At 73.1% G+C, this 56169-nt stretch carries 51 protein-coding genes, 2 pseudogenes and 1 riboswitch (2 of these 54 running past the window's edge); of the genes and pseudogenes, 22 read left to right on the top strand and 31 right to left on the bottom strand.

From position 1 onward, the window contains the following. On the bottom strand, positions 1 to 518 hold the 5' portion of the coding sequence (locus ACZ4U4_RS19895; protein ID WP_467875834.1) for a GntR family transcriptional regulator. The gene continues 271 nt to the left of window position 1, outside the view; the window shows 518 of its 789 coding nt (coding positions 1-518); its start codon is at positions 516 to 518; its stop codon lies beyond the left edge, outside the window. A gap of 109 nt (positions 519 to 627) precedes the next feature. Between ACZ4U4_RS19895 and ACZ4U4_RS19890 the strand changes: the two genes are divergently transcribed. Together ACZ4U4_RS19890 and ACZ4U4_RS19885 are read left to right on the top strand one after the other, a co-directional pair. After that, positions 628 to 1035, top strand: coding sequence for an NUDIX hydrolase (locus ACZ4U4_RS19890; protein WP_467875901.1), 408 nt, complete (start codon positions 628 to 630; stop codon positions 1033 to 1035). Between the two features lie 493 nt (positions 1036 to 1528). Beyond that, positions 1529 to 1912 (top strand): hypothetical protein, encoded by a 384-nt coding sequence (locus ACZ4U4_RS19885; protein ID WP_467875898.1) that lies wholly within the window; start codon positions 1529 to 1531, stop codon positions 1910 to 1912. Between the two features lie 421 nt (positions 1913 to 2333). On the opposite strand, the gene ACZ4U4_RS19880 is transcribed toward ACZ4U4_RS19885, so the two are convergent. Beyond that, positions 2334 to 3200, bottom strand: coding sequence for a hypothetical protein (locus tag ACZ4U4_RS19880; protein ID WP_467875831.1), 867 nt, complete (start codon positions 3198 to 3200; stop codon positions 2334 to 2336). 1604 nt (positions 3201 to 4804) lie between these two features. Here ACZ4U4_RS19880 and ACZ4U4_RS19875 point away from each other — a divergent pair. Both ACZ4U4_RS19875 and ACZ4U4_RS19870 read left to right on the top strand, forming a co-directional pair. After that, a complete protein-coding gene (locus ACZ4U4_RS19875) occupies positions 4805 to 5356 on the top strand; it encodes a DoxX family protein (RefSeq protein ID WP_467875828.1) in 552 nt (183 codons plus the stop codon). 34 nt (positions 5357 to 5390) lie between these two features. Then, positions 5391 to 5891: a VOC family protein gene (locus ACZ4U4_RS19870; protein ID WP_467875825.1), complete on the top strand. Its 501-nt coding sequence runs from the start codon at positions 5391 to 5393 to the stop codon at positions 5889 to 5891. A 79-nt stretch (positions 5892 to 5970) separates the two neighbouring features. On the opposite strand, the gene ACZ4U4_RS19865 is transcribed toward ACZ4U4_RS19870, so the two are convergent. The 3 genes from ACZ4U4_RS19865 to ACZ4U4_RS19855 form a co-directional block, all read right to left on the bottom strand. Beyond that, complete coding sequence (locus ACZ4U4_RS19865) at positions 5971 to 6813, bottom strand: alpha/beta fold hydrolase (protein WP_467875822.1); 843 nt, start codon at positions 6811 to 6813, stop codon at positions 5971 to 5973. 135 nt (positions 6814 to 6948) lie between these two features. Further along, entirely contained in the window at positions 6949 to 7608 is a 660-nt protein-coding gene (locus ACZ4U4_RS19860) for a nucleoside/nucleotide kinase family protein (protein WP_467875819.1), read from the bottom strand. Between the two features lie 54 nt (positions 7609 to 7662). Next, the gene (locus tag ACZ4U4_RS19855) at positions 7663 to 8823 is read right to left on the bottom strand and encodes a methyltransferase (RefSeq protein ID WP_467875817.1); all 1161 of its coding nucleotides are present in this window, start codon (positions 8821 to 8823) and stop codon (positions 7663 to 7665) included. A gap of 440 nt (positions 8824 to 9263) precedes the next feature. Here ACZ4U4_RS19855 and ACZ4U4_RS19850 point away from each other — a divergent pair, with 440 nt between their 5' ends. Next, positions 9264 to 10193 carry a universal stress protein gene (locus tag ACZ4U4_RS19850; RefSeq protein ID WP_467875814.1) on the top strand — a complete coding sequence of 310 codons (930 nt, stop codon included), beginning with the start codon at positions 9264 to 9266 and terminating at the stop codon, positions 10191 to 10193. A gap of 41 nt (positions 10194 to 10234) precedes the next feature. Here ACZ4U4_RS19850 and ACZ4U4_RS19845 read toward each other — a convergent pair whose 3' ends face one another. From ACZ4U4_RS19845 to ACZ4U4_RS19835, 3 genes are all read right to left on the bottom strand, one after another. Continuing rightward, entirely contained in the window at positions 10235 to 10873 is a 639-nt protein-coding gene (locus ACZ4U4_RS19845) for a DedA family protein (RefSeq protein WP_467875811.1), read from the bottom strand. 243 nt (positions 10874 to 11116) lie between these two features. Next, positions 11117 to 11611, bottom strand: a complete 495-nt coding sequence (locus ACZ4U4_RS19840) for a DoxX family protein (RefSeq protein ID WP_467875808.1) — start codon at positions 11609 to 11611, stop codon at positions 11117 to 11119. Between the two features lie 391 nt (positions 11612 to 12002). Continuing rightward, positions 12003 to 12647 carry an HNH endonuclease family protein gene (locus tag ACZ4U4_RS19835; protein WP_467875806.1) on the bottom strand — a complete coding sequence of 215 codons (645 nt, stop codon included), beginning with the start codon at positions 12645 to 12647 and terminating at the stop codon, positions 12003 to 12005. Between the two features lie 681 nt (positions 12648 to 13328). Between ACZ4U4_RS19835 and ACZ4U4_RS19830 the strand changes: the two genes are divergently transcribed. Beyond that, positions 13329 to 13910, top strand: a complete 582-nt coding sequence (locus tag ACZ4U4_RS19830; protein WP_467875803.1) for a TMEM165/GDT1 family protein — start codon at positions 13329 to 13331, stop codon at positions 13908 to 13910. 72 nt (positions 13911 to 13982) lie between these two features. Here the strand turns inward: ACZ4U4_RS19830 and ACZ4U4_RS19825 are convergent, their stop codons facing one another. Continuing rightward, positions 13983 to 14654, bottom strand: a complete 672-nt coding sequence (locus ACZ4U4_RS19825; RefSeq protein WP_467875800.1) for an HAD-IA family hydrolase — start codon at positions 14652 to 14654, stop codon at positions 13983 to 13985. Positions 14655 to 15080: 426 nt separating this feature from the next. Then, a complete protein-coding gene (locus tag ACZ4U4_RS19820) occupies positions 15081 to 15581 on the bottom strand; it encodes a peptidoglycan-binding domain-containing protein (RefSeq protein WP_467875798.1) in 501 nt (166 codons plus the stop codon). Between the two features lie 1227 nt (positions 15582 to 16808). On the opposite strand from ACZ4U4_RS19820, the gene ACZ4U4_RS19815 reads away from it, so the two are divergent. Then, positions 16809 to 18911 (top strand): MDR family MFS transporter, encoded by a 2103-nt coding sequence (locus ACZ4U4_RS19815; protein WP_467875795.1) that lies wholly within the window; start codon positions 16809 to 16811, stop codon positions 18909 to 18911. Positions 18912 to 19170: 259 nt separating this feature from the next. Here the strand turns inward: ACZ4U4_RS19815 and ACZ4U4_RS19810 are convergent, their stop codons facing one another. Then, on the bottom strand, positions 19171 to 19500 hold the full coding sequence (locus ACZ4U4_RS19810; RefSeq protein WP_467875793.1) for an antibiotic biosynthesis monooxygenase family protein: 330 nt from the start codon (positions 19498 to 19500) through the stop codon (positions 19171 to 19173). A gap of 575 nt (positions 19501 to 20075) precedes the next feature. Continuing rightward, positions 20076 to 20624, bottom strand: a complete 549-nt coding sequence (locus tag ACZ4U4_RS19805; protein ID WP_467875790.1) for a GNAT family N-acetyltransferase — start codon at positions 20622 to 20624, stop codon at positions 20076 to 20078. A gap of 263 nt (positions 20625 to 20887) precedes the next feature. Between ACZ4U4_RS19805 and ACZ4U4_RS19800 the strand changes: the two genes are divergently transcribed. After that, complete coding sequence (locus ACZ4U4_RS19800) at positions 20888 to 21082, top strand: hypothetical protein (protein WP_467875787.1); 195 nt, start codon at positions 20888 to 20890, stop codon at positions 21080 to 21082. Between the two features lie 209 nt (positions 21083 to 21291). After that, positions 21292 to 21588, top strand: coding sequence for a hypothetical protein (locus tag ACZ4U4_RS19795; RefSeq protein ID WP_467875785.1), 297 nt, complete (start codon positions 21292 to 21294; stop codon positions 21586 to 21588). A gap of 82 nt (positions 21589 to 21670) precedes the next feature. Here ACZ4U4_RS19795 and proP read toward each other — a convergent pair whose 3' ends face one another. The 3 genes from proP to ACZ4U4_RS19780 form a co-directional block, all read right to left on the bottom strand. Further along, positions 21671 to 23056, bottom strand: a complete 1386-nt coding sequence (proP, locus tag ACZ4U4_RS19790; protein WP_467875783.1) for a glycine betaine/L-proline transporter ProP — start codon at positions 23054 to 23056, stop codon at positions 21671 to 21673. A gap of 569 nt (positions 23057 to 23625) precedes the next feature. Beyond that, positions 23626 to 24639: a CU044_5270 family protein gene (locus tag ACZ4U4_RS19785; RefSeq protein WP_467875780.1), complete on the bottom strand. Its 1014-nt coding sequence runs from the start codon at positions 24637 to 24639 to the stop codon at positions 23626 to 23628. After that, complete coding sequence (locus ACZ4U4_RS19780; protein WP_467875777.1) at positions 24632 to 25171, bottom strand: RNA polymerase sigma factor; 540 nt, start codon at positions 25169 to 25171, stop codon at positions 24632 to 24634. Before ACZ4U4_RS19780 ends, ACZ4U4_RS19785 begins: the two co-directional genes overlap by 8 nt. Before the next feature lie 128 nt (positions 25172 to 25299). Between ACZ4U4_RS19780 and ctaD the strand changes: the two are divergent. Then, positions 25300 to 26937, top strand: a pseudogene (gene ctaD, locus ACZ4U4_RS19775) (aa3-type cytochrome oxidase subunit I); the annotation flags it as partial. Then, positions 26934 to 27281 carry a hypothetical protein gene (locus ACZ4U4_RS19770; protein ID WP_467875774.1) on the top strand — a complete coding sequence of 116 codons (348 nt, stop codon included), beginning with the start codon at positions 26934 to 26936 and terminating at the stop codon, positions 27279 to 27281. The pseudogene ctaD and the gene ACZ4U4_RS19770, both read left to right, overlap by 4 nt. Before the next feature lie 126 nt (positions 27282 to 27407). On the opposite strand, the gene ACZ4U4_RS19765 is transcribed toward ACZ4U4_RS19770, so the two are convergent. The 4 genes from ACZ4U4_RS19765 to ACZ4U4_RS19750 form a co-directional block, all read right to left on the bottom strand. Beyond that, complete coding sequence (locus ACZ4U4_RS19765) at positions 27408 to 28085, bottom strand: hypothetical protein (RefSeq protein WP_467875772.1); 678 nt, start codon at positions 28083 to 28085, stop codon at positions 27408 to 27410. A gap of 225 nt (positions 28086 to 28310) precedes the next feature. Next, the gene (locus ACZ4U4_RS19760; RefSeq protein ID WP_467875769.1) at positions 28311 to 28811 is read right to left on the bottom strand and encodes a DUF6114 domain-containing protein; all 501 of its coding nucleotides are present in this window, start codon (positions 28809 to 28811) and stop codon (positions 28311 to 28313) included. 1 nt (position 28812) lies between these two features. Continuing rightward, a complete protein-coding gene (locus ACZ4U4_RS19755) occupies positions 28813 to 29430 on the bottom strand; it encodes a DUF6230 family protein (RefSeq protein ID WP_467875766.1) in 618 nt (205 codons plus the stop codon). A 439-nt stretch (positions 29431 to 29869) separates the two neighbouring features. After that, positions 29870 to 31102, bottom strand: coding sequence for a cytochrome P450 (locus ACZ4U4_RS19750; RefSeq protein WP_467875763.1), 1233 nt, complete (start codon positions 31100 to 31102; stop codon positions 29870 to 29872). A 333-nt stretch (positions 31103 to 31435) separates the two neighbouring features. Between ACZ4U4_RS19750 and ACZ4U4_RS19745 the strand changes: the two genes are divergently transcribed. The 3 genes from ACZ4U4_RS19745 to ACZ4U4_RS19735 all read left to right on the top strand — a co-directional run bounded on the left by ACZ4U4_RS19745 (position 31436) and on the right by ACZ4U4_RS19735 (position 34371). Further along, positions 31436 to 32605 carry a steroid 3-ketoacyl-CoA thiolase gene (locus ACZ4U4_RS19745; protein WP_467875761.1) on the top strand — a complete coding sequence of 390 codons (1170 nt, stop codon included), beginning with the start codon at positions 31436 to 31438 and terminating at the stop codon, positions 32603 to 32605. Positions 32606 to 32673: 68 nt separating this feature from the next. Continuing rightward, positions 32674 to 33342: a HEAT repeat domain-containing protein gene (locus ACZ4U4_RS19740; RefSeq protein WP_467875758.1), complete on the top strand. Its 669-nt coding sequence runs from the start codon at positions 32674 to 32676 to the stop codon at positions 33340 to 33342. A gap of 6 nt (positions 33343 to 33348) precedes the next feature. Next, positions 33349 to 34371, top strand: a complete 1023-nt coding sequence (locus tag ACZ4U4_RS19735; protein WP_467875756.1) for a HEAT repeat domain-containing protein — start codon at positions 33349 to 33351, stop codon at positions 34369 to 34371. A gap of 84 nt (positions 34372 to 34455) precedes the next feature. Here the strand turns inward: ACZ4U4_RS19735 and ACZ4U4_RS19730 are convergent, their stop codons facing one another. From ACZ4U4_RS19730 to ACZ4U4_RS19705, 6 genes and pseudogenes are all read right to left on the bottom strand, one after another. Next, positions 34456 to 35370 (bottom strand): ECF transporter S component, encoded by a 915-nt coding sequence (locus ACZ4U4_RS19730; protein WP_467875754.1) that lies wholly within the window; start codon positions 35368 to 35370, stop codon positions 34456 to 34458. Then, positions 35367 to 37085, bottom strand: coding sequence for an ABC transporter ATP-binding protein (locus ACZ4U4_RS19725; RefSeq protein WP_467875751.1), 1719 nt, complete (start codon positions 37083 to 37085; stop codon positions 35367 to 35369). Before ACZ4U4_RS19725 ends, ACZ4U4_RS19730 begins: the two co-directional genes overlap by 4 nt. Before the next feature lie 268 nt (positions 37086 to 37353). Continuing rightward, a pseudogene (locus ACZ4U4_RS19720) lies at positions 37354 to 38437 on the bottom strand (CbiQ family ECF transporter T component); the annotation flags it as partial. Continuing rightward, on the bottom strand, positions 38434 to 39093 hold the full coding sequence (locus ACZ4U4_RS19715) for an SCO2322 family protein (protein ID WP_467875749.1): 660 nt from the start codon (positions 39091 to 39093) through the stop codon (positions 38434 to 38436). The pseudogene ACZ4U4_RS19720 and the gene ACZ4U4_RS19715, both read right to left, overlap by 4 nt. Then, positions 39093 to 40361, bottom strand: a complete 1269-nt coding sequence (locus ACZ4U4_RS19710; RefSeq protein WP_467875746.1) for a prenyltransferase/squalene oxidase repeat-containing protein — start codon at positions 40359 to 40361, stop codon at positions 39093 to 39095. Before ACZ4U4_RS19710 ends, ACZ4U4_RS19715 begins: the two co-directional genes overlap by 1 nt. A gap of 190 nt (positions 40362 to 40551) precedes the next feature. Then, positions 40552 to 40638: riboswitch (cobalamin riboswitch) on the bottom strand. A 195-nt stretch (positions 40639 to 40833) separates the two neighbouring features. Further along, a complete protein-coding gene (locus ACZ4U4_RS19705) occupies positions 40834 to 41883 on the bottom strand; it encodes an MBL fold metallo-hydrolase (RefSeq protein WP_467875744.1) in 1050 nt (349 codons plus the stop codon). 378 nt (positions 41884 to 42261) lie between these two features. Between ACZ4U4_RS19705 and ACZ4U4_RS19700 the strand changes: the two genes are divergently transcribed. Together ACZ4U4_RS19700 and ACZ4U4_RS19695 are read left to right on the top strand one after the other, a co-directional pair. Beyond that, a complete protein-coding gene (locus ACZ4U4_RS19700) occupies positions 42262 to 43713 on the top strand; it encodes an aldehyde dehydrogenase (protein WP_467875742.1) in 1452 nt (483 codons plus the stop codon). Then, positions 43713 to 43949, top strand: coding sequence for a ferredoxin (locus ACZ4U4_RS19695; protein ID WP_467875739.1), 237 nt, complete (start codon positions 43713 to 43715; stop codon positions 43947 to 43949). The genes ACZ4U4_RS19700 and ACZ4U4_RS19695 overlap by 1 nt, the downstream gene beginning before the upstream one ends. Positions 43950 to 44254: 305 nt before the next feature. Here the strand turns inward: ACZ4U4_RS19695 and ACZ4U4_RS19690 are convergent, their stop codons facing one another. Next, the gene (locus ACZ4U4_RS19690) at positions 44255 to 44899 is read right to left on the bottom strand and encodes a TetR family transcriptional regulator (protein ID WP_467875736.1); all 645 of its coding nucleotides are present in this window, start codon (positions 44897 to 44899) and stop codon (positions 44255 to 44257) included. 239 nt (positions 44900 to 45138) lie between these two features. Here ACZ4U4_RS19690 and ACZ4U4_RS19685 point away from each other — a divergent pair, with 239 nt between their 5' ends. The 4 genes from ACZ4U4_RS19685 to ACZ4U4_RS19670 all read left to right on the top strand — a co-directional run bounded on the left by ACZ4U4_RS19685 (position 45139) and on the right by ACZ4U4_RS19670 (position 49252). Then, positions 45139 to 46500, top strand: coding sequence for a glycosyltransferase family 4 protein (locus ACZ4U4_RS19685; protein WP_467875734.1), 1362 nt, complete (start codon positions 45139 to 45141; stop codon positions 46498 to 46500). 57 nt (positions 46501 to 46557) lie between these two features. Next, on the top strand, positions 46558 to 47292 hold the full coding sequence (locus tag ACZ4U4_RS19680) for a class I SAM-dependent methyltransferase (RefSeq protein ID WP_467875731.1): 735 nt from the start codon (positions 46558 to 46560) through the stop codon (positions 47290 to 47292). Further along, a complete protein-coding gene (locus tag ACZ4U4_RS19675) occupies positions 47289 to 48359 on the top strand; it encodes a prenyltransferase (protein ID WP_467875729.1) in 1071 nt (356 codons plus the stop codon). The genes ACZ4U4_RS19680 and ACZ4U4_RS19675 overlap by 4 nt, the downstream gene beginning before the upstream one ends. 83 nt (positions 48360 to 48442) lie before the next feature. After that, the gene (locus tag ACZ4U4_RS19670) at positions 48443 to 49252 is read left to right on the top strand and encodes a maleylpyruvate isomerase family mycothiol-dependent enzyme (RefSeq protein ID WP_467875726.1); all 810 of its coding nucleotides are present in this window, start codon (positions 48443 to 48445) and stop codon (positions 49250 to 49252) included. Between the two features lie 52 nt (positions 49253 to 49304). Here the strand turns inward: ACZ4U4_RS19670 and ACZ4U4_RS19665 are convergent, their stop codons facing one another. From ACZ4U4_RS19665 to ACZ4U4_RS19645, 5 genes are all read right to left on the bottom strand, one after another. After that, positions 49305 to 50315 (bottom strand): LLM class F420-dependent oxidoreductase, encoded by a 1011-nt coding sequence (locus tag ACZ4U4_RS19665; protein WP_467875724.1) that lies wholly within the window; start codon positions 50313 to 50315, stop codon positions 49305 to 49307. A 215-nt stretch (positions 50316 to 50530) separates the two neighbouring features. Continuing rightward, the gene (locus tag ACZ4U4_RS19660) at positions 50531 to 51379 is read right to left on the bottom strand and encodes a hypothetical protein (protein ID WP_467875722.1); all 849 of its coding nucleotides are present in this window, start codon (positions 51377 to 51379) and stop codon (positions 50531 to 50533) included. A gap of 198 nt (positions 51380 to 51577) precedes the next feature. Next, positions 51578 to 52480 carry an N-acetylmuramoyl-L-alanine amidase gene (locus ACZ4U4_RS19655; RefSeq protein WP_467875719.1) on the bottom strand — a complete coding sequence of 301 codons (903 nt, stop codon included), beginning with the start codon at positions 52478 to 52480 and terminating at the stop codon, positions 51578 to 51580. A gap of 19 nt (positions 52481 to 52499) precedes the next feature. Next, positions 52500 to 53159 carry a class I SAM-dependent methyltransferase gene (locus ACZ4U4_RS19650; protein ID WP_467875716.1) on the bottom strand — a complete coding sequence of 220 codons (660 nt, stop codon included), beginning with the start codon at positions 53157 to 53159 and terminating at the stop codon, positions 52500 to 52502. 281 nt (positions 53160 to 53440) lie between these two features. After that, a complete protein-coding gene (locus ACZ4U4_RS19645; protein ID WP_467875714.1) occupies positions 53441 to 53725 on the bottom strand; it encodes a hypothetical protein in 285 nt (94 codons plus the stop codon). 103 nt (positions 53726 to 53828) lie between these two features. On the opposite strand from ACZ4U4_RS19645, the gene ACZ4U4_RS19640 reads away from it, so the two are divergent. Next, on the top strand, positions 53829 to 56039 hold the full coding sequence (locus ACZ4U4_RS19640; protein ID WP_467875712.1) for an acyl-CoA dehydrogenase: 2211 nt from the start codon (positions 53829 to 53831) through the stop codon (positions 56037 to 56039). Positions 56040 to 56096: 57 nt separating this feature from the next. After that, positions 56097 to 56169, top strand: partial view of a lipid-transfer protein gene (locus tag ACZ4U4_RS19635; RefSeq protein ID WP_467875710.1) — the 5' end (the start) only. It continues 1121 nt past the right edge of the window; the window shows 73 of its 1194 coding nt (coding positions 1-73); it begins with the start codon at positions 56097 to 56099; its stop codon lies beyond the right edge, outside the window.

Genomic DNA, 56169 nt, shown 5'->3' with positions numbered 1-56169 from the left:
GTGGCCAGGTCGAGCGGGATGTACGAGGTGGCGAACTCGACCGGCCGACCGTCGAGCAGATAGCGACGGCGCCGAGCCAGCACGCGGCGCGCTCCACCCAGGCGCGTGGCGATGTCCTGCGAGGGGCGCTCCTCCTTCACCTCCAGGCTATCCACCTCCGGCCGGCTGCCCGCGGCTTCGGCCTCCACGGTGAACGCGGACTTCCCCTGTTCCCGGTGACGACGAGCGAAACGGTCCGAGGCAAGCCGTCGCACCGGCGGACGCGGCCGGACGAAGACGCCCTTGCCGTGCTCGGAGACCACCAGGCCCTCACCCTGGAGGACGGACAGGGAGTTACGGACGGTCATCCGCGAAACGCCGTAGTGCTCGACCAGCTCCGTCTCGGAGGGGAGCTTGTCGCCCTCCTTGAACCGGCCCTTGTCGATCGCCTCGCGGAGCTGGTCGGCGATCTGCCGGAACACCGCGCGGTCACTGGTGGGGTCCAGCGCGCCGAGCAGGGCAGTACCCTGAGCGGGCATGTTGACTCCTTTAGGTATCTAGACGAGCGGCTGACATCTGTTGCTACGGTGGGAAGCCTAGCCAGCCGAAGGGGATGAAAGTTCCGTGAGCGCCGAGCGTCCGCACTCCGTGAGCGTCGCCGGAGTCATCGTTGACGACCAGAGCCGGGCTCTGCTGATCCAACGCCGCGACAACAGCCAGTGGGAACCGCCTGGTGGCGTACTCGAACCAGGCGAGACGATCCCCGAAGCGCTTCAGCGCGAAGTCCTCGAAGAGACCGGCATCAAGATCGCCCTCCCGGCGACCCTCACCGGCATCTACAAGAACATGACCGGCTTGATCGTCTCCATGGTCTTCCGCTGCGAAGCCCTCGACGGCACCCCCACGACCGGCGAGGAAACCCGCGCCCTGCGCTGGGCAACCCGTGAGGAAGTCACCGAACTCGCCGACGAGGCGTACGCGATCCGCGTCCTGGACGCCCTCGACGCCACATCGCCACCCGCCGTACGAGCACACGACGGCGTCAAACTCGTCTAGCGCTAACCCACTGCCCAAGCGGCCTACCAGCGTAAAGGAACTCGTATGAACGAGTATATGAGCAGTCGCCTAGCTGCTGGGCGGGAACGTGAAAGCTCGCCGAGGAAAGTTGGGCGGGGGCTTCGGGCACTGTGCGGTATCGGGCGCGATCGAGCCGGTGGCGCTGAGCCTGGTCCCCCTCGCTACCGGTGCGAGGCCGTTGCCCACGTGCTCCACGAGGGCCGCTTCATCTGCCTCGGCTTAGGCTCCGCGACCACTCCACGCCTTGCCCTGCGCTGGCTCCGCGGCCGAGCCCGCGACATCGCCGATCAGCTCGATACCCGGCGGCGAGACCCGTCCGCTACTGGCTCAGCGACAGCACCGCCCACGAGGACGCACTACGCGCCCTTGCCGGAGGCGACTCCTACCTCTTCGCAATCCGCGACGAAGCCGTCCACTACACGTTGTCACTGAGCCCCGCACTGAGGACGCAATGAGCCCCACGGCTGTGCCCATGCCTCGCCCCGGCTACTGGTGCGAGTGCTGGACCCAGAGCCCGGCGACCGGGGAATCGCCTGTACTGCTCGCTTCCTGCGAGGGCGACAGCGCCGTCCAGGCCGTCCGCTGGATTCGCGTTGCGCTCAGCACGATCACCTCGGCGCTCGAAGCCGAAGCCGCGGCGCACGCCCGGAGGTGGCTGGCCGGCGGTTACGTGAGCGCCATCGAGGCCCTGGCGTCCAACACGCCCTACACCTTCACCGTCAGCCACCGTGACACCCGCATCGAGTGGACCGCCCGACCGGTCCTCTTCCTCGACCTGGCCCACCGTATGGCCGCCGAACTACCCGCTTGCGCCGAGACGTTCACGCCCCGCCCGAAGACCCCCACGCCGTACTGAGTAACAACCTTCTCTACGAGTTCAAGGCGGCTCGCTCCGCTCCCCACGCGCGGCCCGGCCCCCGCCCGGCCCTGCGCTCCTGTCTCCGCCCCGCTCCAGCCCGGCCGGCGCCCGTGCCGCGCTCAGGCGGATCAGCCGAGAACCAGGAACTGGGGACTCAATGGCGGGCAGCTGATGGCCAGAACGGTGCCTCCGGCGAGGGATCGGCCGACTCCGGGATGGAGGGGGCGCCGATGCCGACTGCGAGTCCGTGGGCGGCTGAGGCGGGGGCTCCCATCCCGTTCGCCGTCGACCCAGGCAGAGCCACGCCCGCTCCACGGTGTATGGGTCGACGGCGGACGGGATGGGAGCTGGGTGGTATATCGCGTGATCGTGTACGCAACTTCCGAGGGCGAGGACAACCGAAATATACGCTTCGGGGTTACTCCCCTACGATCCTGGACCATTTTCCGAGTGCAGCAGTTTTTCGAAGTACACCCTCAACGATCTTCGGGGCCGGGCGCCATAAATTGCGACGATTTACGCGAATTTTATTGCCATACGGTTTATCGCCTGTGCTGAAGTTACGCCACGTTCCATTCTGTCGCCGGTCCCGGGATGGAAGTACGTCGACTAGTCCGTAAGCAGCAAGCGCCTGTGTAGCGTCATACACGTCACGCGATAAGCCGAATAGTCCAGCCCGCTGCCGCCAGAGACTGGTAACCCATTCATCCTCTGCGCTCAGGCTGAGCCACATAAAATAGGCTGCAATCTCGCTCTTGGTGAGCAGATGCACCCAGCCGCGAGTGAAAAATCGAAATGGGACGTCAATAACTGCTTCGTGCTCTCGCGGCACGCGATACTCCACGAAACTTGCCGCTGAGCTGGCGGCGTCCTCGGAAAGTAGCTTGAATTCTTCATACCTATTCCGCACCCCCGGATCCCCGATATAGACCAGCCTGTGATTTGACAGCAGGTTTAGTGATGCGCGGAGCTGCCGAGTCTTGTTCGCCGCGTATGACGAGGGGCGCCCTCCTCCGGTGCTTGATTTCGCCGGCACTGCCATCAAGTCAGCCCACGCGATGTCATTACTCCGTTTGGTGATCGGTATTTGATTTTCCCATCTCGCACCTGGGCGGGCTTGAGTCTGTGCCACAAATAGCGCCACCAGATGGAATTCCAGCGCCACTCCTTGCGGTAGAAGGAGCTTGGCCAGTGGCGGAAGGATGCGCTCTGCCGGGCGCCGTCTTTCGTCGAATTCAAAGAACGATGGCGATGCATGCGGTGACCATAGGTTGCCGTAAGGCATCACATTATTCCGCACGTAAGGAGTTCGGAGTCTCACTGAAGGGCCGGAATTTCCGTCGGAATGTAGCTCTTCTAACGCTGCGAGCACATCCAGCAGTCCCCTTTTCTTTACGAGTTCTCTGACTCGATCTGCCCGCTTCAGGGCTCTCCCTTGGGTCTGTGTCGCAACCATCTGCTCTTACTCCCAGCTGTGACGTCTTGGTCCGTCCCTATGTGTAGATGCGCGCACACGCGCGCGGACTAGACGGACCAAGACGTCACAAGGCAGTCCGCCCGCGCCCGCTACTAGGTGCTCAGATTGACCTCAGCCGCAGACCAGCAGCTGAAGAGTGAAGGCGGCAGCGCCTCTACGCATCCACCGCCTCCACTCACCCAGCAACAGCAACCTCGGAGGAAACTGTGCCTACCCAGCCTAAGCACCTTGGCTCTGACACCAGCGCGTTCGTCGCTGTCGTCTTCGTCGGAGTCGTGCTCATCATGAGCCGCAGCGCAAGCGTTACTGAGCTGACGTCGCTCGGTGGGCTCTATGTCGCCTGGATCAGCCGCCCGCGCCGCGACCAGCACCGGCTCTCCTGGTCGGCTGGGAACCGCTGGGGGAACGCAGGGGTCGAGATGCGCGACGGTGGATTCGCTCGATCAGAAGGCTGACGTTGGCCTGGCTCCTCGCATGCGAGAAGGAGGCTTGGGCAGCCGCCCAACGACGTCTGCCGTCGCACGTCCCACACAGCAGTCGGAGCGGGCGAGGCGAATCTTGGAATCGGTGTGGCCCCACGCTCCGTCTCATTCGTCTCCGTTCATGCCGTCCAGAGGCGGATGCCGGCACGTCTAGCCGCACCGGCCGGACGAGCACGGACGCGAGGTGGGGGCGCGCAGTTGACATCCATCGCTGACATCAACGACAGCGGACAGCAGCAGAGGCGGTCGCACCCACGCGGCCGCTTCCTACTCTGCTGGATCAGGCCTGCTTGGACAGGAACTAGCCGTTGACCGAACTTGCAAAGCAGATGTCGGCGGTTCGAATCCGTCTGTAACCACCGGTCCGAACGCCCCCGTGGAGATCTTCCACGGGGGCGTTCGGCATAGGTCTTGACGGCGGTCCGCCGTTTCGGCGGGCGCTCGCAGCTAGCGTGGCGCTCCTGTCCATCCCCTCCGCTGGCTGCCCGCGCTGCGAACAAGGCCAAGTCCAGGCTTATTAGCTTCAAGAGTGACGGGTGGCGGTTCCTGCTGTGTGTCGAGTGTGACTCGCTCTGGTGGCCGTGGGAGGCGGTGGAGGTCGCGAGTGCCCGCTTCCTCGATGACGTGGTGGCTGTGCGGCTCGGCGAGGAGGGAAACCCCTGGTTGACGCGTGTCTGGGGTGATGTCATCGAGCCGGTCGGAGGCTGTGCCTGACGTTCGCCGATGTCACCGACCGGAAGGCCCCCTGCAACCACCACTCAGGGGGTCTTCCGCATATACGCCCCCGTGCGTGCGCCCCCGCACGCACGGCCCCCACCAGCCCGTTTGTCCCCGAAGACCCCCCTGTGTATCGTCGAAGGCAGATGGCTTGAAGTTTCAAGTAAATCGCATCTTCTTCCCCCGTGTCCCCGTCCGAAAGAGCGGATTGCCATGACCACCCCCCTCGGTTCCGTCCCGACGGCGCGCGTCGGTGCGCCGGAAGGATCTGATTCGTCCCCGCACGGCTACGCCGCGGGTCTGCTCGTGCTGCGGCTGGTCATCGGGTTGACGATGGCCGCGCACGGGGCGCAGAAGTTGTTCGGCTGGTTCGACGGGCCGGGGCTGGACGGCACCGGGCAGTTCTTCACGATGAGCGGGTATCCGGCCGGGCACACCATGGCCGTGGTGGCCGGGCTCAGTGAGGTGCTGGGTGGGCTCGGGCTGGTCGTGGGGCTGTTCACGCCGCTCGCTGCCGCCGCCGTCGTGGGCACGATGATCAACGCGCTGGCCGTCAAGTGGGGCGGCGGCTTCTTCGCGCCCAAGGGCGTCGAGTACGAGCTGCTGCTGACCCTCGGCGCCGCCGCCCTCGCGCTGACCGGGCCCGGGCACTACGCCCTCGACCGCTGGGTTCCCGTGCTGCGCTCGCACCGGCTGCGGTACGGCGCCCTGGCCCTGATCCTGGGTGTGGTGCTCGCCGGGATCGTGCTGCTGGTGCGCAACTGACGGTGCCGCCGGTGCGGAGAGGAAGGTGGGTCCGGTGCAGGTGCGCAGGCTGAATCATGCGGTGCTGTACGTACGGGATGTCGCGGCGTCCGTGGCGTTCTACGAGGAGGCCCTGGGGCTCGCGCCGGTCCACGAGGTACCGGGACGGGTGGCGTTCCTCCGGGCGGCGGGCTCCTTGAACGACCACGACCTGGGACTCTTCGCCGTGGGTGCGGACGCGCCGGGGCCCGAGACCGGGCGGGTGGGGCTGTACCACCTGGCCTGGGAGGTCGGCACGCTCCGGGAGCTGGTCGCCGCGAGGGAGCTGCTGGCCGCGCGCGGTGCGCTGGTCGGCGAGAGCGATCACCTGGTGTCGCAGTCGCTGTACGCCGAGGACCCGGACGGCAACGAGTTCGAGGTCATGTGGCGGGTGCCCCGCGAGGACTGGCCGGACCCGGACGAACCGGACCGGCTGCGCCCGCTCGACCTCGCCGCCGCACTGGCCCGCTGGGGGCCCGACCGGGAGACGGGCGCGGCGGCCGGTCGGACCACCTGAACCGGCCCCGGGGCCCCGCCGACAACCCGTGAAGACAGGTGCTGGCCAGGCCACCTGAGCCGCTCCCGGCGCCGTCCGCTCAGCGGCTCAAGGACGACAGGAAGTCGTGGAGGGCGTGGTCGAAGTGGGCCACGTTCTCCAGGTTGACCATGTGTCCGGCGCCGGGTATCCGGACCCGGCGTGCGCCCGGTACCGCGAGGGTGACGGCGTGGGCGTTGGCGGAGATGTCGCGGCTGTCGAGGTCGCCGTCGAGGACGAGGGTGGGGACGCGCAGCTCACCGAGGCGCTCGGCGGCGCCGGCCTCCAGCGGCATCCCGGTGCCCTCGGCGTGCACCTCCACATTGGCCTCGGCGGCGGCGCGCAGCCGCTCGCGCAGCCCGGGGTGGACCGCTTCCGGCGCCCGGTGCGGGCCGTCCACCCAGGCCCGCAGGAAGTGTTCGACATACCGCTCGACGCCGTCCTCCTCGCCGCTCGCGGCGGCCTGTTCCCGCAGGTGGCCGAGGAGGAACGGGTCGGTGAAGGGGCGTCCGCTGATGCCCGGTGAGGCGAGCGCCAGCGCCGCCACGCGGTCGGGGTGGACCAGCGCCGCGTCGAGGGCCACCCGGGAGCCGTGGGAGAGGCCGACCAGGACGGCGCGCTCCACCGCGAGCGCGTCGAGCAGTTCCCGCAGGTCGTCGTGGTGGGCGAAGTCGCCGGTCGCCGTCGCGGAGAGGCCGTGGCCCCGCAGGTCGTACCGGATCACGCGGTGGCCGGAGTTGACGAGCCAGATGAACTGCTCGTCCCACATGCGCTGGTCGAGCAGCGCGCCGTGCAGCAGCACCACGGCGGGGCCGGTGCCGGCGGCTTCGTAGAACAGCTCGCCGTCGTCGATCGGCACCGTGCCGTTCTCGACATCGCTCCATGCGCTGATGCCCTGGGTCATGCTCCGCCCGTCCTTCGTGAACCGTGTCGTACGAGAGGGGCTGCGCCCGCTCCCTCCGGGGCAACGTCCGGACCGCCCGCCGAGTGCCGGAAATCTCCCGCCCGCGCGCTCCGTCCGGTGGCCGGGCCGCTGTGGTCAGGCGGCGCCGGACGGTCGCGGTGCCGTGCCGGGGGCGAACGTCACGACGAGGTCGGCGCGTTCGCGGCCGGTCGCCACCAGGCGGGCGTTGGCCTCGTCCGAGGTGTGGACGAAGCGCTCCGCCGCCTCGCGCGCGGTGCCGTACCGCTCATGACGCGCGATCAGCCGCCGCACCCGTTCCGTATCGGACAGGTCGACGTACCAGACCTCGTCCAGCAGTGCCCGGGCGCGCCGCCACGGGGGCGTGTCCAGCAGCAGGTAGTTGCCCTCGGTGATGACGAGCGGGACCTCGGGCGGTACCGGGAGCGCGCCGGCCACGGGGTCCTCGATGCGGCGGTCGAACTCCGGGGCGTAGACGACCGATCCGGGGACGGGACGGCGCAGCCGCTCCAGGAGGGCGGTGTAGCCGTCCGGGTCGAAGGTGTCCGGGGCGCCCTTGCGGCTCAGCCGGTCCAGGCGGCGCAGTTCGGCGGTGGCGAGATGGAACCCGTCCATGGGGACCAGCGCCGCCTGCCCGTCCAGTTGGTCCACCAGATGGGCGGCGAGCGTCGACTTCCCGGCGCCGGGCGGCCCCGCGATGCCGAGCAGCCGCCGGTGCCCGGGCGTCGCGGTGGCGGCGAGCCGGCGGGCGCGCGTCAGGAGATGCTGAGGGTCCATGGTGGCTCCTATGGTGCCCGAGGGGCCCGGCCCGGCTCACCCCCAGGGCGCGCTTCAGCCCTCGTCGGCCTGCGCCTTCAACCGCCACAACGACGTGATCTCCGCCGACCGCGCCGCGTGCAGCGGGTCGGAGGCGTCGCGCGCCCGGGGGTGGCGCGGGGCGATGTCATGGCGGTCGACGACGGTCAGCCCGGCCGCCTCGAATGCGGACAGCAACTCCGCGCGCGGGCGCAGGCCGAGATGTTCCGCCAGGTCGGAGAGGATCAGCCAGCCCTCGCCGCCCGGGGTCAGATGGTCCGCCAGGCCGCTGAGGAAGCCGCGCAGCATCCGGCTGCCGGGGTCGTACACGGCGTACTCGACCGGGGCGGACGGTTTCGCGGGGACCCAGGGCGGGTTGCAGACCACCAGCGGCGCGCGCCCCTCGGGGAAGAGATCGGCCTCGATGATCTCGACCCGGTCCGCGACGCCGAGCCGCGCGGTGTTCTCCCGGGCGCAGGCGAGCGCGCGCGGGTCCTGGTCGGTGGCGACGACCCGGCGCACGCCCCGGCGGGCGAGCACCGTGGCGAGGACGCCCGTACCGGTGCCGATGTCGAAGGCCAGCTCCGAGGAGGGCAGCGGCGCCTCGGCGACCAGGTCGACGTACTCGCCGCGGGCCGGGGAGAAGACGCCGTAGTGCGGGTGGATGCGGTCGCCGCCCAGCGCCGGGATCTCGACGCCCTTGCGGCGCCACTCGTACGCCCCGACGAGGCCGAGGAGTTCGCGCAGCGAGACCACCGAGGCGGTGGTGCCGGCGGCCGCGGACTCCGGGGGTGCCCCGTACGCCTGGGCGCACGCCGCGCGGACGTCGGGGGCGCGGGGCAGCGGCACCGCCAGCTCCGCGTCGAGGGGGACGAGGAGCATGCCCAGAATGCGGGCGCGCTGGTTCTGCGCCGCGCGGTGGCGGTGGAAGGCGAGCGCGGGATCGGTGGGCGGCGCCTTGCGCGGACGGCGGTCGATCCGGCGGGCCAGCGCGGTCAGCAGCTGCCGGGCGTTGTGGAAGTCGCCGCGCCACAGGAGCGCGGTGCCTTCGCAGACGAGCTTGTGGGCGACGTCCGCCTTCATCCGGTCGTCCGCGATCACGACGTGCTTGGGCGGCGGCGCGCCGCTCTCGGAGCGCCATGCGGCGGTACGGGCCTCGTCGGCCTCGGTCCATGCGACGACCGGCGGTGCGTTCACCTGAATGTGCCTCGTGTGGATGGTGCGGACCCCGGCCGGCCGCCGCGGGGCGGGGCTCCGCCCGGGGCGCCGGGCCGCCCTCGGCGTGCGGGGGCACGGGGGCGGAGCGGCGGGATGGTGACGGCCGACTCTACCCGGTGCCGGACGGCCGCACCGGTGCGCGCGGTCCGTCGCCCGAGGTCCGGGGCCCGGGGCGGCAGGGACGGGACCTTCGCCCCGTGCCCTGCGGCGGCCGCAGGGGCAGGATGAGAGCAGCGGTAAAGGGGCGAAGGGCGTGGGAGGTGTTCAACCATCGCAGGGCGGGCTTTTCCGTATGGACGGGCCGCCGGGGAGCGGGCTTTCCCGGGGCGGGTCGCGAGCGGTGCCGGACACCGGTGTCCCGCCCGGCGTTCGACGGGCTCCCGTCCGTGAGAGAACCCCACAGATCCAAGGAGAGTCGCATGGAGGGCAACCTTCCGGTCATCGTCGCGGTGGACGGATCCGTCGACAGCGAGCGGGCGCTGCGCTGGGGCAGGGAGGCGGCGCGGTTGCAGGCGGCGCCGCTGCACGTGGTCCACGTATGGCCGTACGCCACGGCCGAGCGGGCCGCCGCCGGGCAGGCGGGCGGTGACCCCGTCCTGGCGCGGCTGCGCGACGAGTGGGAGGCGGTGGAGGGGGAGCCGGAGCCGGTGTTCCGCAGCATCGGCGGACTGCCCGACAGTGCGCTGCCCGCCCTGGGGGCCGAGGCCCGGATGCTGGTGCTCGGCTCGCGCGGACGCGGCGGCTTCGCCAGTCTGCTGCTCGGCTCCAACGGACTCGCCGTCGCAGGTCAGGCGGCCTGCCCGGTCGTCATCGTGCCCCGTCCGGACCGCGGCGGCGGACGGCGGGCGGAGGGCGAACGGCTCGGCCTCGGCACCCCGCAGATCACCCTCGGCGTGGACGCGGAGGAGGACGAGCCCGGCGCGATCGGCTTCGCCTTCGCCGAGGCGAGCCGCCGCGGCGCCCGCCTGCGCGTCATCTCCGGCTACACCTGGCCGCTCCTGATGCCGCCCGCCTTCGAGTACCTCGCCGCCTACGAGGCCACCCAGCAGGAGTACGAGGACGCCCTCGCCGACCAGCTGACGAAGGTGCTCGACCCCTACCGCCGCCACCACCCGGAGGTCGGGGTGGAGGTGGAGCTGCGCGGCGCCGACGCGGCGGGGATGCTGGTGGACGCCTCGCTGGAGAGCGATCTGGTGGTCGTCGCCCGCCACCGCCGCCGGTTGCCGCTCGGCCGCCGGCTCGGCTCGGTGGCGCACGCGGTGTTGCTGCACGCCCTCTGCCCGATCGCCGTCGTACCGGGTCAGACCACGGCCGCGACGGGGGAGCCGGAGGCGGGGAGCGGCGCCTGACGGATGGTGAAGGGGGCCCGCCGCGGCGGGCCCCTCGGGGATCAGGCCGAGGTGTGGCGTTCCGGGCGGCGCATCAGGAACGCCGCCGCCGACCCGGCGAGGACGAGGGCACAGAAGGAGAGCACGGTGCTCATCCAGGAGGCGCCCAGCCACTGCCCGCCGAAGTAGCCGAGGCTGACGCTGTACCCGGCCCAGGCCAGGCCCGCCAGCGCGGACCAGGGCAGGAACTCCCGCACCGTACGGTGGGCCACCCCGGCGCCCAGGCTGACCACCGAGCGGCCGGCGGGCGCGAAGCGGGCCAGCACGACGATGGCGCCCCCGCCCCGGGTGAGGGCGGTGCCGAGGCGCTGCTGGGCGGCGGTCAGGCGGCGGGAGCGGCCGATCGCGCGGTCGAAGCGGTCGCCGCCGCGCCAGGCGAGCCGGTAGGCGACCATGTCGCCGAAGACGGAGGCGGTCGCGGCGCACAGCACCAGCCCGAACAGCTCCAGCAGCGGGGTGCCGCCGTCCACGGTGACACCGACCGCGCCCGCGGCGGTACGGGTGCCCGCCGCCGCGGTGGCCGCGGCGATCACCAGGACACCGCTGGGCAGGAACGGGACGAAGACGTCGAGCACGATCGAGAGGCTCACCAGGGCGTACACCCAGGGGGTGCCACTGACGGGCCCCAGGCTTTCCAACAACGTGCCACTCCCGGTCCGAACCCCGCCGCGACGTCGCATGGGGCGGCAAAGGCGGCACTACGGCTATACAGCGTACGCCTGGGATGTGGCCGCTTTTGTCCCAGGGGGACAGATGTTGTTCGTTTCACGTTCGCCCGGGGGGTTCGGCCCCGTTGTGGCCGACCGCTCCGCACGGCGCCTCCCGGGGGCACCGTGCGGAGCGGCCGGCGGCGCGGGCCGTGAGCGGGCGGCCCGCGCCCTGGGTCAGACGGTCACCCTCGGGGCGTCCGCCCGCGGCGTGCGGTCGCCGAAGAAGACCCGGTCGAGCGACCAGGCGCCGGGGCCGAGGAAGAGGATCAGCAGGAACGCCCAGCAGAACATCGCGGAGGGCTCACCGCCGTTCTGTATCGGCCACAGCGCGTTGCCCTGGTGGACGGAGAAGTACGCGTACGCCATCGAGCCGGAGCTGACGAAGGCGGCGGCGCGGGTACCGAGGCCCAGCAGGACCAGGAGGCCGCCGGCGAGCTGGATGACGGCGGCGTACCAGCCGGGCCAGGAGCCCGCGGGGACGGTCGCGCCCTGACCCATCGCGCCGCCGAGCACGCCGAAGAGCGAGGCCGCCCCGTGGCAGGCGAAGAGCAGGCCGACGACGATCCGGAAGAGCGCGAGGGCGTGCGGGGCGTACCGCGTGCTCAGCGGTGCCGATGCGGCCTCGGTGCCGGTATGGCGGACGGTGGGTGGATTGAGCGGTGCAGACATGTGGGGACTCCTACGGTTTCGGAGGGGGACGTACAACCGATGGAGGCATAGGTTAGGGATGCCTAATAGTGCTTGCAACTTCAATCTCTAACCAAAGGCTGACCTTGGCCTGGCCGAAACGATTGGTCTGAACCAATCATCCGCGCGGGGCCGGACGCGTCAACGGTCCCGGCAGCAGCAATTCCGCACACCGCCCACCACGGGTGCGCTGTGTCCCCGGCTGCCCCCGTATGTCCCGGCGCCCGGCGGCGAGGCGCGGCCCTCGTACCGGATTCCGGACATGCAGAAGCCCGCCTCCCGGAGCGGACTCCGGGAGGCGGGCGGTGATCGAGGGGGTGTCCGGGGGTCGGTCAGGGCGCCGGGGCGCCGGGCCGGCGGTGGTGCGACGGCATCAGCAGCCGCTGAGGATGTCCTTCAGCTTGGTCTTCTCCGCCGAGTCCGCCGTCAGGTCGTACGTGTGCTTCACCCACACCCACATCCGCGCGTACTCGCACTGGTACGAGGTCTTCGGCGGCAGCCAGTTGGCCGGGTCCTTGTCGCCCTTGGAGCGGTTGGAGCTGGCGCTCACGGCGACGAGCTGGGCGTGCGTCAGGTCGTTGGCGAAGTCCTGGCGGTGCGCCGTCGTCCACGCGGAGGCGCCCGACTTCCACGCCTCGGCGAGCGGTACGACGTGGTCGATGTCGAAGTCGGACGCGTCCGTCGTCTTGACGTCGTCGTACGGCGAGACCCAGGTGCCGCTGACCGCCGCGCACTTGTCGTCCGTCTTGACGTCGGTGCCGTCGCGCTTGAGCACCACCTCGCGGGTGTTGCAGGCGCCCTCCTGGGTGATCCAGTGCGGGAACTTGTCGCGGCTGTAGCCGTCGGACGAACCCTCGGGCTGCTCCTTGATCTCGGAGAGGTAGGTGCGGGCGGTGGCCGCGCTCGGCGGGCTCGGCGGCGCCGCCTCGGCGGTGGTGCCGGTCAGCGCCACCGTGCCGACGAGCGCGAGCGCCGCGCCCGCGGCGACCGTCAGGCGACGCGCGTAGACCTTGGGCATCGTAACTCCCTTGACGTGGGGGGAAGTTGGAAGCGGGGTGGGCCCATGTTGGCGGCCTGGGGTGGCCGGCGGACGGGCGCCAGGTAACAGAGTGACGACATGTTCACGTCACTTCAAGGGGTTGACGTGGCGCCATGTTCGTGTCCGGGCAAGGAAGTTGGGCCGCTCCCGCGCATGCGCCCCCTGCCGGGAGTGCGCGCCGGTGCTGGTCAGCGTGGTACGGGGGCTCGCCGCGGGGGTCGCCGGTCGTCGCCGCTTCCTGAGCGGACCGTGTGCCCGGTGAGACGTGCGTGGCGCCGTCGTGCCGGGCGCCGCGTCGGCCGGGGCGCGGGAGGGCTGTCGTGGCTGCGGGGGTGCCTCGTGCGGTGATCGTCGCGGCAGGAGGGGGCGGTCCGGGCCCGGGGTGTGAGGATGCGGAGCGGCATGATCCCGGCGCTGTTCGCGCGGGGCCGGGCCGACCCCGTACCCTGGGGCGGAGCAGAAGGGGAGTAGCTCTTCGCCGGACCGTCGACATACTGCCCGCCCTCGTGGCGGGCCGGCGCCCGGAGGCTCGTGACCGTCGGATCCCGGCGTACACGGGCCAGCGAGACCTTCGGCCGCAGTGTCCCGACGCTGCCGTGCCGAAGCGACCCCGGATACGGGCCCCTCGGCGCGGCCCGATCGAACGAGGTATCCCACCCCGTGTTCAGCCTTACCGTCGCCGCCGTCGTCTTCGGCGTCATCTTCCTCGCGGAGCTGCCCGACAAGACCGCCCTCGCCGGTCTCATGCTCGGCACCCGCTACCGCGCCTCGTACGTCTTCGTCGGCGTCGCCGCGGCGTTCCTCGTCCATGTGGCGCTGGCCATCGCGGCGGGCAGCGTGCTGACGCTGCTGCCGCACCGCCTCGTCCAGGGCGTGGTCGGCGTGCTCTTCCTGGCGGGCGCCGCCGTACTGATCTTCAAGAAGGGCGACGACGAGGAAGAGGTGAGGAAGCCCGCCGACCAGAGCTTCTGGAAGGTCTCCGGGGCGGGCTTCATGATGATTCTGGTCGCGGAGTTCGGCGACCTCACGCAGATCATGACCGCCAACCTCGCGGCGCGCTACGACGACCCGATCTCCGTCGGCGTCGGCGCCGTACTGGGCCTGTGGGCCGTCGCGGGCCTGGGCATCCTGGGCGGCCGCACGCTGATGAAGCACGTCCCGCTGAAGCTGATCACCAAGGTGGCGGCGGGTGTGATGCTGCTGCTGGCCGGGTTCAGCCTCTACGAGGCGATCACCGGCTGAGCCGCCACCGGGTGGCGACCGGAAACGGCGCCACCCGGTACGGCAGGGGGCGGACGAGGCCCCGTGGGACGGCTACGCGTCCGCCCCGGGGAAGTGCAGTTCGAGACCGCCGTCCGGCAGCGCCTCGACGCGGATGCCGGTCAGATCGCCGACGTGCACCGTCGGTCCGAAGGCCGCGGCCCGGTCGCCCACGCCGACGACCCGCATCCCGGCCGCGCGGCCCGCCTCGATACCGGCCTCGGAGTCCTCGAAGACCACGCACTCCCCGGGCGCGAATCCCAGCTCCGCGGCACCCTTCAGGAACCCTTCCGGATCGGGCTTGCTGGCGCCCACGCTCTCCGCGGTGATCCGCACGGCGGGCATCGGCAGCCCGGCGGCGCCCATCCGGGCATCGGCGAGGGCACGGTCCGCGGAGGTCACGAGGGCGTGCGGCAGCCCGGCGAGGGCTGCCATGAAGGCGGGCGCGCCGGGGACCGGCACCACGCCGTCGGTGTCGGCGGTCTCCTGTGCCAGCATCCGCCGGTTGTCCGCGAGGTTCTCCGCCATCGGGCGGTCCGGGAGGAGGGCGGCCATGGTGGCCCAGCCCTGACGGCCGTGCACCACCCGCAGGACGTCCGCGCCGTTCAGCCCCTGCTCGTCGGCCCAGCGGAGCCAGCAGCGCTCGACGACGGCCTCGGAGTTGACGAGGGTGCTGTCCATGTCCAGCAGCACGGCGCGGGTGGTGAGCGTGGTGGTGGCCGTCATCGGCGGGCTCCTGGGCGCTACGAGGAGTGCGGAGGACGCCGTCAGGCGGGGTCGCTGCGCGCCCGGTGCCGCAGGGAAGAGGTCAAGCGGCTCCGCCCGCCGGTCAGGGAGTGCGGGCGGAACCACTTTGTTCCTACACGATACAAAGCGCGTCGGGGTGCGGACAACCGGCCCCCGCGGAACGTTCGCGGGCCCGTACGTGAACGCCGTGTGCACGCCCGGATCCACCCCGGCCCGATCCCCGGCCCGGACCCCGGCGACGGCGGCCTTCCGCCCGTCGTGACTGCTCCGCGCGTATGCCGGGGGCGCCTGCCCGTCGCCCGCGCGCCCCTGCGGCACCGGGCCGTGGTGTGCCTGATGTCACGGCACCGGGGCGGGTCGCGAGGGCGTCGGGCCCGCCCCGGGTGGCGCTCCGGAGCGAGTCTCCTACGGACCGTACGTATGGGACTCCAGGGAGGCGCGGGTGGCGGGTCCGTAGGTGCCGCGCGGGTCGTCCGCGACGCCGTACTGCACCTGGTAGCGGGCCACCGCGTCCCGCAGGCCCGGGCCGTAGTAGCCGTCGACCGGCGCGGTGAAGATCCGCAACTCGCGCAGCCGCAGCTGGAGTTCGGTCACCCGGCGGCCGGCGGCGCCCTCGCGGAGGGTGACCGGGGCGGGCGGGGTGGCGGTGGCGTGGGCCGGTGGGCGCGGGTGCCAGGCGCCGGGGGAGGAGACCGCCGCGTCCGGGAGCGGGCCGGGGGAGGCGGCGCGGGCGGTGGAGCGCGACGGCGGCAGCGCGTCCGCCGGGGCCCGGTCGTCGTCGCGGGCGGTGTCCTCGGCGGCCGGGACGGCGGTGTCGTCGGCGGGTGGTGTGGCCCGGTCGCGGCGGTCGGCGAACGGTTCGCCGCCGAGCAGCCCGGCGGTCACGGCCACCGCGGTACCGGCCATGGCCAGGACGGTCGGGATGGCGCGTTTCCCCGGGCGCGCGCCGGGGGGCGCGGGCGCCTCGGCGCCGGGCTCCGGGCACCGCACCGTCCGCGAGGTCGGTCCCGCGGCGCCCGGCCGGGCCCGGCGCACCGCCCCGGCCCGCGCCACCGGGCGGACGCCCCGTAGCCCGCGCAGATCCGGCAGGGGCACGAGTGGCGGCCGGGCCTCCCCGGGCGGCGCGGCCCCGGCGGGCGTCACAGGGGGCTGCCTTTCGGGAGCGTCCGGTGGGGGCGGCGGGCTGACGGGCGGGAACGCCGGGGCGGGCGCCGTTTCCTCAGGGTCGGGCAGCCTCACGTACGGCCGTAAGCGCAGCGGCTCGAAGTCGTCCGGGGCGGACACGGCGCACAGGCACGCCGGCCGTCCGCCACCGCTCTCCGGCGCCAGGCAGTACGGGCACCTCGCAGACGTCACAGCGGTACCTCCCGCGGTGCCCGGAACTCCCGACGTGCGCGCGGCGGCCCCGGAGCGGCCCGCTGCCCCCGCCTCCGGGCGTACGGCGGAGCCGCGCGGACCTGCCCCGGCCCGCGGTGGCGCCGCGGGCGTTCGGCCGCTGCGATTATGCGCCCCTGTACCGGCGCGCGCAGGTACTCCGGCACATCCAGGGGGCGTACGGCGGGCGGCGGCCGGGTGGTCGCACGGGGCGGGCCCGGCGCGCGGTGCCGGGGCCGGGCGCGCGGGGGCGCACGCCCGGACGCCGTGGAGCTGCCCCCTCCGGGCGGCGCACCGGTCGGCGGTGTTCCCGCGCTCGGCGGGCCATATCTGGACATTGCGACCAGGATGGAGGGACGGCTGCCCGCCGTGGACGGCCGTTCCCGGCGACCGGGTCCGCTCGATGGCGGCTGGTCACCGGGGTCGGTGCACCTGATGCCGCGACGGCGCGAGGGCGGCCTGAGAACGAGGAGGCCACGAGAACGAGGAGGCCGGGAGAACGAGGAGGCCGGGAATCCGGGACCGGGGCACCGAGCCCCACCGGGCTCGGTGCGGCGCACCACGATCCGGGCGCCGTTCGCCTGGTGCCCGGCGAAGGCAGGTCCGGGCGCCCGGAAACCCGGGCAACCCGCCACCGGGCGACCCGGATACCGGGCAGGCCCGGCGACCGGGAGCCCTGGGAGCCGCGGAGCCCGGCGGCCAGTGATCCGGAGGCCAGGGATTCGGTGGCCGGGAAGTCCGGAAGAGGGGAAGACGCTCATGGCGCAGGACACCGGGGCAGGGGCACCTGCGGGGCCCATCGGGGGACCGGCGGGGCCCGTCGGGGCCGGGGACCGGCGGACGATTCTCGTGGCGATCGGCGCGCTGCTGCTCGGCATGTTGATCGCCGCACTCGACCAGACCATCGTCGCCACCGCGCTGCCCACGATCGTCAGCGACCTCGGCGGACTCGAACACCTCTCCTGGGTGGTCACCGCCTACCTCCTGGCGTCGACGGCGGCGACCCCGCTGTGGGGCAAGCTCGGTGACCAGTACGGCCGCAAGAGGCTCTTCCAGACCGCCATCGTGATCTTCCTGATCGGCTCGGTGCTCTGCGGTGTCGCCCGCAACATGGGGGAGCTGATCGGCTTCCGGGCGCTCCAGGGCCTGGGCGGCGGCGGGCTGATCGTGCTGTCCATGGCGATCGTCGGGGACCTCGTACCGCCCCGGGAACGCGGGAAGTACCAGGGCCTCTTCGGGGCGGTGTTCGGCGCCACCAGCGTCCTCGGGCCGCTGCTCGGCGGGGTGTTCGTGGACCACCTCAGCTGGCGCTGGGTCTTCTACATCAACGTGCCGATCGGCGCGATCGCCCTGGCCGTCATCGCCGCCGTGCTGCACATCCCGGTCCGCCGCACCCCCCACCGCATCGACTATCAGGGAACCTTCCTGATCGCTGCGGTCGCCGCCTGCTTCGTGCTGATGACCTCACTCGGCGGCGTCAGCTACCCCTGGAGCTCCTGGCAGATCATCGGGCTCGCCGTCCTCGGGGTCGTCCTGCTGGCCGCGTTCGTCGCGGTGGAGCGGCGGGCCGCCGAACCGGTGCTGCCGCTGCGCCTGTTCCGCATGCGGACCTTCGCGCTGACCTCCGTCATCGGCTTCGTCATCGGCTTCGCGATGTTCGGCTCGATGACGTATCTGCCCACGTTCCTCCAGGTCGTCCAGGGCGTCACGCCCACCATGTCCGGTGTGCACATGCTGCCGATGGTCCTCGGCATGCTGCTGGCGTCGACCGCCTCCGGACAGATCGTCAGCCGCACCGGCCGCTACAAGTTCTTCCCGCTGGCCGGGACCGCCGTCACCGCCGTCGGCCTGCTCCTGCTGCACCGGCTCGGCCCGGCCAGCGGTGTCGGGGAGATGAGCCTGTACTTCTTCGTCTTCGGCTGCGGACTCGGCCTGGTCATGCAGGTGCTGGTGCTCATCGTGCAGAACGCCGTCGACTACCGGGACCTGGGCGTCGCCACCTCCGGCGCGACCTTCTTCCGCTCCATCGGCGCGTCCTTCGGCGTCTCCATCTTCGGCACGATCTTCGCCAACAAGCTCGGCCCCCGCATCGCCGACGCCGTCGCGGGCCGCCCGCTGCCCCCGGGCATCTCACCGGCCACCATCGCCCAGGACCCGCGTGCCGTGGGCCAACTGCCGCCCGACCTGCGTGCCGGCGTCCTGGGCGCCTACTCCGCCTCGATCACCGACGTCTTCGTCTACGCGGTGCCCGTCGTCCTCGTCGCCTTCGTTCTGGCATGGTTCCTGAAAGAAGAGCCGCTGCGCTCCAGTGTCACGGCGCCGGACACCACCGAGGTGCTGTCCTCCAACCCCGTCGAGCGGTCCTCGTACGAGGAGTGTGCCCGGGCGCTGTCCCGCCTCGGCAGCCTGGAGGGCCGTAAACGGGTCTACGAGAAGATCACCAAACGGGCCGGGCTCGATCTGAAACCGGCGGCCAGCTGGATGCTGCTGCGCATCCAGCACCACGGCTCGGTGGAACCGGCCCTCCTCGCCGACCGCACCACCGTGCCGCTCGGCGTGATCTCCGAGGCCACCCGGCAGGTGGAGGAGCGCGGTCTCGCCGTACGCGAGGGCCTCGACCTGCGGCTCACCGACACCGGGCGGGCCGTCGCGGAGCGGTTGGCGGAGGCCCGGCGGGAGTCGCTGGCAGGGATGCTCGGCGACTGGTGGACGAAGGACCGGCCGACCGACCTGACGGAACTGGTACGCGAGTTGACCTCGGAACTCTGCGGCTCGGACGCCGAGGAACCCCACAACGGCGACGCCCGCCGCACCCTGCCCCGCACGGGGTCCGCACCGCGGCCACCGGATCTGGCGAAGTGAGGGGGCGGGGCCGGCGGTTCTGGGGGGGCTCCCGGGGGGGCGGTCGGAAGGTGCCGTCCCCCGGAGGGCGTACGGAAGGAGCTGTCCCTGGGACGGCGTTCGGAAGGAGCTGTCCCAGGGGGCGTTCGCAAGGTGCCGCCCTCCCGGGGAGAGCGTTCGGAGGGAGCCACCCCTGGGACGGACGGAAAAGGGCCTTCCCCAGAGGGAGGCCACGAGGGACCACCCCGGGGAAGCCCCTGCTCCGGCTCCGGGCCGGGCCTCAGCCCTGCTTCGGACCGGCCTGCTGGACGACCTCGAAGGACCAGAGCGTGGAGCCGGACGCCGCGGGCTTCGGCCGCTCGCCGCCCTCGCCGCCGCCCTGCTGGTGGGCGGCCTTCATCGGGCCCTCCATCCACGCCTGGAAAGACGCCTCGTCGCGCCAACGGGTGTAGACGAGATATTGGTCGGTCCCCTCGACGGGGCGCAGCAGCTCGAACCACTCGAAGCCGTCGGACGAGTCGACGGTCCCGGCACGGGAGGAGAACCGCTGCTCCAGGACCTCACGCTGCTCGGCGGGGACGGTGAGTGCGTTGATCTTCACGATGCTCATGCCGCCATCGTGCCCCATCCTGCCCGGTGGCCCCGGGGCAGGTCCCCCGACGGGGGCGGCGGAGTGGCGCCGTTGTACGGCCATCTGGGCGGGGCACGTGGATGCCGTCGTGGCGTTCGCCCTCTCCCGACTCACGCGTCAGGGCACCTTCGAAGTCATGAAGATCGAAGAGGAGCTGCGGAGGCACGGCGTCCTTCTGCTCTCCGTTGAGGAAGCGCTGAGGTGCGAGCGCCGCGAGTGTTCAGCTCCTCCCTCGCGCCCCGTTCTCTCCTTCGGGATGCCGCGCGGGAGTTGAGCCCTGGCTCTCGCTGTTCCGTAGTCGGAGTGCCTAAATTCCATCGGGTGGTTGTTGGTCGATTCCGGCCGGGGCACGGAGGTTGGGGGGAATTTTGTGGCGTGGTTTGAAAGCGGCCGTTGGTTACGAATTCCGGCGGACTGGTCCGTGCGGCGCATGTCCGGGCGGCGGCTCGGCAGAGCTGGGTGTCCAGGCGGCGGTCGGTCGGTATCCGATCGAGCTGGGCTGCAAACTTAACGCCCCAGCGCTGCTTCGTGATTTGACGGATAGCCTGGGTTGGTCAACGAGTGATGGCGTCCAGGTGAAGTCGCGCTCGGATGACGGGGCGCTCGCCGGGGCCAAGGTTGCGATTAGCGTTTGCTGGGGTCCGGGGCGCTTCGAAGGAGAAACCGAGTTCGACCAGAAACTCCATGCCTGGTCGCCAGTCTTCGGTCACCGACGCAGCCACTTGGGTGTAATCCTGTGCAGCGAGTTCGCGAAGGAGAGTGGAGGCCACCAGACGGCCCAGCCCCTGGCGTCGGAATGCGGGGTGGATGAGGAACAGGCCGAGCGAGCAAGCACCTGTCGTTGGGTACCGGAGTACGGCGTCGATCACGCCGACGATCTGCCCGTCGGCCGAGAACACGAGAAGCGCCTTGTCCTCGAAGGCCGCACCTTCAGGCAAGGCGTAGTACAGGCTTTGGACATCGCCGGGCGCGGCGGGCTGGCCTGTGGCGGCAGTGAACCAATCTCCAGCTGCGTCGAATAGCGTGAGCACATCCTGCTCATCTTCCGGCTCCAGGTCTCTGATCTGGATTCTCCGGCCATTGAAATGAAGATCCAGCAGCATAGCGGCAGCTTAATGCCGAATTCGCCATCTGCGCCGTCGACGGGCGCAGGCACATCACGCTCGCTCTGGCCTTTCAGACCGCACTCGACACCGACGCGACCCTGGAAAGCGCAACGAGTGAGGAGGACTTCGAAAACGCGGGGGTCCGTGGGGCCCCAGGCGAGCCAGGGGCAGTCGACCGCCCCGGGCACCCGTGTCCCCCAGAATGGCGACGTGCACAGCGCCATGGCGGACGACAAGGACCGCGAACAGGAGTAGCAGGGATGATCCACGGTGAGTACCTGGCGGACGACCTCAAGCGCGATCACGGGTTCATGCGGTGCGAACTGATCCAGGACGGCAAAGCCGTCGTCATGCGGAAGCCCGGCAGCGACCGCTGGACCGTCGTCCCGCTCCGGTGGCTCACCAGTGACGCCGTGGACGTCATCAAGACCCAGGCCGGTATCACGCCGGTCTGAGTCGCCACATGAACGCCCCGTCTGTGCGTCTGCCCCGACCGGGCGCCGTCACCGGGGCGCGTCCGGTGGCCGGGTGCGCCGGGCGGGCTCCTGCGCTCCGGGGGAATGTCGTTCCGCTCCCTGGTGGGGGCTGCGGCGTCGGGACAGTGTGCTCCGTGGGTGGGGCGGGCGGTGGGCCCGGTTCGCCGTCGGAGTGGGAGGCGGGACGGATGGAACTTCGCAGGAGTGCGGTGGCCGGCATCGTGGGCGCCGCGGTGGTCGGGGTGCTGGCCTTCGGTGTCGCCACGGCGCAGGCTCTGCCGGTGGCCGCGGCGAGTACGTGCGCGGACGCGGTGAGTTCGGCCAAGGCACATCTGGAGCAGGTCGGTGACCCGACCGATGCGACGGACTGGCAGTCCGTACGCGACGCCGCGCAGGACTACGTGGACAGCCACCCCTGGGACGGGCCCGGTACCGAGGCGCTGAAGGCCGACATCAATGATCTGAACAGGTTGTGCGCGGCCTGACGCGCCCGAACGCCCAGGAGCCCGGTGCCGTGACGCACCGGGCTCCTGAATGTTTCCGTACCGCCTGTGGGCCGTCGGCCGCTCAGGCCGTCGCGGTCGCCTCCTGGCGGGCGGCGCGGGTGACCTCGCGGGCCTCCGCCTCGGTCTCCACCGCGGGGGGCGAGCCGGGGAGCGGCTTGCAGGAGCTCTCCGACATGAGCCAGACCGCGATACCGCCGATGACGGCCGCGGCCATCATGTAGTAGGCGGGCATCATGCGGTTGCCGGTGGCGCCGATCAGTGCCGTGACGACCAGCGGGGTGGTGCCGCCGAACAGCGACACGGAGATGTTGAAGCCGATGGAGAGCGAGCCGTAGCGGACCTTCGTCGGGAAGAGCGCGGGCAGCGTCGACGGCATCGTGGAGGTGAAGCAGACCAGCAGCAGGCCCAGCGCGCTCATGCCGAGGGCGATGGCGAACAGCGAGCCCTGCCGGATCAGCAGCAGTGCGGGCACCGAGAGCAGCAGGAACCCCGCGCAGCCCGCGGCGATCACCGGGCGGCGGCCGAAGCGGTCGCTGAGCCGCCCCGCGAACGGCTGGACGCACATCATCACGACCATCACCGCGAGGACGACCAGCAGCCCGTGCGTCTCGTCGTACTTCAGCTCCGAGGTCAGATAGCTCGGCATGTACGACAGCAGCATGTAGTCGGTGACGTTGAAGACCAGGACCAGGCCGACGCAGAGCAACATCGCGCGCCACTGGCCGAAGATCATCTCGCGGACGCCGACGCGCTTCTCCGCCTCGCGGCGCTCCTTCTCCTTGGACCGCGCCTCCTTCTCCAGCTGTGCGAACGCCGGGGTCTCCTCCAGCCGCATCCGCAGGTAGAGGCCGATGACGCCCATCGGGCCCGCGATCAGGAACGGGATCCGCCAGCCCCAGGAGAGCAGGTCGTCGGTGGAGAGCAGGGCGGTCATCAGGGTGACCAGGCCGGCGCCGCCGACGTAGCCGGCGAGGGTGCCGAACTCCAGCCAGCTGCCGAGGAAGCCGCGCTTCTTGTCGGGCGCGTACTCGGCGATGAAGGTGGACGCGCCGCCGTACTCACCGCCGGTGGAGAAGCCCTGCACCAGGCGGGCGACGAGCAGCAGGATCGGGGCACCGATGCCGATCGAGTGCCACGACGGGATCAGACCGATGCAGAAGGTGCCCGCCGCCATCATGATCATGGTGAGGGCGAGGACCTTCTGGCGGCCGATGCGGTCGCCGAGCGGACCGAAGACCATGCCGCCGATCGGCCGGACCAGGAACGCCGCGGCGAACGCGCCGAAGGTCGACAGCAGCTGCACCGTCGCGTTCCCGGTCGGGAAGAAGACCTTGCCGAGGGTGACGGCTATGTAGCTGTAGACGCCGAAGTCGAACCACTCCATCGCGTTGCCCAGCGCCGCGGCGGAGACCGCGCGCTTGACCATCGCCGGCTCGACGACCGTCACGTCGCCTGCGGATCCTCTGGAGGACGTTCCCCCGGTGCGCTGTTCCGAGTCGGATGCGACAGCCTTCCGGCTGTCGCCCTTGTCACGGGGCCCCGGTGCGACGGGGGACTGCGTCGGCACGTGTTCGCTCGCCTGCGCTCTCTGGGTCGACTGCAAGAAAAAGTCCCGTCACGGGTGACGGGCGAAAGTCGACCATAGGGGCAGACCCGGTCATCACGGACGGTGCGCGGTTGACCGCGCAATCGGTCGCTTACCCGCTCCACGCAGGGCAAACGTGGCTCCGGAGACGTTCCCGAGGCGAGCCGTGGTGTGAGCCATATCGCGGTGAGAGCCTGCAACCGTACGCCGGGGTGACGCGGCCCACACCCCGCACGCGGCGCCCTCGTACGCGCCCCTCCCGCACGCCGTCCCGCCCGCCGCAACCGGGCTTCGGCGGCCCGTGCGCACCCGCTCACCGGGCCCGGAAACGCGACCGGCGCGGCGGCCCGCAGGGGCCACCGCGCCGGGGGATCGTCGCGTCACTCAAGGATCCGCCCGTCCCGCCCGGACCGCCACCCGGCGGCCGCGCGTCACTCCAGCCACGCCTCGTAGGAGAGGACCGCACCGGCCTTTACGCGTGTGCCGGGGATGTCCTCCGTCGTGGTGGTCTCGCTGCCCAGGAGGCGGCCGTCGGCCGGGTCGAGGATCAGCATCTGCCGGATGCCCTCCATGGCGCCCGGCCGCCCGGTGCAGACGTACGCCTGACCGCGGCGCCCCAGCCGGTCGGTGACCGGGCCCACCGGGCGCAGCTCCCCGGCGGTGGCGAGCAGCCGCACCACGGCGGCGCTCTCCCGCGGCCCCGGCGTCCACTCCTGACGGAACGCGGACAGTGCCTGGAGCAGCTGCGGCGTTCCGCCGTCCGCCTCGCCGTACAGCGCGCCCAGCAGCCGCCGCAGCGCCTCCGGGGCGTCCGGCGGCGGCGTCCGCGACGCCAGGCCCCCGCGCTGCGCCTCGGTGCCCGCCGGGTACGCCACCCGGTGCAGCACCTTCCCGTCCTCGACGGTGGAGCGGCGGCCGTCATCGGTGGTGTGGATCACCGGGCGCCCCGGGTGGCGCGGATCGGTCGCCACCACCAGCTCGGAGCCGCTGCCGTCGGCGTTCCACCGGGTCAGCCGCTCCTCGGGCACGGTCACCGGCGGTGCGTCCGCGGTGCCGGTACGGCGGTCCAGGTACCAGCTCTGCAGATGGCTGCCCCGGTGCGGCCCCGCCCCGGGGCGCGCCGCGGCGGCGTACGCCTCGGCGCGCCGTGCCAGCTCGGCCAGGGGCACGGACGGCGCGCCGGAACGCACCTGGAGGGCGGCCGGCACCGCGGCGGCGGGCGTGGAGCCGGGCCCGGACAGGGTGTAGGCGAGCACCGCGAAGAGGGCCAGCGCCGCCGCCTCGGCGCGGAGCACCAGCCGCCGGCCGATCTTCCGGCGGCGGCTGCGGTACAGCAGCTGGTTCAGCGCCCGCTCGGCCCGGTGGTCGAGGGGCCGCTCCCGCCACGGGCCGCTGTGCGCCGGCGCGGGATCGGCCGTGCGCAGCAGCTCCAGTTCGTCATCCATCGCACTCGTCTCCTGCTCGCGCGGACACCGGCGTCCGCATCCGGTCGATCTGGGTACGGAGCCGGGTCCGCGCCCGGTGGAGCCGCATCGCCGCCGCGCTCCGGCCGCAGCCGAGGGTGACGGCGAGCTCGTCGACGGTCAGCTCCTCCCACGCCGTCAGCCGCAGCACCTCCTGGTCGGCGGGGGAGAGCCGGGTGAGCGCCTCGTGCACCCAGGAGCCGGGCCGCTCCGCGTCCGGGCTCGCCACCGTCCCCCGGCGGTGCGCGATCTCGTGGTTGCCCAGGCGGTGCAGGAGGCGGCGGTAACGGCCCCGGCCGCGCACCGTGTTGGCCAGGCAGTTGCGGGCCACCCCGTACAGCCAGGGCAGCGGCGCGTCGGGGAGGTCCGCGCGGCGGCGCCAGGCGGTGGCGAAGACCTCCGCGGCTATTTCCTCGACCTCGTCCGCCTGCCCGTCCAGCCGCCGCGCCACGAAACGGCTGACCGCCCAGTAGTGGGCGCGGTAGGCAGCGGCGAAGGCATCGTCCGTGCTCATGATCGGTTGGTGTCCGGCACGCCCCCGATCGTCACACCCCGCCGCGGTGATCCATCCCACGGCCCCCTGCGGCGCGTACCGGTGACGCCGGGCGGGGTGCCGGACACCTACCGGGCATGAGAACTCCTGTGAAGTGGCTGACGACCACGGACCACAAGGCGATCGGCACGCTCTATCTCGTCACCGCGTTCGCGTTCTTCTGCATCGGCGGGGTGATGGCGCTGCTGATGCGCGCCGAGCTGGCCCGGCCCGGCCATCAGATCCTGTCGAACGAGCAGTTCAACCAGGCGTTCACGATGCACGGCACGATCATGCTGCTGATGTTCGCGACGCCGCTCTTCGCCGGATTCGCCAACTGGATCATGCCGCTGCAGATCGGCGCCCCGGACGTCGCCTTCCCACGGCTCAACATGCTCGCGTACTGGCTCTATCTGTTCGGGTCCCTGATAGCTGTCGGAGGCTTCCTCACCCCGCAAGGGGCGGCGGACTTCGGGTGGTTCGCCTACTCCCCGCTCTCCGGCGCGGTCCGCTCGCCGGGCATCGGCGGCGACATGTGGATCATGGGGCTGGCGCTCTCCGGGTTCGGCACGATTCTCGGCGCCGTCAACTTCATCACCACCATCATCTGTATGCGCGCCCCCGGTATGACGATGTTCCGCATGCCGATCTTCACCTGGAACGTCCTGCTGACCGGCGTCCTCGTGCTGCTCGCCTTCCCGGTGCTCGCCGCCGCGCTGTTCGCCCTGGAGGCGGACCGGAAATTCGGGGCGCATGTCTTCGACGCGGCGAACGGCGGGGCGCTGCTCTGGCAGCATCTTTTCTGGTTCTTCGGCCATCCGGAGGTCTACATCATCGCGCTGCCGTTCTTCGGCATCGTCTCCGAGGTCATTCCGGTCTTCTCCCGCAAGCCGATGTTCGGTTACATCGGCCTGATCGCCGCGACGATTTCCATCGCGGGGCTCTCGGTGACGGTCTGGGCACACCACATGTATGCCACCGGCGGCGTCCTCCTGCCGTTCTTCTCCTTCATGACCTTCCTCATCGCGGTCCCGACCGGGGTGAAGTTCTTCAACTGGATCGGCACCATGTGGAAGGGCTCGCTCTCCTTCGAAACCCCGATGCTCTGGGCGATCGGCTTCCTCATCACCTTCGTCTTCGGCGGTCTGACCGGCGTCATCCTCGCCTCGCCGCCCCTCGACTTCCACGTCACCGACTCGTACTTCGTCGTCGCCCACTTCCACTACGTCATCTTCGGTACGGTCGTCTTCGCGATGTTCTCCGGATTCCACTTCTGGTGGCCGAAGTTCACCGGCAAGATGCTGGACGAACGCCTCGGGAAAATCACCTTCTGGACGCTGTTCGTCGGATTCCACGGCACCTTCCTCGTCCAGCACTGGCTGGGTACGGAAGGCATGCTGCGCCGTATCCCGGACTATCTTCCGGCCGACGGCTTCACCGCTCTGAACACCGTCTCGACGATTTTCTCGTTCCTGCTGGGTCTGTCGGTCCTGCCGTTCTTCTACAACGTCTGGAAGACCGCGAAGTACGGGGAGAAGGTCGAGGCCGACGACCCCTGGGGATACGGCCGCTCCCTGGAATGGGCGACCTCCTGCCCGCCGCCGCGCCACAATTTCCTTTCCCTGCCGCGTATCCGCTCCGAATCCCCGGCGTTCGATCTGCACCATCCGGAGATCGCCGCCCAGGACGACGCGCTGCGCAGCGGGGAGCGGGCGGCGCTGGTGCCCGAGCGGAGTGGACGGGCATGAGGGGGACGACCGGCGGTATGCGCACCGACGCGGCGATCAACGAGATCGAGGGCTTCCTGCTGTGGGAGGCGGAGAAGCGCCGGGCGCGGAGCCGGGCCGAGGCGTTCTGCGCCGGGCTGCCCTGGCTCACCGAGACCCAGCGCGCGGAGGTCGCCCGCCACTACTGCCGCGACCAGGCGGAGCTGTCCCGGGACACCCTGGAGCGGATCGCCGCCCGCGCCACCGCACTGCGCGCCGAGTACGAGGGCGTCCACCGGAGGCTGCGGCGACGGCTGCTGACCGGCTACGCGGCGGGCACGGTCGCGGTGGCGGCGCTGGTGGGCTCCGTCCTGGGCGGCAGATGAGCGGCGAAGGAGGCAGCGGCACCGCCCGGGGTGCCGCCGGTGGCCGTGGGGGAGCGGCCACCGGCGGCGGGACCGGTGCGGTGCGCGGGCCGACCGGTGTGCGGGCGCTACGCGGGTGGCGCGTGGTCAGCTGCCGACGGTGATCTGGGAGGCCGGGTCGGTGGTGTCGGCGACGGTGTAGGTGGCGTTGAAGTTCGAGCTGGTCGCGGTCGTCGGGCAGCCGAAGCCGCCCTCGACCGTCACCGGCACCGCCGCGTTGGTGAACTTCAGGGTGGACGGCGCGCCGTTGGTCCAGGTGCCGTTGACGGTCGCCGCCGCGGTCGGCGCGGCGGTCACCGTACAGCTGGCCAGTCCGCTGGTCTTCAGGACGAATCCGCCCGACGGCATGGTGAGTCCGGCGGTCGCCGGGGAGCCGTTCTGGAGGCCCACGGTCCAGTTGCCGGTCGTGGTGACGGTGGCGCTGACGCCCGGCATGCTCGTGGTGCAGGAGCTGTAGGTGGGCGCGGAGACGGCGCTGCTGACCGGCCCGGAGGCGTTGGTGTTGCCGGGCGCGGCGGGCACCGAACCGGTGGCGGTGGAGGCGGTGCAGGTCACCGTCACCGAACCGGCGGAGAACGTCGCGGACCCGGAGAGCTTCGCGCCGAAGGCGTGCCCGGCGGGCGTGACGGTGGTGGACGCGGCGGCGGCCGGTGCCGTGGGCGCGGGCTCGGCGGTCGCCGGCCCGGTCACCGCCAGCGTCAGCCCGAGGGCCGCCGCGATACCGGCCGACGCGGTGAGCACGGTGCGGGTGAGGTGCTGGGTCATCGCTGGACTCCTTCGTACGGGAGGGTGCCCGGGGGCCCGGGCCGTGAGGGGGAGTGCGGTGGTGCGGGCACACGCGGCGGCGCACGGACGCGCGGCAGCGCGGCGTGGTGGGCGCGCACGGCGTAGCCGCGCACGGGGTGAGGGCAGCCGTACGGGGCCGGTCGGCCAGGGGGAGCCGTACGGAGGACGGGGCGGACGCGGGGCTACCGCGTCACGGAAGGCGGCTCACGGAAGGCGGCTCGCCGCGGCCGCCCCCGGGGCGCCGGGAGCATCGGACGCCGTGGCCGCGCCGGGCGTCCCGGTCAGGCCGGATTCCTTCGCCACCTCGGACGTCCCGGGCCGGGCCCCGTCCGCCTCCGGCGGCGCCTCGCTCTCCACCGGCCGCCAGGCGAAGATCATCGCGCCGCCGAGGATGCCGAGGAGGGTGCCGACCAGGAAGCCGCCGAGGTTGGACATGACGAGCGCGGCCATCGCGCCGAGGACGGTGAGGACGCCGGCGAGGGTCCGGTGCTGCGGGGTGAACCACGCCGACAGGCCCATCAGGATCATCACCAGGCCCATCAGCACCGACGGGACCCCGGCGATGCCCTGCTGGAGCATGACCTTCAGCGGGGCCAGCGGCAGGGCGCAGATCTCCGCCCCGGCCAACGCCGCCGCCAGCCCGCCCCAGAAGGGACGGCCCCGGCGCCAGCGCCGCCAGCGGTTCGGCGCTCCGGCGGCGCCCATCTCAGAAGCATTCCTTCGCGCCCTTGGACACCTTCATGCTGAGCCCGGAGAGCCGGAACGTCCCGGCGTTGGTGGACCAGGCGGTCTGCCGCAGATGGTTGATGGCGACGTCGTCGGCCTGCTGCGCGAAGAGGTCCTGGAGGCCCTTGGCGTCGGCCGGGCCCTTGTCGAGCGTCGAGGCGTCCCGGCCGATCTCGATGCGGTGGAAGGACGCGTCCCCGGAGAGCTGGGTGGCGTCGACGAACAGGTTGGTCGCCTGTACGGGCTTGTCCGCGCCGGCCGTCAGGTTGAGCGAGATGTCACCGAGGACCGGCAGGTGGGTGACGACGGACTGGCACAGATGGTGGAGTTCGGCGGACTTGATGGCGGTGACGGCGACCGGCAGCAGATCGCCCCGGGCGTTGGCGTCCACGCTGCCGTATTGGGCGAATCCGTCGCCGGTGAGGCGGTCGGCGGAGACCTTGAACTGCTGTCCCGAGACGGCGAACGAGGCGGCGAGCGCCCCGTTGGCGAGGGCGATGCCCAGGGCGGCGGTGCCGGCGACGGCCGGGACGGTCAGTACGGCGAACCGCCGCCAGCTGATGCGTCCCGTGACGTGTCTGCCGTGTGCGTCCTTCACGACGTGTCCCCTTCGAAGAGTGCGGTGGGTCGCGCTGTCGAACGTGTGGGGGCGTGCCAGGTGCGGGTGCGTGGCGTACGGTCCGGGCGTCGCGGCCGCCGGGCGGCGTGGGGCGCGGGCGCGCACGGTGGCCGTGCAGCGGTACGCGAGCGGGACGGCAGGGCCGACGGGCGGCACACTGCCGATGGCGCTGAACTACCGGTGTTACCAGGGGTGTTACCGGCGAGTTGAATGTAATTCCGCCGCTGTCCGCTGGCAAGGACACGCGTGCGACGGTTTTCGGCCGACTGCGCGAGTCGACTGGGCGATCCGACCCGCGCGGCCCGGTGGCGCGCGGTCGACGGCGCGGCCCGGTGGCGCGCACCCCGCCGCTCTCCGGGAGCGCACGAAAGCCCGCCGCCCCGAAGGCGACGGGCCCGTCCCGCAGGCGGTACGCGCGCTACGCGTACCGCACCCGCATCTCCTTCACGCCGTTGAGCCACGACGAGCGGAGCCGGCGGGGTGCGTCGGTGAGGGTGATGTCCGGCAGGGCGTCGGCGATGGCCTGGAAGATCAGGTTGATCTCCAGGACGGCGAGGGACTTGCCGAGGCAGAAGTGCGGTCCGCCGCCGCCGAAGCCGAGGTGGGGATTGGGGTCGCGGGTGATGTCGAAGACCTCGGGGCGTTCGAAGACGTCCGGGTCGTTGTTGGCGGAGGCGTAGAAGATGCCGACCCGCTGGCCCTCGCGGATGGGGGCGCCGCCCAGGGTGGTGTCCCGGGTGGCGGTGCGCTGGAAGGAGACCACCGGCGTCGCCCAGCGCACGATCTCCTCGGCGGCGGTGGCAGGCCGCTCCCGCTTGTAGAGGTCCCACTGCTCGGGGTGGGTGAGGAAGGCGTGCATGCCGTGGGTGATGGCGTTGCGGGTCGTCTCGTTGCCCGCCACCGCCAGCAGCAGCACGAAGAACCCGAACTCGTCGGAGCCGAGGTTGCCGTCGTCCTCCGCGGCGACCAGTTTGCTGACGATGTCCTGCGCCGGGCACGCCTTGCGGTCGGCGGCGAGGTTCATCGCGTACGAGATCAGCTCCATCGCGGCGGTGGTGCCGACCTCTTCGGTGATGGCGAGTTCCGGGTCGTCGTAGGCGATCATCTTGTTCGACCAGTCGAAGATGCGGGCCCGGTCCGCCTGAGGGACGCCGATCAGCTCCGCGATGGCCTGGAGCGGCAGTTCGCAGGCGATGTCGGTGACGAAGTCGCCGGTGCCGGAGCGGCGCGCGCCCTCGACGATCGCCGCGGCACGCTCGCGCAGCGCCTCCTCCAGCGCCCGCACCGCGCGCGGGGTGAAGCCGCGCTGCACGATCTGCCGGACCCGGGTGTGCTCGGGCGGGTCCATGTTCAGCATGATCAGCTTCTGGACGTCGATCTGGTCGCGGGTCATGGAGTCGTTGAAGCGGATGATCGACGTGTTGCGGTGCGCGGAGAAGACGTCCGGTTTGGTGGACACCTCCTTGACGTCCTCGTGGCGGGTCACCACCCAGTAGCCGTCGTCGCCGAAACCGGCGATGTTGTGCGGTTGGGCGCACCACCACACCGGCGCGGTCCGCCGCAGCCGGGCGAACTCGGGGAGCGGGACGCGGGACTGGTAGACGTCGGGGTCGGTGAAGTCGAAACCCTCGGGCAGCGCGGGGCATGGCATCGGCGGCTCCTGATCCGGTCCGGCGCGGCCCGGCGGCCGGCCGTCGCGGGCCGGGTGGCGCCGGCGCCCACCACTGATTCTGACGAGTCATCAGATGTCGCGGCGAAGGTAGTGACGAGTACCGCAACTGGCAAGGGTCGCGGCGCCATTCGCCCGTCGGCAAGGGGGCGCCGACGGCCAACTCCGGTGCGCGCGGCGCCGATGCCGCGACTGCATGCCCCTTGCGCCCCCGGGGTACGGCTCATGAGACTGACCGCAGAACTAGAACGCGTACTAGTTCTTCTGCCGCGGGTGCCGGGACATCTGCGGACGCGAGGAGAGGACGAGTCAGTCATGGCCGCGGAACCCGTCATCGTCGAAGCCGTACGCACCCCCATCGGCAAGCGCCAGGGCGCGCTCGCCAACCTCCACCCCGCCTACCTCCTGGGCGAGACGTACCGCGAACTCCTCGGCCGTACGGGCCTCCAGCCCGACTGCGTCGAGCAGATCGTCGGGGGCACCGTCACCCACGCCGGTGAGCAGTCGATGAACCCGGCCCGCAACGCCTGGCTCACCATGGGACTGCCGTACGAGACCGCCGCGACCACCGTCGACTGCCAGTGCGGCTCCTCGCAGCAGGCCAACCACATGGTCGCCAACATGATCGCGTCCGGCGTCATCGACATCGGCATCGGCTGCGGCGTCGAGGCGATGTCCCGGGTGCCGCTCGGCAGCGGTTCCAAGCACGGCCCCGGCAAGCCCTGGCCCGACGAGTGGCACATCGACCTGCCCAACCAGTTCGAGGCCGCCGAACGCATCGCCCGCCGCCGCGGCCTGACCCGTGAACGCGTCGACGCGCTCGGCCTCCTCTCCCAGCAGCGGGCCCAGGAAGCCTGGGCCGAGGAGCGCTTCAAGCGGGAGACCTTCGCCGTCCAGGTCCCCACCACCGAGGAGGAACAGGCCGCGGGCCAGGGCATGTGGCGCCTCGTCGACCGGGACGAGGGGCTGCGCGACACCACCATGGCGGCGCTCGGCGGCCTCAAGCCCGTCATGCCGCAGGCCGTCCACACCGCCGGGAACTCCTCGCAGATCTCCGACGGCGCCGCCGCCGTGCTGTGGGCCTCCAAGCGGATGGCCCGCGCCCTCAAACTCAAGCCGCGCGCCCGCATCGTGGCGCAGGCGCTGGTCGGCGCCGATCCGCACTTCCATCTCGACGGGCCCATCGACGCGACCCGCACCGTCCTCGGCAAGGCCGGGATGACTCTCAAGGACATCGACCTCGTCGAGATCAACGAGGCGTTCGCCTCCGTCGTCCTGTCCTGGGCGCAGGTCTTCGACCAGGACCTGGAGAAGGTCAACGTCAACGGCGGCGCCATCGCCCTCGGCCACCCCGTGGGCGCCACCGGCGCCCGGCTGATCACCACCGCCCTGCACGAACTGGAACGCCAGGACAAGGAGTTCGCGCTGATCACGATGTGCGCGGGCGGCGCACTGGCGACGGGGACGATCATCCAGCGGCTGTGAGGGGCGGGGCCCGGCTTGACCTTCACACCGTGCGAAGGTCTTGCCTGGGGCCTCGGAGGTGGTCGTACATGACCCTGTCGGACGAGGACACACCCACCACGCGCGTGCTCCGGGCGCTGACGCACGGCGACGCATCGGTACGGCTGCGGGCCGCGCTCGCGGTCGGTACGGAGCCGGGGCCGCCGTGCGTGGCGCCGCTCATCGAACGGTGTGCGGTCGAGCCGGAGTTCTCCGTACGGGAGATGCTGACGTGGGCGCTCACCCGGCACCCGGCGGACGCGACGCTCCCCGGGCTCCTCGGGGAACTCCGCTCGGCGCACGCACAGGCCCGCAGCCAGGCGCTGCACACCCTGTCCAAGATCGGGGACCGGCGGGCGTGGCCGGCGCTCACCCGGTCCCTGCTGACCGACCCCGACGACGAGGTGGCCCGGAGCGCCTGGCGCGCGGCGGTCGTCCTCGTACCGGAGGGAGCGGAGCCGGAACTGGCCGCGGTGCTGGCGACGCAGCTCGGGCGCGGCGGGCGGGAGACGCAGCTGAGCCTCAGCCGGGCGCTGATCGGGCTCGGCGAGGCGAGCGTGCCGGTCCTGCACGACGCGACGACCGGCCGCGACCCCGGAGCGCGGCGCCACGCGCTCGCCACGGAGCGGCTGCGGCGCGACCCGGAAGCCGGCTTCGATTGCGCGATCGAGGAGGCGAAGCGCATCGTGGCCCTCGGCACGGACGGCCGGGAGGGGTGAGCGACGGTGCTGATTGGCGAGGTGACGCGGCGCTCCGGGGTCAGCGCCCGGATGCTCCGGCACTACGACACGCTCGGCCTGGTACGGCCGACGGGCCGCAGCGGGTCCGGGTACCGGGAGTACTCCGGCGACGATCTGCGGCGCCTCTTCCACGTGGAGAGTCTGCGGTCGCTGGGGCTGCCGCTGCGGGAGGTCGGGCGGGCGTTGGACGGCCCCGGCTTCGCGCCCGCGGAACTCGTCGACGACCTCATCCGGCAGACCCGGGAGCGCATCGCCGCGGAGACGGCGCTGCTCACCCGGCTCCGCCGGATCGGCGCCGCGGAGCCCGCCGACCGGTCGGACGTCCTCCGGATCGTCGCCCTCCTCCAGGAGCTGGGGTCACCGAGCGCCGGACGCCGCCAGCGCGCCGCCCTGGCCGCCGCGGCGGACGGTCCGGCACCGGTGGAAGCGCTGGTCGAGGCGGTGCTGAGCGAGCCGGAGCCGAATGTCGCGGGCGCCTTGAAATGGGCCCTGGCCCGCTCCGGTGACGGCGCACCGCAGCTGCTGGCGCAGGCCCTCGACGCCCCCGCGGCCGCGACCCGGCACCGCGCCGTACAGGCCCTCGCCGCACTCCCGGGGGAGGCGGCGACCGTCCCGCTGCGCACCGCCCTCGCCCACCCCGACACCGCGGTCCGCCGCGGCGCGGCCCTGGCGCTCGGCGCCCGGGGCCTGACGGAGGCGGTCCCCACCCTCGTCGCCATGGTCGCGGAGGGCGCCAACGACGTCGACGCGGCCGATGCGCTGAGCGCCCTGGTGGACGACCCGGCGGTGGCGGAGGAGATCGCCGCGCGGCTCGTCGACCGCCTCACCCCCGGCGCCGAGGGCGCACCCGCCCGGCGACGGCTCGCCCAGGCGCTGGCCGGGGTCCCCGGCGCCACGGCGTCGGACGCCCTCATGGAGCTGGCGCGGGACGAGGATCCGGGCGTGGCGGTGACGGCGGGGTACGTCCGTACGTTGCGGGAGGCGGCGGCGCCGGAAGGGTGCGGTTGAGCGCAGGGTTCCTGCCCGTTACGGCGTGCGGGCGCCGGGCCCGTCCGCCGGTGGCGCCGCGGCCGGGCGCGGGGTCCCTGCCTGTTACGCCCCGCGGGCCTCACCCCCGCCGGGCGCCGCACGGGAGCCCGACCCGTCCGGCACCGCCCCCGGCGACGGCTCCGGCGTCGCGAACTGAACCGATGCGTCGAACGCCGCCCGCCGGGTCGCCCGCCGCAGCGCCTTCAGCAGCGGACCGCCGACGGTCAGGGTCAAGACCACCGTGACCGCCGCGCGCGGCAGGTCCCAGCCGAGGGAGGTCGCCAGGCAGTACGTCAGATAGCGCGCCAGGTTGTCGGCGAGCGGATCGCCGGGCACGAAGGAGACGCCCGAGGCCAGCCCGGCGATGTACGGCCAGCCCTGGAGGTTCATCACCAGGCCGTAGCCGACCGCGGCCACCGCCCCGTACCCGGCGAGCAGCGCCAGCTCGCGGCGGCCGCGGAGCCGGTCGGGGCCCGGCAGCAGCCCGGCGCCCATCGACACCCAGCCCATCGACAGCATCTGGAACGGCATCCACGGCCCGACGCCGCCGGTCAGCAGCGCCGAGGCGAACATCGCCACCGAGCCCAGGACGAACCCGAAGCCGGGGCCCAGCACCCGTCCGGCCAGCACCATCAGGAAGAACATCGGCTCGATGCCCGCGGTGCCCGCACCGAGCGGGCGCAGCGCGGCGCCCGCCGCGGCCAGGACGCCGAGCATCGCGATGGCCTTGGCGTCCAGACCGGAGTCCCCGATCGTCGCCACCACCACCGCCAGCAGCATCGGCAGCAGCGCGGCGAACAGCCACGGCGCGTCCGCGGAGTGCGCGAGCCCGGAGGCGGAGGTGGCCAGCAGCGGCCAGCCGAACGCCATCACGCCCGTCGCCGAGACGAGCGCCAGCGCGACGACGGACCGGGGCCCGAGCCGCACCGCCCGCGCCTGCCGCCCCGTGCCCGTGGCGGGCTCCCGTACGGCGGTCACGGTGTGGCCTCCAGCGCGCGGGCCACCTGTGGCACCGTCAGCCACGGCAGCGGCGCGAGGACCTTCGCGACCTGCGGGGCGAACGCGGGCGAGGACACCACGACCTCCTCGGTCGGCCCGTCGGCGACGATCTCCCCGCCGGCCAGGATGACGACCCGCCGGGCCAGTTCGGCGGCGAGTTCCACGTCGTGGGTGGCGAGGACGATGCCGTGCCCCTGTGCCGCCAGCTCCCGCAACACCTCGATCAGCCGCGCCTTGGCCGCGTAGTCCAGACCGCGGGTCGGCTCGTCGAGCAGCAGCAGCGGCGGCCGCGCGGTCAGCACCACGGCCAGCGCCAGCGTCAGCCGCTGCCCCTCGGACAGATCCCGCGGATGCGTCGCGTCCGACACCCCGGGCAGCAGCCGTGCGACCAGCGCGCGGCAGGTGCCCGCCGCGGCGTTCGCGTCCCGGTCGGCGGCGGCGCACTCGGCGGCGACGGTGTCCGCGTACAGCAGGTCCTGCGGCTCCTGCGGCACCAGTCCGACGTGCCGGACCAGCGTGCCGGGCGCGGTGCGGTGCGGGACGGCACCGCCGACGGCGACCGAGCCGGACGCCGGTGTGTGCAGCCCGACCAGCGCGCCCAGCAGCGTCGACTTCCCGGCGCCGTTACGGCCCATCAGCGCCACCGTCTCCCCGGCGCGGACGGTGAGATCGACGGAGTGCAGCGCCTCGATCCGGCCGCGGCGGACGGCCAGCCGCCGCACCTCGGCGAGCGGTGCTCCGGGCGCGGCACCGTCCGGCGCACGGTCGGCGCCGCCGCGGCGCCGCAGCAGCCCGGCCCGCCTCGGACGGCGGACCGGGGGAGCGGGCGCGGCACCCTCGGGCGACGGCCCCGGAAGCTGCGGCCGCCGCGGCTCCGCCCCCGCCAGCCGGGCGCGCAGTTCGGGGGCGCGGCGGCGGGCGTCGCGTACCGACAGCGGCAGCGGGGACCAGCCGGCCAGCGCCCCGAGGTCGACGACCGGCGGCCGGACCGGGGAGTGCGCCATCATCGCGGCGGGCGGGCCCTGCCGCGGTGCGGCGCCCGGCCCCGGCATGAGAATGACCTGGTCGGCGTAGTGCACCACCCGCTCCAGGCGGTGTTCGGCCAGCAGCACCGTCGTCCCCAGGTCGTGGACGAGGCGCTGGAGCACGGCGAGGACCTCCTCGGCGGCGGCCGGGTCCAGCGCGGACGTCGGCTCGTCGAGGACCAGCACCTTCGGATGGGCGGTCAGCACCGACCCGATGGCCACCCGCTGCTGCTGCCCGCCGGAGAGCGTGGTCAGCGCGCGGTCCCGCAGCCCGGCCAGCCCCAGCAGGTCCAGCGTCTCCTCGACCCGGCGCCGCATCACGTGCGGCGCCAGGCCCAGCGACTCCATCCCGTACGCCAGCTCGTCCTCGACGGTGTCGGTGACGAACCGGTCCAGCGGGTCCTGGCCGACGGTGCCGACGACGTCGGCGAGTTCGCGCGGGGCGTGGGTGCGGGTGTCGCGCCCGGCGACGGTGACGCGGCCGCGGAGCGTGCCGCCGGTGAAGTGCGGCACCAGCCCGCACACCGCGTTCAGCAGTGTCGACTTGCCGACACCGGAGGGGCCGACGAGAAGACACAGCTCCCCCTCGGCGACGGTCAGGTCGACCCCCTGCACGGCGGGCGCGGACGCCTCGCCGTAGGTGACCGAGACCTGCTCGAACCGGATCACTGGGCGTGCTCCTTCGTGGGGCGGGTGGGGGAGAGGGGACGGACGTCACGGGCGGGGCGCTCCCGGCGGGCGGGCATCCGGCCGACGAACCGCTCCCGGCCGAGGCCCGGCCCCATGCCGACGGCGGGCCCGGGAGGCTCCTGGCCGACGGGCCGTTCCTCGCCGCCGGTCGACGCCCGGCCGGAGTCCTGTCCCCGCCCGGCGGCCCGTTCCCGGCCCCCGCCGTCCGGCCCCGCGCCGGGACCGGCACCCTCCGCCTCTCGCCCGGTCACGTCCGCCGGACGCGGCGCCACCCACGCGGGCAGCAGCCCGACGAGGACGGAGAGCGCCGGCCACAGCGGCAGCCGCGGCGCGGTCAGCGGCACCGCCGACGGATGCAGCGCCTCGGGGGCGTAGCCGCCCGCCGCGATCAGCAGCGCCGCCACCGCCACCCCCGAACCCGCCACCAGCCAGGCCCGCGCACCCCACCGCTCGGGCCGGTACCGGGTCCGCACCGAGCGGCGGCCGCCCAGCCACAGCCCGGCCAGCGCCGCCATCAGCCCGGCGATCAGCAGTGGCAGTCCCAGGCCCGCGCCCGCCTGCGCCAGCAGGCCGTACGTCCCGGCGCACACGCCCAGCAGCCCGCCGAGCGTCAGCGCCGCCGTGGTCCGCCGCACCGCGCGCGGCACCTCGGCCCGGCGCCCGTACCCCCGCGCGTCCATCGCCCCGGCCAGCGCCACCGAACGTTCCAACGCGCCCTCCAGCACCGGCAGCCCCACCTGGAGCAGCGCCTTGACACCGCGGTCCGGGCGGCCGCGCAGCCGCCGGGCCGCCCGCAGCCGCTGCACATCGGCGACCAGATGCGGCGCGAACGTCATCGCCACCACCACCGCCACACCCGCCTCGTACAGCGCCCCCGGCAGCGACTTCAGCAGCCGCGCCGGGCTCGCCAGGGCGTTCGCGGCGCCCACGCAGATCAGCAACGTGGCCAGCTTCAGCCCGTCGTAGAGGGCGAAGACCATGCCCTCGGCGGTGACCCGGCCGCCGACCCGGACGCCCTGCGCCCAGTCGGGCAGCGGCAGCTCCGGCAGCGTCACCAGGGTGTGCGTCCCGGGGATCGGCGACCCCAGCAGAAACGCGAACACCATCCGGATGCCCAGCACCAGCAGCCCCAGCTTCACGAACGCGCCGTACGACCGGGCCCACGGCGCATCCGTCCGACGCGCCGCCACGACATACCCCGCCACCGCGACCAGCAGCGCCAGCAGCAGCGGATTGGTCGTCCGCGACGCCGCCGCGGCCAGCCCCAGCGCCCACAGCCACCAGGCCCCCGCGTGCAGCGCCGTGCTCCGGGTGGCCTGCGGCGCCCTCATCCGCGACGGCGACGGGACTGCCACACCGCCGCCGCACCCAGCACCACGACCGCCGCGCCGCCACCGATCAGCCCGGCCGACGGCCCGCCGTCGCCGTCCGCCCCGGCCGACGGCTTCCCCGACGCCTCCGGCTCCGACGTCCCCGCACCGCTCACCTGCTCCGCGCACCCGGCCTTCGGATACCCGGCGACCCCGCACAGCAGCCCCTGCGCGTCGTACCGCAGCGGCTTCGCCACCGCGGCCAGCGCCTCACCGGCCGACGCGTCCTCGGGCACCCGCGCACACGCGGTCCGCTCCTTCGGCGGCCGCTCACCGCCGGGTGCGTCCGCCGCCGTCCCGAAGTCGACGACGACGCCGACCCGCTTCGTCCCGGACTTCTGCGGCGTCCCGGAACACAGCTTCCCGAAATCGGCCGCGGCCGACGGCCGGGCCACCGCCGACGACTCCGCGCTGACCGTGAACCGGAAACCGGCCACCGCGCCGTCCGCGGGCCGCAGCGTCGCCGGACCCTGCGTCGCGTACGACCACGTGCCGTCGGCGCCGTCCCAGAACGACCAGTACCGGTACGCCTGTCCCTGGGCGTGCGCCGGGCCCGCGCCCAGCGCCACCGCCGCCCCGGCCAGCGCCAGCGCACCGGCCCACCGCGACCGCCGCATCACTGCCCGCGCTTCCGGCGGCCGCTCATCAGGAACCCGATGCCCGCACCCGCGGCGAGCCCCACCGGCACCAGCCACCACGCACTGATCGACCCGGTGCCCTTCTCCTTCGGCACCGCCTTCTCCCCGGCCTCGGACGGCTTCGGGCCGGTCGCGTTCAACGCCGCCACCAGGTCCGTACCGCCGAAGTTCCGCGGGTCGGTGCCCGTGGCGTGCGCCGCGAGGACCAGCTGCGCATAGGCCGCGGGACCGGCCGGCTTCGCCCACGCCGGGCCGTTCTTCTCCAGCCACGCCAGCGGCTTGTGCGCCGCCGCGCCGTGCCCGCCGGCGGCCAGCGCCACCACCGCGTCCGCGGTGTTCCCGACATCCGGCTGCGGCTTCGCGCCCGGCATCGCCGACATCAGGTGCTGCCCGTGCGCGTCCATCTCCTTCACCAGGTACGCACCCGCCCCCGACGCGGCCTGCCGCAGCGCGTCCGCATCCGCCCCGGACGGCTCCTTCTTCCCGTCACCGCACTCCGGCGCGGCCACCGGCGCGTCCGCGTCCTTGCCGGCCGCCGGGACGACGAAGCCCTTGCCGAGCGCACCGGTCGCCGCGGCGGCCGAGGCGTCCGCGTTGGCCGCCGCGCCCTTGAGCTGGAAGGTGAACGCACCCCGCTCGGCGGGCTTCGCCGCGCACCCGAGCCGGAACGTCAGCAGCCCCTCGTACGGCGTGTGGCCCTTCGGCGACTCCACCTTCGCCGGATCCCGGCCCGCCGCGGCGAGCGCGCCGATGACCACCGCGGTGGAGTTGGCGTCGCTCGGCGAGCCCGGCATCGACGGCCAGCCGCCGTCGTCGTTCTGCACCGACGTCAGCCAGTGCACCGCCTTCTCCACGGCCGCACCGTGCCCGCCGAGCGCCGCCAGCGCCTGCACCGCCGCGCCCGTCTGGTTGGTGTCCCGCATCGTCGAGCCGCCGCACGCCTTCGACGGGTCGGCGCGGTACGCGGTGAACGCGCCGTCGGCGCACTGCTGGCCGGTCAGCCAGTCCACGGCCGCCGCGGCGGGCTCGACCCGCACGGTGTGCTGGGCGAGCAGCGCCAGCGACTGCCGCCATACGCCGTCGTACTGCGGATCACCGGAGCCGTACAGGCCCGCGGGCAGCTTCTGGGGGGACGGCGGAGCGGCGAACGCGGTGGGCGCGGTCGCCGCGACCGGTACGAGCGCCGCGGCGCACACCACGGCGGCGCGGCGCAGCAGGGCGGCGCGGGAAAGGGCCAGGGGGGCCATCGTCGGTGCCTCTCAGTCGGTTCGCTCGGGGCGTCGCGGGGTGGGTGGCCATGCTCGGCCGTCCACCTGCGCGGGCGGCCGGGGCCGTACGCGAGGGCACCGGGCTCAGCTCCGTATACCTCGACGGTGCCGCCACCGGTCCGGCCGCCGTGTGCGGCCCGCCGGCGGCGGGAGCCTGTCGCGCCCCATCGGGTGTTCCGGCTCGGACGGAGCGCGCGCACGGCGCACATCCGCCCTGACGGTTGCGGGTCAGCGCCGGATTTTCACCGGCTTCCCCCGATCGGGCACGCATGGAGTTGTCGGCACATTTTAGCGGTCACCCGACCGGACCCACCGGCGACGGGGGCCCGGCCACCGCCGTACGACGGCCCCACGGACCCGGCACCACGGGCGCGACGGCCTCCCGGGGCACGGCCGCCACCGAGGCACCAGGCCGCCCCGTCTCCGTCGGCCGCCCTCCGTGTCGTACGCCTCACACCGCCCGGTACGTCACCGGATCCGACCCCGGGACCGCCGCCGCCCGGCCCAGCACCCTCAGCCGCCGCAGATGCGCCTCGGCCTCCGCCACCGCGATGTTCCGCGAGGCGTACGGGATCCGCTCCCACGGGCGGTTCCACTCCATCGCCACCGTCAGCTGCCACAGCGTCAACGGCTCCGCCAGCAGCCGCACCAGCCCGCCCAGCCGCGCCTCGTGGTGCGCCAGCAGCTCCCGCGCCCGGCCCGCCGCATCGGGGAACGGATACTGATGAGCGGGCAGCACCTCCGCCGGGGCGAGCCGCGCCACCCGCTCCAGCGACGCGAGATAGTCGCCCAGCGGATCGGTCGGCGCTTCGCCCGGCCCCTCGTACACCCCGATGTGCGGGCTGATCCCCGGCAGCAGATGATCACCGGAGAACAGCCGCCCGAACCCGGCGCCCGGACCGTCCCCGCCCGCCCCCGGCGCCCGCCCCGGATGCGCCTCCTCCAGATGCAGACAGACATGCCCGGGCGTGTGCCCCGGCGTCCAGACGGCGCGCAACCGGCGGCCGGGCAGCTCCAGCAGCTCACCCGGGGCGATGTGCCGGTCCGGCAGCGCCGCCCGCCGGCCGGGCAGCTCCCCGCCGCGTGCCGTCCGCAACGGCGCGAGGTGCTCCTCCGGCGCCCCGGCTGCGGCCAGCTTCGCCGCCAGCTGCGCCCGCCACGCGGCGGGCCGCGCCTCCCGGGTGCGCCGGACGACGTCGGCGTCCGCCTCGTGCATCGCGATCCAGGCACCGGACGCCTCCCGCACCGCGGCGGACAGCCCGTGGTGGTCGGGGTGGTGGTGGGTGAGGAGCACCCCGTGGATGTCGGCGACGGCGAAGCCGCAGGCGGTGATCCCGGCGGCCAGCGCGGACCAGGAGGCGGGGTCGTCCCAGCCGGTGTCGATGAGCACCGGCCCGCGGTCGGTCTCCAGGAGGTGGACGAGGGTGTGGCCGAGCGGATTGCCGGGCAGCGGCACGGAGATGCTCCACACCCCGCCCCGGTGGTCGGTCACCTGCGTCATCCCGGTCCCCTCTCGGTGTGCCTGCCCGTCGGGTCCACGTCCGTACGCACGCACCGGCCCGCCGTGGAGCGATACGTCACGTCACTATAACTAGAACGCGTTTCAATGAACCCGCGGTCGCGGAGGCGGTGTCGGCGCGGGCCCGCCGCCGGTTCCCGGAGGGCCTGTGGACTCCTGCCCTGGTAGGTGGTATCAGTTCAACGAGCCATAACTGACGCGCCGTCAGAATCGCTTCGTCAGGACTGCGATGCCGCCCCGCCCACCCCGGCGGACGGCCCGCGACGGCGCCGGAAACGCGTGATGCGCAGGCAGTTGACGGAAGCCACCGCCCCGCTCCCGGACACCGGACGGGGCGGCCGACCGCGGGAGGCGGCAGCCATGAGCGACCTCGTCGAACACGGCAAGCTCTACATAGGCGGTGCGCTCGTCGACTCCGCCGGACCCGACACCCTCGACGTGATCTCCCCGCACACCGAACAACTCATCGGCCGCGTCCCGCACGCCACCCGCACCGACGTCGACCGCGCCGTCACCGCCGCCCGCACCTCCTTCGACTCCGGCGTCTGGGCCGAGGCCCCGCTCGACGAACGGATCGCGGTCATCACCCGCATCAAGGACGCCTTCGCCGTCCGCAGCGAGGAGATCGCCAAGGTCATCAGCGCCGAGAACGGCACCCCCTACACCTCCGGCGTGATGGTCCAGGCACTCGCCGCGATGCTGGTCTGGGACGCCGCGCTGACCGTCGCCCGCGACTTCCCCTTCGAGGAACGCCGTGCCGGCCTCCTCGGTCCGCTGCTCGTCCGCCGCGAACCCGCCGGAGTCGTCGCCGCGGTCGTCCCCTGGAACGTCCCGCAGTTCACCGCCGCCGCCAAACTCGCCCCCGCCCTCCTCGCGGGCTGCTCCGTCGTCCTCAAGGTCTCGCCGGAGACCCCGCTCGACGCGTACCTCCTCGCCGACATCGCGACGGAGGCGGGCCTGCCGCCGGGCGTCCTGTCGATCCTCCCCGCCGACCGCGAGGTCAGCGAATATCTCGTCGGCCACCCCGGCGTCGACAAGGTGTCGTTCACCGGCTCCGTCGCCGCCGGCAAACGCGTCATGGAGGTCGCCGCCCGCAACCTCAGCCGCGTCACCCTGGAGTTGGGCGGCAAATCCGCCGCGGTGATCCTGCCCGACGCCGACCTCGACGCCGCGGTCGCCGGGATCACCCCGTTCGCCTGGATGATCAACGGCCAGGCGTGCGTCGCCCAGACCCGCATCCTCGCCCCGCGCTCGCACTACGACGAGATCGCCGAACGGTTCGCCGCCGCCGCCGGTGCGCTGACCGTCGGCGACCCCCTCGACCCCGCCACCGAACTCGGCCCCCTCGTCGCCCGCCGCCAGCAGCAACGCTCCCTCGACTACATCGCCCTCGGCCGGCAGGAGGGCGCCAAGCTCCTCGCCGGCGGCTCCGTCCCGGCCTCCCAACCCACCGGCTGGTACGTCGAACCCACCCTCTTCGGCGACGTCACCCCCGCCATGCGCATCGCCCGCGAGGAGATCTTCGGCCCGGTGATCTGCCTGCTCCCGTACGAGGACGAGGCGGAGGCGGTCCGCATCGCCAACGACTCGGAGTACGGCCTGTCCGGCTCCGTGTGGACCGCCGACACCGACCGCGGTATCGACCTCGCCCGCCGCGTCCGCACCGGCACCTACTCCGTGAACACCTTCAGCATCGACATGCTCGGCCCGTTCGGCGGCTACAAGAACTCCGGCATCGGCCGCGAATTCGGCCCCGAGGGCTTCGGTGAATACCTGGAGCACAAGATGATCCACCTCCCGGCGGGTGCGTGATGGGCGACCGCTGGCAGGTGGACGTCGACCGCCGTATCTGCATCGGCTCCGGCATGTGCGCCGCCACCGCCCCGGACCGCTTCCGCCTCGACGCCGCCCGCCAGTCCCACCCGGTGGGCGCGGAGACGGAGGCGGCGGAACCCGTCCTGGCGGCGGCCGAGGGCTGCCCGGTGGAGGCGATCGTCCTCACCCTCGCCGGCAGCGGGGAGGCGGTGTTCCCGCCGGAGGAGGGGTGAGGGCGGGGAGGGTGCCCTGTGGCACCGGGGAGGCGGGGTCCGGGGGAGGCGGGGGCGGGGAAGTGTTAACTCCGCTGGTGTGGCGGGTAGTTGGCCCGCGAGGGGGCTTTCGTACCCCTACGGGATCCCCCGTAAGGGATCCCCGGCCCGCGCCGCGCTCCGCCTGCCTGGCCCGTAGGGCTCATCCCGTAAGGGTGAAAACGGCCCCTCGCGGGCCAACTACCCGCCCACCACCCAGGGTTAACCTCGCCGCGCTCACCGCTCTGGCGCGCTCACCACCCCGCAGCGCCCACCACCCCTACCCCCTACCGCCCCTCCCGCCCCGCCCCTCCACTCCCCGTAACCGCGATCAGCCGGCAGGCCATCTCGATGTCGATCTTCACCTGGGCGATCGAGGCGCGGCCCGAGAGCCAGGTGATCAGGGCGGAGTGCCAGGTGTGTTCGATGACGCGGACGGCGGAGAGTTGTTCGGGGGTGGGCGGGGTGTCGAGGCCCATGGCGTCGAGGATGATCGTGGTGGTGAGGCGGGAGACGGTGTCGACCTCGGGGCTGACGGAGCGGTCGGCGAAGGTGAGGGCGCGCACCATGGCGTCGGCCAGGTGGGGTTCGCGTTGCAGGGCGCGGAAGGCGCGCATGAGGGTCTGGGCGACGCGGGCGCCGGGGTCCTCGTCGGACGGCGGGCGTTTGCGGAGTGTGGTGTGCAGGTGTTGGAGCTGGTCCTGCATGGTGGCGACCAGCAGGTGCACCTTGGACGGGAAGTAGCGGTAGAGGGTGCCGAGGGCGACGCCGGAGGATTCGGCGACCTCGCGCATCTGGACGGCGTCGAAGCCGCCGCGGCCGGCCAGCCGGGCGCTGGTGTGCAGGATGCGTCGGCGCCGCGCCTCCTGACGTTCGGTCAGGGGTGGACTCGCGGGAAGTGCCGGCCTGGCCGCCTTGGATTCCGTAGTCATATATCCCATTCCGTGGCATTCCGTCCGCGATGCGGGCTGTGCCGGTGGTGCGATCGGCACAGCATGTCAGGGGCCCGGCCGTGGCGCGAATCACCCGATGCGGCTCCTCGGGCTCCGTGACCGGCCGGTAGATTCAACAGCTGGTGAACTGATCAGTAGCTCTTCAGTTCTGAAACTTGTTCTAGATTACCGTCAGCGGTTACGCTCCGGCGGACGTCCAGTGAGGAAGGGGGCCGCGCGTGACCGCAGAGGCCGTCCAGGCAGCGACGCCCCGCCCCGGTGGCGCTCCCTCCACCACCGCCCGGCCGCACGGCGACGACCCCCTCCGCATCGCGATGCTGACGTACAAGGGGAACCCGTTCTGCGGCGGACAGGGCGTCTACGTACGCCACCTCTCCCGCGAACTGGCCCGCCTCGGACACACCGTCGAGGTCATCGGCGCCCAGCCCTACCCGGTGCTCGACGAGGGCGTCCCGCTCACCGAGCTGCCCAGCCTCGACCTCTACCGCCAGCCCGACCCGTTCCGTACGCCCAAGCGCGGCGAGTACCGCGACTGGGTCGACGCGCTGGAGGTCGCCACCATGTGGACCGGCGGCTTCCCCGAGCCGCTCACCTTCTCGCTGCGGGCCCGGCGCCACCTCGCCGCCCGCCGCGGCGAGTTCGACGTCGTCCACGACAACCAGACCCTCGGCTACGGCCTGCTCGGCGGCCCCGGCGCGCTCGGTGCCCCGCTGGTCACCACCGTCCACCACCCCATCACCGTCGACCGGCGCCTCGACCTCGCCGCCGCCGACGGAACGGTTCGCCGCCTCTCGGTCCGCCGCTGGTACGGCTTCACCCGGATGCAGAAGCGCGTCGCCCGCCGCCTGCCGTCCGTCCTCACCGTCTCCGGCTCCTCGCGCCAGGAGATCATCGACGACCTCGGCGTCCGCGGCGACCGCATCCATGTCGTGCCCATCGGCGCCGACACCGACCTCTTCGCCCCGGACCCGTCCGTCCCCGAGGTGCCCGGCCGCATCGTCACCACCTCCAGCGCCGACGTCCCCCTCAAGGGCCTGATCCACCTCGTCGAGGCGCTCGGCAAGGTCCGTACGGAACACCCCGACGCGCACCTCGTCGTCGTCGGCAAGCGCGCCGACGACGGACCGGTCGCCGCCGCCGTCGAACGCCTCGGCCTCGCGGGCGCCATCGAGTTCGTCAAGGGGATCACCGACGCCGAACTGGTCGACCTGGTGCGCAGCGCCCAGATCGCCTGCGTCCCCTCCCTCTACGAAGGGTTCTCGCTGCCCGCCGCCGAGGCGATGGCCACCGGCACCCCGCTGCTCGCCACCACCGGCGGCGCCATCCCCGAGGTCGCCGGGCCGGACGGCGAGACCTGCCTCGCCGTGCCGCCGGGCGACGCCGGAGCCCTCGCCGGCGGACTGCTGCGCCTCCTCGGCGACGCCGCCCTCCGCCGCCGCCTGGGCGCCGCCGGGCGCGAGCGCGTCCTCGCCCGCTTCACCTGGCGGCAGGCGGCCCTCGGCACCGCCGAGCGCTACCGCGAGGCCATCGCCCGGCAGTCCGGCGCCGCCCCCGCCCGCCGCGCCGCCGGGCGCGTCTAGCCCGTACCCGCCCCAGAGTTCCCACCGCCCCGCCCCGCCGGACGAAAGCAGAACGCCGTGCTGACCGTCGACTTCTCCCGCTTCCCGCTCGCCCCGGGTGACCGCGTGCTCGACCTGGGCTGCGGCGCCGGTCGCCACGCCTTCGAGTGCTACCGCCGCGGCGCGCAGGTCGTCGCCCTGGACCGGAACGCCGACGAGATCCGCGAGGTCGCCAAGTGGTTCGCCGCCATGGAGGAGGCGGGTGAGGCGCCCGCCGGCGCCACCGCCACCGCCATGGAGGGCGACGCGCTGGCCCTGCCGTTCCCCGACGACTCCTTCGACGTCGTGATCATCTCCGAGGTCATGGAGCACATCCCCGACGACAAGGGCGTCCTCGCCGAGATGGTGCGGGTGCTGCGCCCCGGCGGCCGCATCGCCGTCACCGTCCCGCGCTACGGCCCCGAGAAGATCTGCTGGGCGCTGAGCGACGCGTACCACGAGGTCGAGGGCGGCCACATCCGCATCTACCGCGGCGACGAACTCCTCACCAAGATGCGCGCCGCCGGACTCAAGCCGTACGGCACCCACCACGCCCACGGACTCCACAGCCCCTACTGGTGGCTGAAATGCGCCTTCGGGGTCGACAACGACCAGGCGCTGCCGGTGAAGGCGTACCACAAGCTGCTGGTCTGGGACATCATGAAGAAGCCGCTGGCCACCCGGGTCGCCGAGCAGGCGCTCAACCCCCTCATCGGCAAGAGCTTCGTCGCCTACGCCACCAAGCCGCACCTGCCCGAGGCGGCCGCCAAGTGACCAGTCCCGGCCGCACCGAACGCCTCGTCCTCCCCGGGGTGCTCACCGCCGAACAGGCCGCCCGTACGGTCGCCGGCATCCTCGCCACCCAGCGCACCGACGGCGCCATCCCCTGGTTCTGCGGTCACCACCTCGACCCGTGGGACCACACCGAGGCGGCCATGGCCCTCGATGCCGCCGGTGAGCACGAGCGCGCCGCGGCGGCGTACGACTGGCTGCGCCGCACCCAGAACCTGGACGGCTCCTGGTACGCCGCCTACGCCGACGGCGACGCGGACGCGCCCACCGACCGCGGGCGGGAGACCAACTTCTGCGCCTACCTCGCGGTCGGCGTCTGGCACCACTTCCTGTCCACCGGCGACGAGACGTTCCTCGACCGCATGTGGCCCGTCGTCTACGCCGCGATCGAGTTCGTCCTCGCGCTCCAGCAGCCCGGCGGCGAGATCGGCTGGAAGCGGGAGGACGACGGCACGCCCGTCACCGACGCGCTGCTGACCGGCTCGTCCTCCGTCCACCACGCACTGCGGTGCGCGCTGGCCATGGCCGAGCAGCGGGAGGAGCCGCAGCCCGACTGGGAGCTGGCGCTCGGCCGACTCGGCCACGCGCTGCGCGAGCACCCCGAACGGTTCCTCGACAAGTCCCGCTACTCCATGGACTGGTACTACCCGATCCTCGGCGGCGCGGTCCGCGGCGGAGCCGCCCGGGACCGGATCGACGCGCAGTGGGACGCGTTCGTCGTCCCCGGGCTCGGCGTCCGCTGCGTGCTGCCCAACCCGTGGGTCACCGGCGGCGAGAGCGCCGAACTGGCCCTCGCGCTCTGGGCGATGGGCGAGTCCGACCGCGCCGTGCAGATCCTCAGCTGGATCCAGCACCTGCGCGCCGACGACGGCATGTACTGGACCGGGTACGTCTTCGACGACGAGGTGATCTGGCCACGGGAGCGGACCTCCTGGACGGCCGGTTCGCTGCTGCTCGCGGTGGCGGCGCTCGGCGGCGACGAGGCCACCACGTCGGTCTTCGGCGGCGAGCACCTTCCCACCGGCCTCGCCCCGGACTGCTGCCGCTGACCGCACCCCGGGGCGAAAACGGCTCGCCCGCATGTTCGGGAAAATCCGGCGCGTCCCGGGAGCCGCCGTATTACGGTGCGCCCATGACACTCCAAGGATCACTCAGCCACGAGCGGTACTGCGCCGAACTCCTCGCGGAGGCCGAGGCGTTCCGTGACACGGTGCGCGGCGCCGATCTCACCGCCACCGTGCCGACGTGCCCGGACTGGAAGCTCGCCGACCTGATCCGGCACGTCGGCGGCGCGCACCGCTGGGCCGGGGCGACGGTCGCCCGCCGCGCCACCGAATTCATCCCGTTCAGCGACATCCCGGACGTCCAGGGCCCCGAGGGCGACGACCCGGACGCCCTCGACCGCTGGCTCGCCGAGGGCGCCGAGGCCACCGTGCGGACGCTGCGCGAGGCCGGTCCGGAGGCCGCGGTGTGGACGTGGACGCCGGAGCGGCGGGCCGGGTTCTGGTCGCGGCGGATGGCCCACGAGACGGTCGTGCACCGCGCCGACGCCGCGCTGACCGCCGGGGTGCCCTTCGAGGTCGCCCCGGAGATGGCGGCGGACTGCCTGGAGGAGTGGTTCCAGCTCGGCGCGCTGCCCGAGGTCGCCGAGCGGCTGGCCGCCCGCGAGGGCATCAAGTCGCCGTTCGCGCCCGGCCGCTCGGTCCATCTGCACGCCACCGACGCCCCGCCGGAGCTGACCGCCGAATGGCTCCTCGACCTCTCCGGTGACCGCGTCGTCCACCGCCGCGCCCACGAGAAGGCCACCGTGGCGGTCCGCGGCCCCCTCACCGACCTGCTCCTGCTCGCCTTCCAGCGGCTGCCCGCCGACAGCGACCGCGTCGAGATCATCGGCGAGCGCGAGGTGCTCGACGACTGGCTGGTGTACGCGACGTTCGGCTGAGCGCCGGGTCAGGAGCCGCGCCGGGCCGCCGGGCCGCCGGGCCGCCGTGCCGTTACGCCGTCAGCTCCGCCAGCACCCGCAGCGTGTGCGGATCGGGCGCGGTCACCAGCAGGTCGGTGACCGGGCCGGTCCGCCACAGCTCCAGCCGTTCCGCGATCCGCTCCCGCGGGCCCACCAGCGAGATCTCGTCGGCGAAAGCCTCCGGCACGGCCCGTACCGCCTCGTCCCGGTGGCCCGCCAGGAAGAGTTCCTGGATGCGGTGGGCCTCCTCGGCGAAGCCCATCCGGGCCATCAGCCGGGCGTGGAAGTTCTTCGCGGCGTGCCCCATGCCGCCGATGTAGAAGCCCAGCATCGCCTTGACCGGCCACAGCCCCTCCGCGACGTCGTCGCAGACCACGGCCCGCACCAGCGGCGCGATCCGGAAGCCCGCCGGCGCCTCGCGCAGCGACTCCTCGTGCACGTCGGTGCGCAGCGGCGACCAGTACAGCGGCAGCCAGCCGTCCGCGATCCGGGTGGTCTGCGCGATGTTCTTGGGACCCTCGGCGCCGAGCAGCACCGGCAGGTCGGCGCGGAGCGGGTGGGTGATCGGCCGGAGCGGTTTGCCGAGCCCGGTGGCGTCGTCGCCGCGGTAGGGGAGCGGGTGGTACGGCCCGTCCGAGGTCACCGGGGCGCCGCGCCGCAGCACCTGGCGGACGATGTCGACGTACTCGCGGGTCGCGGTCAGCGGGCTCGCCGGGAACGGCCGCCCGTACCAGCCCTCGACGACCTGAGGCCCGGACAGCCCCAGGCCCAGCAGCAGCCGTCCGCCGGAGAGATGGTCGAGGGTGAGGGCGTGCATCGCGGTGGCCGTCGGGGTACGCGCGGCCATCTGTGCGATGCCGGTGCCCAGCGCGATCCGGGAGGTGTGTGCGGCGATCCAGGTGAGTGCGGTGAACGCGTCCGACCCCCAGGACTCCGCGGTCCACACCGAGGCGTAGCCGAGCCGTTCGGCCTCGCGGGCCAGCTCCAGATGGCGGGGGTCGGGGCCGCGGCCCCAGTAGCCGAGCGCCAGCCCCAGTCGCATGCCCGCCCCTCCCGCCGCCAGAAACCGCAGAGCCCGTACCAGAACTGACGCTACGTCAGGAGCGGTCGGGTGGGCGCACTGTACGGTGCGGTGCCTGCCGGTGCAATGGTCCTCGTGCGGCGCCGCGGCCCGCGTCGGTGAAGCACCCCGGACCGCCCCGGGCAACACGAAGGCCCCCTGCCGGAAAGGCGAGGGGGCCGTCGGTGGCGGGTGCGTCAGCCGCGCTGGATGCCGGTGGTGTCCTGGAGGACGCCGCGACGGCCGTCCTGGGTCTGCGCGATCAGGGCCTGGCCGCGCTGCTCCACCGCGAGGTACCAGGTGCCGGGCGCCAGCTCCGCGATCGGCGACGGCGAACCGTCCTCGCCGTACAGCGGACGCGCCACCGGCACCGCGAACCAGAACGCCGCGAACTCCGCGGGGGCCGCCGCCCCCTGCGCGCCGCCGACCGTGCCGCCGGCCGCCGCGGGCTGCTGGCCGCCGTAGCTCTGCTGCGCCGGGTCGGGCTGCTGCTGACCGCCGCCGGGGTAGCCGTACCCCTGGCCCTGCGGCTGCTGCTGCGCGCCCGGGTAGCCGTAACCCGGCTGCGGGCCGGTGCCGTACGGCGTCGCGGCCTGCGGCTTCGGGGCGCCGAGCAGCGGCGCGCCCAGGGCCGGGACCAGCGGCGTGGCGACGGCCCCCGCGGCCAGCACCAGCGCGGCGATTAGGCCGAGGATCATGCCGGCCGAGGCGCCGCTGCCGCTGACGATCCACCAGAACTCGGTCCAGGCGACGAACACGGACAGCACGACGCCGATCTGACCCAGCTCCAGGCCGAGGACCTTCGGAGGCTGCGGCAGCGCCCGCGCCAGGACGATCAGGGCCGCGGCGATGACGCCCGCGAGGTACACGCTCATCAGCAGCTGCAGCGCGTCCCAGGCGTTGGGGCCCGAGGACGGCGCCGGGCAGTACTTGCCGACACAGTCGGAAGTGCCGGTCGAATAGAGGGGGAGGAACGAGGCGATGAACAGCAACACCGCTGCTCCGGTCACCACGCCGTCACCTCGACTGAGGGAGCGGATGTTCACGTAAAGGTCCTTTGTCGGTTCGGGTTCGGATCGTCGCTGTCGCTCGTGTACGCGGCGGGAGGCGCGGCGGTGGCCCCCCATCGTAGAGGCGAACCTATCGCCCGGGCGGGCGGGCCGTCCTGCCGGTCGGTACACCGCAAGGGAACACCGGGAACCTGTGGGGGCGCATTCCGTGCCCGGTGTTCCGGGAGGTCCGTCTCAATGCTCCAAGAAGTCCGTAATGCCCTCGGCGATCCCGCGCGCGGCCTTTTGCCGCCACTGCGGATCGGTCAATTGCGCGGCGTCCTTCGGATCGCGCATATTGCCGCACTCGATGAAGACCTTCGGCACCTTCGAAAGGTTGAGACCGCCGAGATCGGAACGGACGTCGAGGCCCGTTCCCTGGCCGAGGTAATTGGAGGGGGCGCTGCCCGTCGCCGCCTTGAAGCGCCCGGCCAGCTGCTCGCCGAGCGCCCGCGACGGCGCCACGATCGCGGAGGTGTCGGCCTTCCCCGCGGTGACCCGCGCCGGGAGGATCACATGGAACCCGCGGTTGCCGACGGCCGAACCGTCCGCGTGCACCGACACCGCGGCATCGGCGTGCACGGTGTTGCCCAGCGCCGCCCGCTCGTCGACGCACGGCCCGTACGGCCGGTCACCGTCCTGCGTGAACACCACCTTCGCGCCCTCCGCGCGGAGCAACGCCCGTGCCCGCCGCGCCACATCCAGCGTGTACGACGCCTCCGCGTAGCCGTCGTCGGTCGACGTACCGGTGGTGTCGCACTCCTTACGGGCGTTGCCGACGTCCACCCGGCGGGCGATCTCCGCGGTGTGGTCGCGGTTGCGGAGGTTGTGCCCCGGGTCGAGAAGGACGACCTTGCCGCTCAGCCCGGCGTGCCCCGCAGGGGCGTGACCCGCGCCGTGCCCCGTGGGGGAGTCCGACGGGCCGGGCGAGGCGGACGCGCCGCCCGGCGCCGCCGTCGGCGGCTTGTCGCTGCCCACCTGCCGGAGGAACCAGCCCGCCGCCCCGGCGGCGAACACCGCGACCAGCAGAACGGCGACGAGGACACCGCGCCTGCGACGACGGGGCTCGGGGAACGTGGAGGAGGGGCCGGAGAACACGTCCGTGATGGTAGCCCGCTCAGATTCCGGGGCCGGTGCGCCGCAGTACGTGGAGGGAACGGCAGACCGAGATCTCGGTGAACGCGCCGGATTCCAGCGCCCGCCGGTAGATCCGGTACGGCGCCTGCCCGCCGTCCGCCGGGTCCGCGAACACGTCGTGGATCACCAGCAGCCCGCCCTCCGCGAGGTGCGGCGCCCAGCCCTCGTAGTCCGCGGTGGCGTGCTCGTCGGTGTGCCCGCCGTCGACGAAGACCAGCCCGACCGGCGCCCCCCACACCGCCGCGACCTGCGGCGACCGCCCGACCAGCGCGATCACGTGGTCCTCCAGACCGGCCGCGTGCAGGGTGCGGCGGAAGGTCGGCAGGGTGTCCATCCGGCCCACCTCCGGGTCGACCACCGACGGATCGTGGTACTCCCACCCCGGCTGCTGCTCCTCGCTGCCCCGGTGGTGGTCGACGGTGAGCGCCGTCACGCCCGCCGCGCGCGCCGCGTCGGCGAGCAGGATCGTGGACCGCCCGCAGTACGTGCCGACCTCCAGCAGCGGCAGCCCGAGCGCCGCCGCCTCCACCGCGGCGGCGTACAGCGCCCGCCCCTCGTCCACGGGCATGAACCCCTTGGCCGCCTCGAAGGCGGCGAGCGTCTGCGGCGCGATCTGAACGTCGGCGGGCACGGCGGCCATGGCGTCCTCCTGGTCGTACGGTCCGAGGGGATTCCGCCAGGGGCGGGCCCGGTGGGTCATGGTGCCGTATGGGGGAGGGGACGGTTCGGCTGGGGGCGGTGAGCGCAAGGAAATCCGGAAAGAGGGGCCGCGGATCCGTATTCCGGAGAGCGCATTCCGTGCTCTCCCGTGGCGGGTGCGGCGGCCATTCCGGATTACCGGCAATTCACCGGCCGGTATGCGGGAATCGGAGCCGGGAAAGGGGGAGCGGAATGCGGGACGGAATCGGCAGCGGCGGCCGTTCACACGTCCTGGGCCAACTCTTCGTACGCGGGCGGCGGATCGGAAAGCTCGGGGCGGCGGCGCCGGTAGCCCTCGCCGTGGAGCGTCAGCATCGCCCAGTGCCATGCCTCGTCGTGGAAGATGAGCCCGCGCAGCGGCGCGCCGGCCGGTTCGTACGGATAGCGTGCGAGCGCCGCGGTCCACGCCTCGTCCGGTGCCCGGTCGCCGTACCGGCACAGCGTCCAGGCGTAGAGCCGCCGCTCGCCCGCCAGGTAGGCGCGGTACTCGGCCTCGCTCCATGTCACGCGGCGAGCCTACGGGGCCGCGCCCGAGGCCGTCCGCCGCGGACCGCCATCCACCCCGTATCTGACCTTCCGTCAGATTGAAACGTGTTCTACTCTGCCCGCCATGGGCATCGGAATCACGCAGGACCAACGTGACCTGGCCGAGGCGGTGCGGGGCTGGGCCGCACGGGCCGTACCGCCCGAGGCGGTGCGCGCGACGGTCGACGCCGGCGGGGCCGGGGCGGCGGCCCGGGAGCGGCCCGCGTACTGGGGAGAGCTGGCCGCCCAGGGGCTGCTCGGGCTGCACCTTCCGGAGCGGGTGGGCGGGGGCGGCGGATCGGTCCTCGAACTCGCCGTCGTGCTGGAGGAGTTGGGGGTCGCGCTGTTCCCCGGGCCGTATCTGCCCACTGTGCTCGCCGCCGCACTGCTGCACCGCGGTGGCGCCGACGGCCTCGCGGCGGCGCTCGCCACCGGCGACCGGATCGCCGCCGTCGCCCTGGGCCCGGGCACCCTCACCGCCACCGCCACCCCCGACGGCTACCTCCTCGACGGCACCGCGCCCCCGGTCGTCGGCGGCGGCCCCGCGGACCTGATCCTGCTGGCCGCCACGGAAACCGCGGGCGGCGGGGAAGCTCCGGCCGCACCCCTCTGGTTCGCGGTCGACGCCGCCGCCCTCACCCTCCGCGTCCAGAGCGCCGCCGACCCCACCCGCCCCACCGCCGAGGTGCGGGCCGACGCCGTGACCGTGCCCGCCGCCCGGCGGATCGGCATCGACTCCGCACTCGTCCGGGACCTCGCCGGAGTGCTGTACGCCGCCGAGAGCTGCGGCACCGCCGCCCGCGCCCTGCGTACCGCCGCCGAACACGCCGCCGTCCGCGTCCAGTTCGGGCGGCCCATCGGGCAGTTCCAGGCGGTCAAGCACCTCTGTGCCACCATGCTGATCCGCTGCGAGACGGCCCGGGCGCTGGTCTGGGACGCGGCGCGGGCGCTCGACGCGCCGCCCGCCGAACGCGGACTCGCCGCCGCCCTCGCCGCCGCCACCGCCCTCGACGCCGCCTCCGACTGCGCCAAGGACTGCATCCAGATCCTCGGCGGCACCGGCTTCACCTGGGAACACGACGCCCATCTGCATCTGCGCCGGGCCACCGCCACCCGCCAGCTCCTCGGCCCCGGCGACACCCACCGGCAGCGCGCCGTCCGCCTCGCCGCCGACGGCGCCCGCCGCACCCTGCACCTCGAACTCCCGCCCGCCGCCGAGGAGTTCCGGCAGCAGGCCCGTACCGCCCTCGACGCCGCCCGCGGCCTCGATCCCGCCGCCGCCCGCCGTGCGCTCGCCCCCTCCGGGTACGCCGCCCCGCATCTGCCGCCCCCGTACGGGCTCGGCGCCGGGCCCGTCCAGCAGCTCGCCATCCAGCAGGAGACGGCCGCCGCCGGAATCGAGATCTCCGGACTCTCCATCGCCACCTGGGTCGTCCCCGCCCTCCTCACCCACGGCACCGAGGAACAGCGCGCCCGCTATCTGCCGCCGACGCTCCGCGGCGACCTCGCCTGGTGCCAGCTCTTCTCCGAACCCGAGGCCGGATCGGACCTGGCGTCGCTGCGCACCCGCGCCGAGCGGACCGCCGACGGCTGGCGGATCACCGGCCAGAAGGTGTGGACCTCCGCCGCCGGCGAGGCCGACCACGGCATCCTCCTCGCCCGCACCGACCCCGACGCCCCCAAACACCGCGGCCTGACCTTCTTCGTCGTCGACATGCGCGCCCCCGGCATCACCGTCCGCCCGCTGCGCGAGATCACCGGCGACGCGCTCTTCAACGAGGTGTTCCTCGACGGCGTGGAACTGCCCGCCGACGCGGTGGTCGGCGCCGTCGACGACGGCTGGAAGGTCGCCCGCACCACCCTGGGCAACGAACGCGTCCACATGGCCGACCAGATGACGTTCGGCACCGGCCTGGGCACCCTCCTCGACCACGCCGCCCGCCGCGACGGCGCCGTCCGCGCCCGCGCCGGGGCGCTCGCCGCCGAGGCGCACGCCCTCGGCTGCCTCGCCCTGCGCACCACCCTCCAGCAGGTCGCCGGCGAGGAGCCGGGCGCCGGGGCCAGCGTCCGCAAACTCGTCCAGACCGCCCACCAGCAGAAAAGCGCCGAACTGGCCCTGGAGCTCCTCGGCCCGGACGGCGCCCTCGACGAGGGGCCCGGCGCCCGCGCCCTGCACGGCTTCCTGATGTCGCGCTGTCTCACCATCGCCGGCGGCACCACCCAGGTCCAGCTCAACGTCGTCGCCGAACGCCTCCTCGGCCTGCCCCGCGATCCCGAGCCCCGCCCTCTCATCTGACCAGCATCCGGGACGCGCCCCCGGGCGCGTCCGGCCGTCGACGCCCCAGGAGACCCCATGACCGGCAAGGCGTACATCGTCGGCGTCGGAATGACGCCCTTCACCAAACCCGAGAGCGGCGACCGGAAAT

Source organism: Streptomyces sp. NPDC029159 (assembly GCF_055564055.1).
This window is presented reverse-complemented; position numbering and strand designations above follow the sequence as displayed.

Bases quoted from the DNA above. Each gene is read 5' to 3' on its own strand.
- ACZ4U4_RS19815 (WP_467875795.1), top strand. From the start codon at position 16,809: ATGGCGCAGGACACCGGGGCAGGGGCACCTGCGGGGCCCATCGGGGGA.
- ACZ4U4_RS19820 (WP_467875798.1), bottom strand. From the start codon at position 15,581: ATGGCCGGTACCGCGGTGGCCGTGACCGCCGGGCTGCTCGGCGGCGAA.
- ACZ4U4_RS19795 (WP_467875785.1), top strand. From the start codon at position 21,292: ATGGAACTTCGCAGGAGTGCGGTGGCCGGCATCGTGGGCGCCGCGGTG.
- ACZ4U4_RS19705 (WP_467875744.1), bottom strand. From the start codon at position 41,883: ATGACGCAGGTGACCGACCACCGGGGCGGGGTGTGGAGCATCTCCGTG.
- ACZ4U4_RS19865 (WP_467875822.1), bottom strand. From the start codon at position 6,813: ATGACCCAGGGCATCAGCGCATGGAGCGATGTCGAGAACGGCACGGTG.
- ACZ4U4_RS19745 (WP_467875761.1), top strand. From the start codon at position 31,436: ATGGCCGCGGAACCCGTCATCGTCGAAGCCGTACGCACCCCCATCGGC.
- ACZ4U4_RS19760 (WP_467875769.1), bottom strand. From the start codon at position 28,811: ATGGGCGCCGCCGGAGCGCCGAACCGCTGGCGGCGCTGGCGCCGGGGC.
- ACZ4U4_RS19750 (WP_467875763.1), bottom strand. From the start codon at position 31,102: ATGCCATGCCCCGCGCTGCCCGAGGGTTTCGACTTCACCGACCCCGAC.
- ACZ4U4_RS19640 (WP_467875712.1), top strand. From the start codon at position 53,829: ATGGGCATCGGAATCACGCAGGACCAACGTGACCTGGCCGAGGCGGTG.
- ACZ4U4_RS19650 (WP_467875716.1), bottom strand. From the start codon at position 53,159: ATGGCCGCCGTGCCCGCCGACGTTCAGATCGCGCCGCAGACGCTCGCC.
- ACZ4U4_RS19835 (WP_467875806.1), bottom strand. From the start codon at position 12,647: ATGCCCAAGGTCTACGCGCGTCGCCTGACGGTCGCCGCGGGCGCGGCG.
- ACZ4U4_RS19875 (WP_467875828.1), top strand. From the start codon at position 4,805: ATGACCACCCCCCTCGGTTCCGTCCCGACGGCGCGCGTCGGTGCGCCG.
- ACZ4U4_RS19700 (WP_467875742.1), top strand. From the start codon at position 42,262: ATGAGCGACCTCGTCGAACACGGCAAGCTCTACATAGGCGGTGCGCTC.
- ACZ4U4_RS19780 (WP_467875777.1), bottom strand. From the start codon at position 25,171: ATGAGCACGGACGATGCCTTCGCCGCTGCCTACCGCGCCCACTACTGG.
- ACZ4U4_RS19770 (WP_467875774.1), top strand. From the start codon at position 26,934: ATGAGGGGGACGACCGGCGGTATGCGCACCGACGCGGCGATCAACGAG.
- ACZ4U4_RS19825 (WP_467875800.1), bottom strand. From the start codon at position 14,654: ATGACGGCCACCACCACGCTCACCACCCGCGCCGTGCTGCTGGACATG.
- ACZ4U4_RS19860 (WP_467875819.1), bottom strand. From the start codon at position 7,608: ATGGACCCTCAGCATCTCCTGACGCGCGCCCGCCGGCTCGCCGCCACC.
- ACZ4U4_RS19740 (WP_467875758.1), top strand. From the start codon at position 32,674: ATGACCCTGTCGGACGAGGACACACCCACCACGCGCGTGCTCCGGGCG.
- ACZ4U4_RS19715 (WP_467875749.1), bottom strand. From the start codon at position 39,093: ATGCGGCGGTCGCGGTGGGCCGGTGCGCTGGCGCTGGCCGGGGCGGCG.
- ACZ4U4_RS19710 (WP_467875746.1), bottom strand. From the start codon at position 40,361: ATGGCCCCCCTGGCCCTTTCCCGCGCCGCCCTGCTGCGCCGCGCCGCC.
- ACZ4U4_RS19885 (WP_467875898.1), top strand. From the start codon at position 1,529: ATGCCTCGCCCCGGCTACTGGTGCGAGTGCTGGACCCAGAGCCCGGCG.
- ACZ4U4_RS19840 (WP_467875808.1), bottom strand. From the start codon at position 11,611: ATGTCTGCACCGCTCAATCCACCCACCGTCCGCCATACCGGCACCGAG.
- ACZ4U4_RS19880 (WP_467875831.1), bottom strand. From the start codon at position 3,200: ATGCCTTACGGCAACCTATGGTCACCGCATGCATCGCCATCGTTCTTT.
- ACZ4U4_RS19695 (WP_467875739.1), top strand. From the start codon at position 43,713: ATGGGCGACCGCTGGCAGGTGGACGTCGACCGCCGTATCTGCATCGGC.
- ACZ4U4_RS19670 (WP_467875726.1), top strand. From the start codon at position 48,443: ATGACACTCCAAGGATCACTCAGCCACGAGCGGTACTGCGCCGAACTC.
- ACZ4U4_RS19665 (WP_467875724.1), bottom strand. From the start codon at position 50,315: ATGCGACTGGGGCTGGCGCTCGGCTACTGGGGCCGCGGCCCCGACCCC.
- ACZ4U4_RS19690 (WP_467875736.1), bottom strand. From the start codon at position 44,899: ATGACTACGGAATCCAAGGCGGCCAGGCCGGCACTTCCCGCGAGTCCA.
- ACZ4U4_RS19785 (WP_467875780.1), bottom strand. From the start codon at position 24,639: ATGGATGACGAACTGGAGCTGCTGCGCACGGCCGATCCCGCGCCGGCG.
- ACZ4U4_RS19850 (WP_467875814.1), top strand. From the start codon at position 9,264: ATGGAGGGCAACCTTCCGGTCATCGTCGCGGTGGACGGATCCGTCGAC.
- ACZ4U4_RS19805 (WP_467875790.1), bottom strand. From the start codon at position 20,624: ATGCTGCTGGATCTTCATTTCAATGGCCGGAGAATCCAGATCAGAGAC.
- ACZ4U4_RS19765 (WP_467875772.1), bottom strand. From the start codon at position 28,085: ATGACCCAGCACCTCACCCGCACCGTGCTCACCGCGTCGGCCGGTATC.
- ACZ4U4_RS19810 (WP_467875793.1), bottom strand. From the start codon at position 19,500: ATGAGCATCGTGAAGATCAACGCACTCACCGTCCCCGCCGAGCAGCGT.
- ACZ4U4_RS19800 (WP_467875787.1), top strand. From the start codon at position 20,888: ATGATCCACGGTGAGTACCTGGCGGACGACCTCAAGCGCGATCACGGG.